The organism is Enterococcus sp. E4-223 (genome assembly GCF_035727065.1).
Lineage (GTDB): Bacteria > Bacillota > Bacilli > Lactobacillales > Enterococcaceae > Enterococcus_B > Enterococcus_B faecium.
The window spans coordinates 346,030-403,700 of the sequence record NZ_JAPMLH010000001.1 but is presented as its reverse complement, the minus strand read 5'-3'; the positions used below and the strand labels follow the sequence as shown (position 1 = coordinate 403,700).

The following is a 57,671-nucleotide window of genomic DNA, read 5'->3' as shown; positions in this document are numbered from 1 at the left end:
AATGCTTTGATGATTTTAGAAGAGGTCGTTGAAGTTTTGCGAAAAGAAATAAAGGAAATTGATCGTAATACAAAAGAATTTTTAGCCACTGAAGCAGTGATAGAAAATTATCAAGAACGGATACGTGATCTTTACTTGGAAGATTTAACCGATGATGAAAAGCAAGAAGTACAAGAAATACAAGCACTGATTTTGTCGATCGAACGGGATGGATTGGATGAAAGTTATCGTTCGGGCAAGCTTTCTTCTAATGGTTATCGTTTTTACTCCCGTTTTCTTTCTCGATTCGAACATTCTATCACAAGCCAGATTTTGTCTTTTATCGGCTTTTGGTTCATTGTTGTCCGTAGGTTAATGCGAATCGTTCTCCATCCGAAAATGTTTTGGCAAAGAAGATATGCTGATCGTCAGACATTTATTAGTGATGAAGATATCCAAGAAATCAGAGAGACATATCAAAAAAATACTCAGTTGATTATTGAAAGTTTAGATAACTTGACTGATATTTATGATGAAACGATGGTTCAATTTTTTATCCAGCAACGCAAACTTGAAGGAATAAAAATGAACTCGGGGAATTTGATTTCTTCGTGGATGATCCAGCAAGATAGTCTGTTTACGAAAAAAATGCTAAGAGGTTATTATCTTGAAAGAAAAATCATTGATGAATACGAAGTTGCTGAGAAAATCACGACGTTTTCTGCGAACAGCTATCGCAGGAATATCAATTTGTTAGAATCTTATACGATGAACAAACCATCTGATAACTTTTCTTTCCGATTTGCGTTTCGAGCAAAGTCAAAAAAACGAGTCCAATAAAATAAAAAGGTAAAAATTTTCAAGTTTTATAAAAAACAAAACATATCAGAACAGGATCGAATCGGTCCTGTTCTTTTTTTGAGAACACAAAAAGAACAAATACCAAAAAAATTTTTCTGAAGTTCACTATTTTTATGATACAATATCCAAGATAAGGAGGGAACATGTTGAAAGAATTAAAAGTAACTGACCTCAAAAAAACTTATGGTGAAAAAGATTTGTTTGACCAGATTTCTTTTTTGGTCCACGAAAAAGACCGTATCGGGTTGATTGGGACGAACGGGACGGGTAAAACAAGTCTCTTAAATATTATTGCCGGTATCGATAGCGGCGACGGTGATCGGCAAACAGTATTTTATCCAACTGATTACCGTATTGGTTATCTTTCTCAAGCAGCTGAATTTTCCGATGAATTAACTGTTCTCCAAGCAGTCTTTCAAGGAAACAGCCCCTTGATCCAAACTGTTCGAGCATATGAGGAAGCATTGATCGAACTAGGGGAAAACGGAGAAGACCCTGATGTGCAAAAACGTTATGCTAAAGCAGAAGAACAAATGAATAAAGAAGATGCTTGGACTACAGATACCAACGCAAAGATTATTTTGCAAAAATTAGGAATCAGTGAATTAGATAAAAAAATCAGTACTTTATCAGGTGGTCAGAAAAAACGAGTTAGTCTGGCGCAAGTGTTGATTGATGAACCCGATTTACTATTACTAGACGAACCAACAAACCATTTAGATTATGAAGCGATCGAGTGGTTGGAAAACTATTTGAAACAATACCGTGGCGCACTATTGATGGTTACCCACGATCGTTATTTTCTAGATAGAGTAGCAAACCGAATCTTCGAACTTTCATTTGGAAAATTATACGAGTATAAAGGAAATTATGAAGCTTACGTCTTAGAAAAAGCAGAACGTGATCGTGTAGAAGTAGAACAAGAAGAAAAGCGCAAGCGGCTTTATAAACAAGAATTAGCTTGGATGAGGGCTGGCGTACAGGCACGTGGCACCAAGCAGCAAGCACGGATCAACCGTTTCGAAGATCTAAAGGAGAACTTGTACCAAGTAAACCAAGAAGATGATTTAGAGCTGAACCTAGCGACACAACGTTTAGGGAAAAAAGTACTGGAAATCAAAGATGGCAGTTACCATATAAATGACCAAACACTGCTAGAACATTTAGATTTACTGATTCAATCTCGGGAAAGACTAGGTATTACTGGTAAAAATGGTGCGGGAAAATCGACATTGCTTAATATTCTAGCTGGCAGAATTCCCCTGGATAGCGGTACAATGTCTATCGGTGAAACGGTTCATCTTGCGTATTATACACAAGAAAATGAAGAAATGGCACCAGATAAACGGATGATTGCTTACTTACAAGAAGCTGCTGAAGAAGCAAAAACAGCAGATGGCAGTCAAATCGGAGTAGCAGAATTACTTGAACGATTTTTATTTCCAAGATTTATGCATGGGACACTGATAGGCAAACTTTCAGGCGGAGAAAAACGCCGGTTATTTTTGTTGAAACTGCTGATCCAGCAACCTAATGTTTTATTATTGGATGAACCGACCAATGATTTGGACATAGCAACATTGACGATTTTGGAAGATTATTTTAGAAGTTTTCCAGGAGCTGTGATCACTGTTTCCCATGACCGTTATTTCTTGGACAAGGTAGCAGATAAGTTATTAGTATTCCAAGGAAACGGAAAACAAGAACTTTATTACGGAAACATGTCCAGTTATTTACTGAAGCAAAAAGAGACCCAGCAGCCTGCTGAAAAAGCGAAACCAAAAATACAGAGCAAGGAACCTGCTGAAAAGAAGAAATTATCTTACATGGAACAAAAAGAATGGGAAACGATTGAAGATGAGATTGCAGAACTTGAAGAAAAAATCTCATTGCTCCAAGAAGAGATGAATCATCAAGGAGATAATTTCACTCGATTACAAGAATTGCAAAACGACGTATCTGAAACAGAAGCACAACTTGAAGAAAAAATGGCACGGTGGGAATACTTGAGTGAATGGGTAGAAGATTAGGAGGAAAAAGGATGGAACAAGCGTATCTTGACTTAGGAAGAAAATTGTTGGAAGAAGGGCATCGTAAAGAAGACAGAACAGGCACAGGCACATTAAGCTTATTCGGATACCAAATGCGGTTTGATCTGCAAAAAGGGTTTCCTTTGTTAACAACGAAACGAGTACCTTTTGGATTGATCAAAAGCGAATTGCTTTGGTTTTTAAAAGGAGATACGAATATCCGCTATCTATTACAAAATAAAAACCATATTTGGGATGAATGGGCATTTGAACGCTACATCAAAAGTCCAGACTATAATGGACCAGATATGACTGATTTTGGCCATAGATGTTTGACAGATCCTGAATTCAATGAAGAATATAAAAAGCAGAGCAAGCTTTTTTGCGAGAAGATCCTAACCGATGATTCCTTTGCTGAAACATACGGCGATCTTGGACACATCTACGGCTATCAATGGCGTCACTGGGAAACAAAAGACGGTGGCTTTATCGATCAAATCAAAGAAGTGATCGAAGCAATCAAAAAGACTCCTGATTCTAGAAGATTGATCGTTTCTGCATGGAATCCGGAAGATGTTCCTAGCATGGCTTTGCCTCCTTGTCATACGATGTTTCAATTTTATGTTCAAGAGGGACGGCTAAGCTGCCAATTGTATCAACGCAGTGGGGATGTGTTTCTAGGCGTTCCGTTCAACATTGCAAGTTATGCGTTGCTGACTCACCTAATTGCACATGAAACAGGTTTAGCGGTTGGCGAATTTGTTCACACATTAGGAGACGCTCATCTTTATATCAATCATATCGAACAAATGAAAGAACAATTGAGCCGAGAAATACGCGCATTTCCGACTTTAGTTTTGAATCAGGAAAAGCAGTCAGTATTTGATTTTGAGATGGAAGATATCCAATTAGAAGGATATGACCCACATCCGGCGATCAAAGCTCCTATCGCTGTTTAGAATCAGAAAGGATGAGAAAATGTTAGCTGCAATTTGGGCACAGGATGAAAACGGATTGATTGGAAAAGAAGACCGTCTTCCTTGGCGTTTGCCAAATGATCTGAAATTCTTCAAACAAATGACAGAAGCAAATACACTAGTGATGGGACGAAAAACTTTCGAAGGGATGGGTAGCCGTCCGTTGCCGAATCGTCAGACGATTGTTTTGACGAGAGATTCTTCCTTTAAAGCAGAAGGCGTGCATGTCATGCATAGTGTGGAAGACGTGCTTGCTCTGGAAAAAGAAACAGACGGTATCTTTTTCATCGCTGGAGGGTCAGCTGTTTATCAAGAATTTCTGCCATTTTGTACGATATTATACCGTACAGTCATCCATCATGTATTCGATGGAGATGCTTATTTTCCACCTGTTGACTGGTCTGATTGGTCACTGATCAATACTAGTCAAGGAGAAATAGATGAAAAAAATCGTTATCCGCATCAATTTGAAACGTATCAGCGTAATGAGAATCCTGTAAAAAGCGGGACAGGCGAATTGACGATATAAAAAAGCTATGGATAGACTAGCTGTTATTTAGAGCTGTCCCATCCATAGCTTTATTTTTTTTATTAAGTAAAGAATAAAACAGAGAAGTACATAAAACCTGCACCTAACATAACAAACAAATGCCAAACAACATGCATATAGCGGATAGAATTCAAGCTATAAAAGAATGCGCCTATCGTGTAAGAAAGCCCGCCTGCTACCATCAAAATAACACCAGTCATTCCAAGAGAGTGATAAAGAGGAACAGCAGCCACGACACAGAGCCACCCCATAAAAATATAGATGATCGTAGATACTTTTGATACTCTCTCCCGTTTATGCAACGTCAACGCTTTATATATAATGCCAAGAATCGCAAACAACCAGATTAATACAAATAAAGTCCAACCTAGCCATCCTCGGATACTCAGCAAACAAAAAGGAGTATAACTTCCTGCAATCAAAAGAAAAATCGAACTATGATCGAATACTTGGAACACCTTTTTTGCTTTTGTAAAAATCAATGAATGAAACAAAGTAGACGTTAAAAATAAAAGAATCATCATCGATCCATAGATAGCATAAGAGACAATATGGAGGGAGGAATGCAAGTGGGCACCTTTTACTAAAAGAACCACTAGTCCCGCGATACTCAATCCAGTCCCAATTCCATGGGTGACTGCATTAAACACTTCATTTAATATTTCATACGTTCGATTAAATTTCGTTTTTTCCATGAAAACGGCTCCTTTACTAGGTGTAATTAATGAAAAATCATTATTTGTCTGTTATACTAAAAATAGAAATTGTCTTACATGTAGTTTAACATGAATAAGGCATCTTGTTAAAGAAAGAGAGAGAAAATAATGACAAATGTAAAAATCGTAACAGATTCTTCATGTACGATGGAAAAAAATGTACGCGATGCTTTAGGCATTCGTGTCATGCCGCTATCCATCATGATCGACGGAACAGTATATCCCGATGATGACCAACTAGACGGCGAAAGATTTATGGAAATGATGGCGAAAGCAAAAAATCTGCCCAAAACAAGCCAACCACCGATTGGAGAATTTATCTCGATGTATGATGAGCTAGGAGAAGATGGCAGTGAAGTGATTTCGATCCATATGACAAAAGGCTTGAGTGGAACAGTAGAAGCAGCAAGACAAGCCAGTAATCTAACAAAAACGAAAGTAACGGTTATCGACAGTGATACCACTGACCAAGGATTATCTTTTCAGGTAATTCGAGCAGCTGAATTAGCAAAAGAAGGTAAAACAGTAGAGGAAATCCTTGAAGAAGTCAAAAAAGTACAAGACAATACAAAATTATACATCGGAATATCCACACTAGATAACTTGGTAAAAGGTGGAAGAATCAGCCGAACAACTGGTTTGCTGTCTAGTGTTTTGAACATACGCGTGGTGATGAATTTCGCCCATTCTGAATTAATCCCTGTAACTAAGGGGCGAGGAAAGAAAACGTTCGATAAATGGTTTAATAATTTGAAAAATGAACTGAAAGAATTGCCAAATGTGCGACAAATCGGTATTTCACATGCGGATGCAAAAGAATTGGCGCAAGAATTCAAAGAGGGTTTGCAAGAATTATTCCCGGACATGCATATCCCTGTACTGCATACGAATCCGGTTATCGCTACGCATACTGGTAAAGACGCGTTTGCAATCATGTATTATGTAGATTAGTCGAAAAGAGGATAAGCCCTCAGCCTGAAAGGCTTGCAGCTTATTCTCTTTTTCTTTATAAAATTAGGAAAATAATTGTTTTCTTTTTTCATAAAGACTACCTTTTTGATAAAATTTTTGATAACATTAGAACCAATCGAATACAAGAGGTGAAAAAATGAAATTAACGAAACGACATTTGATCCTCGTTTTGTTCCCATTATTAATTGCGATCATCATCTATGCAGGTTTAGCTGCTTCTATACCGAAAGCTGGCCCACTAATGAAACCAGTAACTACTGTGAGAGAAGATCCAAATAAAAAAGAAAAACTTCACTACATAGCTATCGGAGATTCGCTGACTGAAGGAGTAGGAGATCAAACCAAGCAAGGAGGATTCGTTCCCCTTGTCGCAAATGATCTAAAAGACCGTTATAATTTGACCGCGGTTGAAACAGAAAACTATGGTGTAAATGGTGAACGAAGTGACCAGATCTTAAAGCGAGTAAAAACAAAAGAAGAAATTCGAAACAATATCAAAACAGCTGATTTTATCACACTGACTGTTGGCGGTAATGATTTGATGAAAGTTATCCAAAATAATTTATTCGGGTTAACGGTCAATTCCTTTAAAAAGCCACTGAAAAACTATCAGGAAAATGTCACAGAACTATTGGAAGAATTTCGATCCCTCAATAAAACCGCACCTATTTACATTTTAGGCATCTACAATCCATTTTATTTGAACTTTCCTGAGATCACTGACATGCAGACAATTGTTAACAATTGGAATAAAGGAACAGAAACGGTGACAAAAAAAATGCCGAACTGCTACTTTATCCCAATCAATGATTTGCTTTATCAAGGATTTAATCAGGAAGTAGGTGTCACAGAAGAAGGAACAGATCAAACAACTAGCACGACAGAAAATCTAAATGGCATCAAAAATAATGTGCTCTATGAAGAAGATCATTTCCATCCAAATAATTTAGGTTATCAATTGATGGCAAATGCAGTGAGAGATCAGCTGATCGAGACACAAAACCAATGGCTAGAGAAGGAGGATGATCAATAAACATGAAAACAAGATCTGACGTATCTTCAAACAAAACAAAGAAAACAAATTACTGGAAATTCGCCTTCCTTATCCTTCTTGGGGTAGTACTTGGTTCGACCGTATTTTTAGGCAGCCGTATTTTTGCTAATCGGGAACCAGAACTCCCAGAAATACCAGCTCTTACGGAAAGACAAGGAGATCCTGTCTTAACGATCAATTCAAATAAAGAAAAAGTCAATCAAATCATCAGCTTTTTCCTTAGTGAGTATCAAAAAGATAGTGATATTGAATATAAATTTTATTTGGAAAATGAAGCACTACTCAATGGCACTTTCGAAGTACTAGGTTTTCCTATCGATTTCTATTTATATTTTGATCCGTATGTGATGGAAAACGGAAATGTCCAACTAAAAGCTAGAAGTCTTTCTATTGGAACATTAAGTTTGCCAATTAAAGATGTGATGAATATGATCAAGAGAAACTATAAATTGCCAGATTGGATCGAAGTTAATACAGATGATTTGACTATCATGCTTAGATTGGATCAATTCCGGATGCAAAACGGGATGTATATTAAAGCAGATAAAATCGACTTAGTAAATGATGACATTCGATTTAGTCTATATTTGCCAAAAGATACCTCTGATGCTTCAAACAACTCAAATACAAACAAAACTAGCAACAGCAGTACTGAAAGCAAAACAAAAGAGAACAAAAAAACATCAAATGAATAGTATTAGAGGAGGAATAATAATGGAACGAGCAATATTTGCAGGAGGCTGCTTCTGGTGCATGATCCAACCTTTCGATACGCTTCCTGGTATTCATACAGTGATGTCAGGATATACTGGAGGACACGTACCAGATCCAACTTATGAACAAGTAAAAAGCCAAACGACTGGACATACGGAAGCAGTGGAGATTATCTATGATCCAACATTGATTTCATATGAACTGTTAGTAGAACTTTACTGGCAGCAAACGGATCCGACTGATGCTTTTGGACAATTTGAGGATCGCGGCGACAATTACCGTCCGGTCATCTTTTATTTGACAGAAGAACAACGGATCATTGCTGAAAAAAGTAAGAAACAATTAGCTGAAAGTGGACGTTTCGAACAGCCAATCGTTACGAAAATCGAACCAGCCCAACCATTTTATCTAGCAGAAGAAGACCATCAAGAGTATTATAAAAAGCATCCTGAAAATTTTAAAAGAAACCATGCACGCCGGGCTGCCTTTATTGAAGAAAATTGGAGGAACGAAGGGTGAATCGAAGCTTTTTTCACTATTTAATGACACTGCGAGGCGGTGGTGTACACGATACTTTATCTATTTTTGCTACAGAAGCCGGTAAAGATATCCAATTCCCTAAGCACAGCTCTAGCTACGAAGAAATTTCTAGTTATCTAGAATTGAATGTCGACTATTTGCCATCCATGGATATTTTTGACGAAGCCTGGGAAAAATATTTAGAGAACAATCATGACTTATAAAAATTGGCTTTCCATTTATGATCCAAGCGCTTTTTGTCCAACAGTTTGATAGAAAGAATTATTTTTATTTCAGCTATCTAGTCGCATTTTTTTGATATTTTTCTTATAATAAAGAAAGAATGAAAAAACGAGGGATGGATTGATAGAGATTGACAAAAAAACAACGCTATATTAATCGCTTCTGGCTTATATTCAAATACTTACTTGTTTCTGTATTCCTTTCGTTCATGTTGCGGGGATTTTTGTTCATCCCTGTACCAGTAGAAGGCAATTCAATGGAAAATGTCTTGAAACAAGGCGACATGGTTGTGATGGAAAAATTTTCGGAGATCAGACGATTTGATATTGTTGTTTTTCAATTAGCAGATGGGACGATTTATATCAAACGAGTGATTGGGCTTCCAGGAGAAAATGTTAGCTACCAAAATGATCAATTGAAGATCAATGGAAAAGTAGTGAAGGAGCCTTATCTAACTAAAAACATAAAGTCAGATCATGCAAATGCATCCTATACGACGGACTTCACACTACAAGAACTGACGGGACAATCGAAGCTTCCCGAAGATAGTTATTTTGTACTTGGAGATAATCGAAGAGTTTCAAAAGATAGCCGCTCATTTGGTACGATCAATAAAACGGATATTTTAGGTAAAGCAAGATTCGTTTATTATCCGCTTGATGAAATAAAATGGATTCAGTGAGAAACAATAAAGAGGTTGTGACCATTCTTTTGTCACAACCTCTTTATCGTATGGTCCAAAATCAGCATATTACCTTAGTACATAAAATCAAACAGCTCGTTTAAACACTTTTCTAGCCTCTAAAGCTTTGATAAATGAATAAACAACCGTTATTTGAATAGGGATCTGAATCATATTCCTGATAACCCTACCTAGAAAAATCACTTTGAAATCTGCACCAAACAAAACAGACATCAGCCAAGAATTGATAAAAAGGCTAACTGGAATCATAATCAATAGTTGGGCAGCGATGACGGAAAGCAGGTTTATCTTTTTATGATATAAAAATAAGCCATTGATAAACCCACCAAGGAATGCTGTGATAAGAAAAGCAACTTGAAACGTACCTGAACCAAATATTGTGAAATTCAAAGTGTTCGACAACGTTTCAAGCAAACCAGCCCAGATCGGCCCATATAGATAACCCATAAGTGCCATACTTAAAAATCCGAATGTGACTTGAAAATAAGCAGGACCAATCGCTATCTTGTATAAGATGACATCAAGAGCTAATAAAAGGGCAGAAGTCGATAACAATCTTGCATTCATTTCGGGCAATCTAAAAACGTCTTTTGCAATCAAAGTGTTCAAAATATTCTCTCCTTTGTCAGTTAATAAGAAAAGGATACCATAAAATCGCCAAGGTGTCATGACACCTTGGCGATTTACAAAAATAACCATCCAACAACTAATAAAATGAGAAGAAGACTGCTTTTATAAACTGTAAAAAAGGCAATTGTACGATCGAAAAAAATAGAGGTGGAGAATACTTATCGCATCATCCATCTCTATTTTTTTGTTATAAAAACGTCAGTTTCGTTATCTGCTTACATCTTCATCCATACGGGTTCTAATGTGTTTCCATCCAAATCTTGGACTTCTAATGAAAACATTTCTTCTTCAGGTATTCCCATATCGACTTCGTGGAAAGCACCACCATTTTCTTTTGCAATTTGAGCGAATTTTTTTACTTTATCCGCGTTGTCCATACTAAACGAAATCAAAGCGCCACTTGTTTTTTTATTATCGGCTATTTCTTTATCTTTTATAAATTTTTTATAAAAATCATGAGAGAGGAGCATCACCCAAAAAGTGTCATCCCACACCATTGAACTAGCTTCTTCAGTAGAGAATTCTTCGTTTTTTTTAAACCCAAGCTTTTCATAAAAAGCAACGGAACGATTGACATCGGCAACAGGAAAATTAACAAAAACCATACTATTCATTTGTTTCGTCTCCTTTCTGCATTGTTCGTCTATCATCTCTTATTTAGGAAGCGCTATCAAAAAAACAGACTCGTATACAGAAATCAAAATAAAAAATTTACATCATCAAAAAAGAGAAGATGTGATAGAATGAGGACTGGTTCACTTTCACTTAACTAATAGATAGGATTTTTTATAATAGAAAAAAGTGAATATATATTGAAAAATAAAAAACAAGTAAAGTCGGAGAATATTCCGATATGAAAGGAATGGAGAGAACAATGACCATCCAATGGTTTCCAGGACACATGGCAAAAGCCCGACGAGAAGTTTCTGAAAAAATGAAATATGTGGACATCGTATTTGAATTGGTAGATGCACGTTTACCTTTATCTTCTCGTAATCCAATGTTAGATCAGATCATTCAGCAAAAGCCTCGGCTTGTTTTATTGAATAAAGCGGATCTGGCAGATCCACAACAGACAAAGCTGTGGCAAGAATATTTTCGTAAGCAAGGCCACCTTGCGTTAGCTATCACGGCACAAGAAAGTAAAGGAATCAAAGGGCTAGTACCTTCAGCTAAAGAAGCGTTGAAAGAAAAACGAGCAAGAGACGCTGCTCGTGGGATCAAGCCTCGCGCTATTCGGGCAATGGTATTGGGTATTCCGAATGTTGGAAAGTCTACGTTGATGAATCGACTAGTAGGCAAAAAAATTGCTCAGACAGGAAATAAACCAGGTGTAACAAAAGGTCAGCAGTGGCTTCGTTTGGGTAACGAGTTGGAATTGTTAGACACACCAGGGATTTTATGGCCCAAATTTGAAGATGAAGAAATCGGCAAAAAACTAGCGCTGACAGGCGCCATCAAAGACCAACTTGTCCATTTAGATGATTTGGCGATTTACGGATTGGACTTTTTTGCCCGATATTATTCAGGAAGAATCAGCGATCGTTATGGTTTGCCAATCGAGCAAGAAGAAAAATTGGCACCGGAATTGCTGATGGATATCACAGCAAAACGTGGGTATAAAGAAGACTATGATCGCGGCAGCGAATTAGTCGTGCATGATATCCGTCAAGGAAAACTTGGTCGCTACACATTGGATCGTTGCGAAGAAATGGAGCAAAAAAGCGATGACTGAATCCATCCAAAGTATCAAAGAACGATTGAAAAGCATACAGAGAATAGATGATCCTACACTAGAATCATTGAGGAACGATCCACGCAAAGGCGTACAGCAAGCGCTAGTTTCTTTTGAACGACGATTGAAAAAAGAGGCATTGATCAAGGAAAAATATGAAGAAATGTTTTGCTTTGAAAAACAAGGGTACGCACAAGGTCACCAATGGATTGCCGGCATTGATGAAGTAGGAAGAGGACCGTTAGCTGGACCTGTCGTGGCAGCTGCAGTTATCTTGCCGAAAAATGAGATCATATTAGGGCTGAATGACTCCAAACAATTATCAGAGAAAAAGCGAGAACTTCTTTATCAACAAGTTCAAGAAAAAGCCCTGGCAATCGGGATCGGGATCGTTGATCAGCAGACAATCGATGATGTGAATATTTATGAAGCAAGTAAATTAGCGATGTTCCAAGCAGTAGAAAAATTGTCCATTGTACCAAGCTATTTGTTGATCGATGCGATGACCTTGGATTTGCCTATCCAGCAGGAAAAAATAATCAAAGGGGATGCACGATCTGTGTCGATTGCTGCTGCAAGTATCATTGCTAAAGTATATCGAGACCAATTGATGAAAGAATATGACGTGCTTTATCCTGGATATGGTTTCTCGCATAATGCAGGTTATGGAACAAAGGAACACTTAGAAGGACTTGAACGACAAGGAATTACGCCAATCCATCGTAAAAGTTTTGCACCTGTAAAAAAATATTTATAATAAAAAACAGCCGCTTTTACGTATCTTATTAGAAAGAGAGACGAAAGGCGGTTTTATGATGTATCAAATAGAAGAGAATTTATTGAAACTTGCTTATACAAAAGGAATCAGTAGTCAAGGAAAATGGGCACTTGCTAACTGGATGATGCAGTATCCTTATAAAGAAATCGGATTTGAAGACATCATTAAGATAGGTAAAATAACCACACATCGGGAGCTGTTTCGCAAAAGTTGGCAGGAAATTCACGCTAACTGGGGCAAAATCCAATCGAAACAGTCGTTTATCACTTGCTTTGATCCCAAATATCCCCCTCAGCTGCTTCACTTGACCTATCCGCCAATTGTACTGTTTTATAATGGTGATCTATCTTTACTTTCTTGTAACATGTTAAGCGTTGTTGGTGGAAGACACACTTCTGCTTTAGCCAAAAAAACAGTTTATTATTTACTAAAACCAGTGGTAGAAGCTGGATATGTGATCGTCAGTGGCTGCGCGAAAGGGATAGATACATACGGTCACCAAGCAGCAATCTCTCATGGTGGACGGACAATCGCAGTCATTGGAACAGGGATAGAGCAAGTCTATCCTGCTGAAAATCGTGACTTGCAAGAGGTGATTGCAAATGATCATCTTCTTTTGAGTGAATATCCTCCTCAATCCGGCCCGAAAAAGCATCGTTTTCCAATGAGAAATCGGATTATCGCAGCTTTGTCTAAAGGAACATGTGTCTTTGAAGCCAAGAAAAAAAGCGGCTCTCTGATAACAGCACAGCAAGCATTGGATCTTGGAAGAACAGTTTTTTCTGTTCCAGGAAATATTTTAACAGAACATTCTACCGGATGTCATCATTTGATCCAAGACGGTGCAGTTTGCACGGTTTCGGGTGAAGATATCTTGGCAGAATTTAAAGAATAACACCATACTTTTCATTTGCTTTTCTTGACAAACGTTTTCTGAATGGATATGATTAGCTACGATTTGTATGAATCCTCTTTTATATAGTAGGAACACGACAATGGAAAGGAGTCCATTCAGTAATGGCGTATAAATATTTAGTGATTGTAGAATCACCTGCAAAAGCCAAGACAATTGAGAAATATCTTGGACGAAACTATAAAGTAATGGCCAGTGTTGGCCATATAAGAGATTTACCGAAAAGTAAAATGGGTATCGATTTTGAAAACAATTATGAACCCCATTATATTTCTATACGCGGAAAAGGCGATGTCATCAAAAGCCTTAAAGCCGCAGCAAAAAAAGCTCAAAAAGTTTACTTGGCAAGTGACCCGGATAGAGAAGGAGAAGCGATTGCTTGGCATTTAGCGTACCTACTTGGGTTGGATCTGAAAGAAAAAAATCGGGTGGTCTTCAATGAAATCACAAAAGACGCAGTCAAAGCAGCTTTTAAGGAACCAAGAACGATCGATGTAGATTTAGTAGATGCACAGCAAGCTCGTCGTACCTTAGACAGAATCGTTGGTTATTCGATCAGTCCTATTCTCTGGCGTAAGGTCAAGAAAGGGTTAAGTGCAGGACGTGTCCAATCTGTCGCTTTAAAAATTATTATTGACCGTGAAAAAGAGATCCGAGAATTTGTTCCAGAAGAATATTGGAGCATCGACGGTAATTTTAAAAAAGCTCGTAAGAAATTCAAAGCAAATTTCTGGGGAATCGACGGTAAGAAAAAGAAATTACCAGATGCACAAAGTGTAAAAGAAGTCACTGCTAGAATTGATGGAACAGACTTCGAAGTTAAAAAAGTAGAAAAGAAAGAGCGCAAAAGAAACCCTGCGAATCCTTTCACTACAAGTAGCCTGCAACAAGAAGCTGCCCGTAAGTTAAACTTTCGAACAAGAAAAACCATGATGGTAGCACAGCAATTATATGAAGGAATCACTTTGGGTAAACAAGGAACAGTCGGCTTGATTACATACATGCGTACTGATTCTACCCGGATTGCCGATACAGCAAAAGCAGAGGCCGCAGCATTTATTGAAGATACGTATGGAAAAGAATTTTCTAGACATGATCACCGAAAGATCAAAAATGCTCAAGGCGCACAAGATGCCCATGAAGCTGTGCGTCCAACGAGTGTGCTTCGTACACCAGATGAACTCAAACAATATTTAGATAAAGATCAATTGAAACTTTATACATTGATCTGGTCACGTTTTGTGGCTAGTCAGATGACACCAGCTATTTTAGATACAATGAAAGTGACATTAGAACAAAATGGTGTCATCTTCATTGCGAACGGTTCAAAAATCAAATTCAAAGGATTCATGCAAGTGTATGTGGAAGGTAGAGATGACGGCAAAGAAGAGAAAGAAAATATTCTTCCAGAACTTGAAGAAGGCGATGTAGTCCAATCTGTTGATATTGAACCAAAACAACATTTTACTCAACCACCAGCACGTTTTAGTGAGGCTACGTTGATTCGTGCACTAGAAGAAAACGGGGTAGGGCGACCTTCCACTTATGCACCAACACTTGATACGATCCAAAGACGCTACTATGTAAAATTGACACAAAAAAGATTTGAGCCGACTGAACTAGGAGAAATTGTCAATTCACTGATCTGTGAATTCTTCCCTCAAATCGTCGATATCCATTTCACAGCAGAAATGGAAGGAGATTTGGATAAAATTGAAGAAGGCACGGAAGCGTGGGTCAAAGTGGTTGATCGTTTCTATAAACCGTTTGAAAAAGAACTGACGAATGCGGAAGAAAAAATCGAAAAAATTCAAATCAAAGATGAACCAGCAGGATTCGATTGTGATGTCTGTGGACATCCGATGGTGATAAAATTAGGGAAATATGGGAAGTTTTATGCTTGCAGTAATTTTCCTGATTGTCGGAATACGAAACCAATCGTAAAAGAAATCGGTGTGACTTGCCCAGTATGTCATGAAGGACAAGTCATTGAACGAAAATCTAAGAAAAACAGACTATTCTATGGTTGTTCCCGTTTCCCAGAATGTGAATTCACTTCTTGGGATAAACCAGTGGGCAGAAATTGTCCAAAATGTGACGGATATCTGGTCGAGAAGAAAGTCAAAGGCGGTAAACAAGTAGTCTGTGTAAATGGAGATTACGAAGAAGACATCCAAAAATAATAGAAAAGAGGTTCTTTCATTGAAAATGGTAAATGTTGTTGGAGCAGGGCTTGCCGGAAGTGAAGCTGCTTGGCAGATCGCACAAGCAGGAGTCCCTGTCCGTTTATATGAAATGCGTCCAGTCAAATCGACTGAGGCGCATCACACAAGTAATTTTGCTGAACTAGTATGTTCCAATTCATTAAGAGGAAACAGTTTGGCTAATGCAGTAGGGTTATTGAAAGAAGAAATGCGCCGATTGAATTCGGTAGTAATCACTTCGGCAGATGAAACAGCAGTGCCAGCTGGTGGTGCTTTAGCTGTTGACCGCGATTCTTTTTCTGAAACAATTACCCGAAAAGTCAAAGAGCATCCATTAGTAACAGTGATAAACGAAGAAATTACTGAAATACCGGAAGGAATCACCGTAGTAGCAACAGGACCTTTGACTTCTCATCCATTAGCAGAAAGCATCAAAGCATTCAATGGTTCAGATGGTTTTTATTTCTATGATGCAGCTGCACCAATCGTAGACAAAGCTACGATCGATATGGATAAAGTATATTTGAAGTCCCGCTATGACAAAGGAGAAGCAGCTTACTTGAACTGTCCGATGACAGAAGAGGAATTCAAAGCTTTCCATGAGGCACTAATCAATGCCGAAGTGGCAGAACTTAAATCTTTTGAGAAAGAAAAATATTTTGAAGGATGTATGCCAATTGAAGTAATGGCACAGCGAGGATTCAAAACGATGCTTTTCGGACCTATGAAACCAGTTGGATTGGAAGATCCTAAAACTGGCAAACGTCCTTATGCTGTTATCCAGCTGCGTCAAGACAATGCTGCAGCTTCTTTATACAACATCGTGGGCTTTCAGACTCACTTGAAATGGGGCGAGCAAAAACGTGTTTTCCGGATGATTCCTGGGTTGGAAAATGCTGAATTCGTTCGCTATGGTGTGATGCACCGAAACAGCTTTATGAATTCGCCAGAATTGCTGAAACCGACTTACCAATCAACGAAACGCGAAGATCTGTTCTTTGCAGGTCAGATGACTGGTGTAGAAGGCTATGTTGAAAGTGCAGCGAGCGGACTACTTGCTGGAATCAACGCCGCACGCTTAGCAAAAGAAATGGAACCAGTCGAGTTTCCACAAGAAACAGCTATTGGAAGTATGGCTTACTACATTACTCACGCGGAAGGAAAACATTTCCAACCGATGAATGCCAACTATGGTCTGTTTCCTGAACTGCCAGAGCGCATTCGAGACAAAAAAGCAAGATATGAAGCAATTGCACAACGAGCTTTAAAAGCTAATGAGGCAATAAAAACAGAATTAGAAAAAACTGCAGTCCCAAATGAGTAAGGAAACTCCATGAAGAGGGTGAGACGGATAGTCTCGCTCTTTTTCTTGCGTTTTTCTTAAGAATTTCTCAAACAAAATGTGAGAAATTGCGCCAATTGTGAACAAACTTAGAAATATTGGTTAAATTCTGACAATTTATTTGTCTTTTTATAAACGCTGTGCTAAATTATTCTCTGGGACAAAAGGAAGGTGAGAAAATGACAGAAGCCACGTGGGAACAAAAATTTTTGCGTTATTTGATTGTCGAAAGAGGATATTCAGAAAAAACGAAAGAAGCATATGAAGAAGACATTCTCCATTTCAAACATTTTTTGGAGGAATCTGGAGACGCTGATCTGCTGAAGGCGGAATATTTTACGGTTCGTGTCTATTTGAGTGCATTAGCTGATCATCGTCCTAGCTATAGCAGAAATTCTATCAGTCGCAAGATAGCCAGCCTACGTTCGTTTTATCAGTATCTTCTCAAAGAAGAAGTGATAAAAGAAAATCCATTTTCTTACGTTCATCTCAAAAAGAAAAATTTGAGACTGCCACGTTTTTTTTATGAAAATGAAATGCAAGCACTTTTTGACAGCGTAGCAGGAGATAGTCCTTTGGATTTGAGGAACCGCGCTTTACTGGAAGTCCTTTATGGATCAGGCATCCGTTTAAGTGAGTGTAGCAGTTTGTCAGTATCAGACATTGATTTTGATTCAGAGGTCATGTTGATCCATGGTAAAGGGAACAAAGAGAGATATGCTCCTCTAGGTTCTTTTGCTCAAGATGCTCTGCAAGAATATTTCAGGAAAGGCCGCCAGGTATTGATGACAAAATATCACGAAGAGCATGATATCGTTTTTGTGAATCATCATGGAAAACCAATCACGCCTACTGGAATTGAATATGTCTTGAATCAAATGATCAAAAAAAGCAGTTTGGATAGTGATATCCATCCTCACATGCTGCGCCATACATTTGCTACTCATTTATTAAATAATGGGGCAGATTTGCGGACAGTCCAAGAATTGCTAGGACATGCCAATTTATCGACTACCCAAATCTATGCCCATGTAACAAAAGAAAGTTTACAAAAAAACTATCGTTCTTTCCATCCAAGAGCGTAAAAATAAGGAAAAGAACAAATTTAGGAGGAAACAAACATGGTCGAATCACCATTTCATTCAACCACTATCTGTGCCGTCGAAAAAGACGGGAAATTTGCTATGGCTGGAGATGGCCAAGTAACAATGGGTGAATCTGTTGTCATGAAAGGCACTGCAAAGAAAGTACGACGTATCTACAATGGAGAAGTTGTTGTAGGTTTCGCCGGAAGTGTTGCAGATGCGTTTACTTTAGAAGAAAAATTTGAAGGCAAACTAAACGAATATAACGGGAATCTACAACGCGCAGCTGTCGAATTAGCTCAAGAATGGCGGACACAGCAATCTATGCAAAAACTTGAAGCGATGCTGATCGTAATGAATGATAAAGAAATGCTTCTTGTTTCAGGTACAGGAGAAGTTATCACACCAGATGATGGTATCTTAGCTATCGGATCAGGAGGGAATTTTGCGTTGGCTGCAGCCCGAGCAATGAAAAACTATGCTCAAAACGACATGAGTGCGAAAGAAATTGCAGAAAATGCGTTAAATATTGCCGCAGATATCTGTATCTTTACTAATCATAATATTATCGTAGAAGAACTGTAAGAGGTGAGTAGATATGTATGAATTAAAACAAACACCAAGACAAATCGTAAGTGAATTAGATGAATATATTGTAGGACAGCACGCAGCAAAAAAATCTGTTGCCGTTGCTTTGCGTAACCGCTATCGCCGTTTGCAGTTAGATGAAAAAATGCAACAAGATATTACACCAAAAAATATGCTGATGATCGGACCTACAGGGGTCGGTAAAACAGAAATCGCACGACGTTTGGCAAAAATCGTCAATGCACCATTTGTCAAAGTCGAAGCAACAAAATTTACTGAAGTCGGTTATGTCGGAAGAGATGTAGAATCAATGGTTCGGGATTTAGTAGAAAATGCGATCCAAATCGTAGAAAAAGAGCAGTACAGCCGTGTATACACAAGTGCTAAAAAAAATGCAGAAAAACGTTTGGTAAAAATCTTGGTACCTGGTATAAAAAAAGAACAGAAACAATCCACTAATCAATTTGAACAAATGATGAATCTTTTTAATGCTAGTCAGCAAAATACAGCTGAACCGCAAGAAGAAGTGACAGAAGATATTCGAATCAATCGCCGTACAGTCTTGGAACAACTACAAAAGGGTTTACTGGATAGTCGTGAAGTAACCATTGAAGTTGAAGACCAAAAGAAACCTGCACCAATGATGAACAATGGATTGGAGCAAATGGGGATCGACCTAAATGAAACTCTAGGTGCTTTGACACCGAAGAAAAAAGTGGAACGGACGGTAACAGTCAAAGAAGCTTTAGAGTTATTGATCAAGGACGAATCAGCAAAATTAGTCAAGGATGCTGATATCCATAGTGAGGCAATCAAATTAGCGGAAGAAAGTGGAATTATTTTTATCGATGAAATCGATAAGATCACTTCTAAATCACAGCAATCTGGAGAAGTATCCAGAGAAGGCGTTCAAAGAGACATATTGCCAATTGTCGAAGGTTCACAAGTAAATACAAAATACGGGATCATCCAAACAGATCATGTCTTATTCATTGCTTCAGGAGCGTTCCATTTATCTAAACCGAGTGATTTGATTCCAGAACTCCAAGGGCGTTTCCCAATACGGGTAGAATTAGATGATTTGACAGCTGAAGATTTTGTGAAAATTCTGACTGAACCGAATAATGCTTTAATAAAACAATATGTAGCATTGATTGGTACAGAAAATGTGTCAGTTACGTTTACAAAAGAAGCAATTGAACGGATCGCTCAAATCGCTTTCGATGTCAACCGTGACACAGATAGTATCGGCGCACGCAGACTGCATACCATTTTGGAAAAACTACTAGAAGATCTATTATTTGAAGCACCAGATATGCAAATGGGAGAAATAACGATCACAGAAGCATATGTGGATGACAAACTTGGCTCAATTGCGGCAAATGAAGATTTAAGTCGCTATATTTTATAAAAAATCGGAGGACGACAATGACAGACTTGCTAACGAAAACCCGCAAGATAAACACACTTTTGCAGCAAAAGAATACTTTTGACATGCAAGCAGATTTGCCTTACGATAAAATGGCTGTCACACTAGGTGGTATTCTTGACAGCAACACCTATATCATAGGAAGTGACGGAGTATTACTAGGTTATAATGAACGTCACGATGTGAACAATGAACGAATCAAAACAATGTTTGTTGAGAAACAATTTCCTGAATCTTATACTGATACAGTGGCACAGTTGATGAAAACTGAAGCTAATATCCCAATTACTAGTGATATTACTGCATTTCCGGTAGAGACAAGAGAGAAATATCCATTTGGTCTGACGACTGTCGTTCCGATCTTTGGAGCTGGCGAACGTTTGGGTACGATTATCTTATCTCGTATGGAACAATCGTTTGCAGATGACGATCTAGTCTTAGCAGAATATGGAGCTACGGTTGTCGGTATGCAGATCCTTTATCAGAAGTCTCGAAGCATCGAAGCAGATGTACGGAGTGCAACGGCTGTCCAAATGGCAATCAACACATTATCTTATAGCGAATTGAAGGCTGTACAAGCTATCTTTGAAGCATTGGATGGAGATGAAGGTCGTCTGACTGCTTCTAATATTGCCGATAGTATCGGCATCACTCGTTCTGTGATCGTCAATGCTTTACGAAAATTGGAATCAGCTGGAATCATTGAATCTCGTTCGTTAGGCATGAAGGGAACTTATTTAAAAGTATTGAATTCCCGTTTTAAAGACGAGTTAGCAAAACACAGTTATTAGAAGTAAGGGGACTGGGGCAGATAGAAATGTTTGTTCCAGCCTTCCCATTTTAAAAAGTAAGTCGAAGTTGGAGGAATGGCAATGACTGTTATTATTCAAAATGACCAGCTGATCGCCGAAATCGCTGAACACGGTGCGGAATTGATCAGTCTGAAATCAAAAGAACATGGTTTAGAGTATATCTGGCAAGGTGATCCAGCGTATTGGGGCAGACATGCACCGGTTTTATTCCCTTTTGTTGGACGTTTAAAAGATGATCAGTATGTTTATCAAGGGAAAACATATCAAATGGGGCAACACGGATTTGCTCGGGATATGGATTTTGAAGTCATTGAACATGGACAAGAAATGGCTAGTTTCATCTTAAGGAGTACGCCGGAGACATTAGAAAAGTATCCATTTGATTTTGAATTAGTGATCAGCTATGAATTAGGAGGAGACGGCATCACGGTTCATTATCAAGTGGCAAATACCGGTGAAAAAGAAATGTTCTTTTCTATCGGTGGACATCCTGCTTTCAATGTACCTCTTGAAGAAGGATTGTCATTTGAAGATTTCTATCTGGCATTTTCTCCATTGAAATCAAGATTACGCCTACCATTGAAAGGCCCATTCATCGATATGGATCAAAAGACGTTAGGTCAGACAAATACGAATCTGGCTTTGAATCGTGAACTTTTTGAGCAAGATGCCTTGGTTTTTGAAACAAGGGGTCTAAATGCGTACGCCATTCGAAGTGAAAAATCTTCCCATAGCGTAACTTTAAGCTATAAAGATATGCCTTATGTAGGGATCTGGTCTCCTTATCCAAAAGAAGCGCCTTTCGTTTGTATCGAACCGTGGTGCGGAATCGCTGACACGGTGAACAGTAGTGGAAACTTGATGGAAAAAGTAGGGATCAATCAACTAGGTGCCCATGAAATCTTCAAGACAAAATATTCCATCACAGTGAAGTAAGAGGTTGTGACCGATAAGTTAGCAGGGAACACCGTTTACCAAGGTGTGTAAAAAAGCTATCCTGTAAGTAATAAGGGAGTGTGACATCGATTTGTCACACTCCCGTTTTATCTCTTTGGAATGAAAAAGTATCAGGATTTTTTCTTGCTGCTATTCAAACCAAACGGGATTCGACTTTCTGTATGGTTTCTGATACGCTTGATATTGTCTTTATGCCGATAAAAGATAAAGGAAGAAACTAAAAAGGCAATGATCGTCAGTAACCAATTGGGCTTAGCCAAAATCACAGGAGCTACATAAGGAAGGACGATCGTAGATAAAGTGATCAATACTGCACTGATCATACTGCTCAAACTCACCATACTTGTACAAAATAAACTAACGATAAAGATGATACAAGAATAAACAAAAAATACAGGATTAAATCCTAAAAGCATTCCTGCACTTGTCGCAACAGCTTTTCCTCCTTTGAACCCAGCAAAAATCGGAAATGTATGGCCAAGAATGGCGCATACCCCAAACCAAAGAGGGTTAATCCCAGAAAGGTGGAAGATCATCGGCAAACAAGTAGCCAATGTACCTTTTAAAATATCCATAAGCAGGACAACAATCCCGGCTGTTTTGCCTAATACACGAAATGTATTGGTCGTTCCAGTATTACCGCTCCCATGTTGTCGGATATCTTTTTTGAAAAACAATTTGCCAATCCAGACACCGGAAGGAATAGAACCTAAAAGATATGCTAAAATAAGTAATAAGATCAATTTCATTTTTTACCCTCTTTCAAGTTGAAAACTATCCTTTATTTTAGCATGAATAGGTAACAGGAACAATTGAAAAAATGAAAGATACAAGTATAATAGATGGAATAAAAAGAAAAGCAAGGGGTGGCAGAAATGTCTGTAAAAAATCCAACACAAGAAACGATTTTCAACTATTTGGAAGAAGCAAAAAATATTGCCGTCGTAGGCTTGAGCAATAAACCAGAACGAACAAGTTACATGGTTGCACAGGTATTGCAAGACAATGGATATAAAATCATACCAGTAAATCCATTATTGGCTGGTGAAGAAATTCTAGGCGAGAAAGTCTATGCGAATTTGACAGAAATCGATGATCCAATCGATATCGTAGATGTATTTAGACGGAGTGAATTTTTACCTGAAGTAGCAGATGATTTTTTGAAAACTGATGCTAAAGTGTTCTGGGCACAATTAGGGATTGAAAACAAAGAAGCAGCTGAGATGCTAAGAAAAGCAGGACGTACAGATATCGTGATGGATCGTTGTATTAAGATTGAACTTGGTAAGTTGAAAGAAAACCAAAAATAAAAATGACCACAAAGAAGAGATGATCGATAGAGGGGAATGTCGAAAAAGCGGTTAGGAGATAATTAAAATTGATTTCTCGTCTACCCTCTTTTTTTTCACGACCTTTTCTAGTATGATAATCGTGGTGCGGTTTTGCCGCAAAGTATTATTGAAGGAGCGTTTGCCTTGGCAAAAAAAGTAAACAACGAATACAATGACTCGTCCATCCAAGTATTGGAAGGATTAGAGGCAGTTAGAAAAAGACCAGGGATGTACATTGGATCCACTGACAGCCGAGGCTTGCATCATTTAGTCTATGAAATCGTCGATAATGCAGTTGACGAAGCATTATCAGGTTATGGCAGTGAGATTGATGTGACCATCCATGAAGACAATAGTATAACTGTTGCAGATAGCGGACGTGGGATGCCTGTAGGAATGCATGCTTCCGGAATACCAACAGTTGAAGTGATTTTTACTGTGCTGCATGCTGGCGGAAAGTTTGGTCAAGGAGGGTACAAAACTTCTGGTGGACTGCACGGTGTAGGAGCCAGTGTGGTAAATGCCTTATCGAAATGGCTAACTGTAACGATCGTTAGAGATGGCGTAGAGTATCAGCAGAAATTTAAAAACGGCGGTAAACCTGACGGTACGTTGAAAAAGATAGGAAAAACAAAAAAAGCAAACGGGACGACTGTCCATTTTTTACCAGACGATACAATATTCAGTACAACGAAATTTTCATATGAAATTTTAGCCGAACGGTTAAGAGAATCTGCCTTTCTTCTAAAAGGCGTTAAAATCTCTCTTTCTGATCTTCGTGGAGAAGAACCAGTCAAGGAAATTTTTCATTACGAAGAAGGAATCAAAGAATTTGTTGATTATCTGAATGAAGAAAAAGATACATTGACACCAGTTGTTTATTTTTCAGGAGAAAAAGAAGGTATCGAAGTAGAGGTCGCTTATCAATACAATGACGGGTATTCAGAAAATGTCTTATCTTTTGTCAATAACGTTCGGACAAAAGATGGGGGAACCCATGAAGCTGGTATGAAAGCGGCTATGACGAAATCTTATAACGAATATGCGAGAAAAGTTGGTTTGCTGAAAGAACGGGACAAGAATCTGGAAGGTAGTGATTTCAGAGAAGGGTTAGCTGCTGTACTTTCTATCCGTGTACCTGAAAATCTTCTGCAATTTGAAGGGCAAACAAAAGAAAAACTTGGTACGCCAGTTGCTCGTACCGTAGTAGATAACGTCATCAGTGAACAAATGGGCTTTTATTTGCAGGAAAATAGCGAAATGAGCCAGATGTTGGTCCGTAAAGCAATCAAAGCCAGAGAAGCGAGAGAAGCAGCACGTAAAGCCAGAGAAGAAAGCCGAAATGGGAAGAAGCGTAAAAAAGGCGAATCTCTTCTTTCAGGAAAATTGACACCCGCACAATCCCGAAACCCTAAGAAAAATGAATTGTATTTAGTCGAAGGGGATTCTGCTGGCGGATCTGCTAAACAAGGAAGAGACAGAAAGTTCCAAGCAATTCTACCTTTACGAGGAAAAGTCATCAATACCGAAAAAGCTAAAATGCAAGATATCTTGAAAAATGAAGAAATCAATACGATGATCTATACGATTGGTGCAGGAGTCGGTCCTGAGTTTTCTATCGAAGACTGTAATTACGACAAAGTAATCATCATGACCGATGCGGATACAGACGGCGCCCATATTCAAGTATTGCTGCTTACTTTCTTTTATCGCTATATGAAACCGCTGATTGAAGCTGGGAAAGTATATATCGCGTTACCGCCTTTATATAAAGTATCCAAAGGACAAGGGAAGAAACAAGTCATTGAATATGCGTGGACAGATGACGAATTGGCAGCAATGATTAAAAAAGTCGGCAAAGGATATATGCTGCAGCGGTATAAAGGACTTGGAGAAATGAATGCGGAACAATTGTGGGAAACAACGATGGATCCAACTTCCCGTACGTTGATCCGCGTCCGTATCGATGATGCTGCGCAAGCTGAACGTCGAGTAACCACACTGATGGGTGACAAAGTAGAACCTCGAAGAAAATGGATCGAAAATCACGTGCAATTTACGCTCGAAGAAGATGGCAGTATCTTAGATAAAAAAGAGGATACTGAAATCTCTCCTTCAGTTTCTAATGATTTATTAGATGAAGAACGAGCAGATAAAAATGAAAACAATCAGTTATTTGAAGTAGAATAGGAGGTCACCTGATGGAAAATCGACAAGAAGTACAAGAATTAACTTTAGAAGAAGTGATGGGTGACCGCTTCGGACGTTATTCCAAATATATTATCCAAGAACGTGCACTGCCTGATATCCGTGATGGATTGAAGCCAGTGCAACGCCGGATATTATTCGCTATGAACAAAGATGGCAATACGTATGACAAAGGATTCCGTAAATCAGCAAAATCTGTCGGAAATATCATGGGGAATTATCATCCTCATGGTGACAGCAGTATTTATGAAGCGATGGTCCGCATGAGCCAAGACTGGAAGTTGCGGGAAGTACTGATCGAAATGCACGGGAATAACGGGAGTATGGACGGTGATCCACCTGCTGCGATGCGTTATACTGAAGCCAGATTATCCAAGTTAAGTGGAGAGATGCTAGCAGATATCGAAAAAGAAACAGTCGATCTCGTGTGGAATTTTGATGATACAGAAAAAGAACCAACAGTCCTTCCAGCTCGATACCCAAACCTTCTCGTCAATGGATCGACAGGTATATCTGCTGGATATGCAACAGAAATCCCGACTCATAACTTAGCTGAAGTGATCGATGGCACAATCTATATGATCGATCATCCACAAGCGAGCCTTGAAAAATTGATGGAATATATTCCTGGACCTGACTTTCCAACAGGAGGGATCTTGCAAGGAAAAGATGAAATCAAAAAAGCTTATGAAACAGGGCGAGGAAAAGTTATTCTTCGTTCGAAAACAAAGATAGAAGCAATGAAGGGTAATAAACAGCAAATCGTGATCACAGAAATCCCATATGAAGTAAATAAAGCGACCTTGGTGAAAAAAATGGATGAGATCCGTTTGAATAAGAAAATCGATGGAATAGCTGAAGTACGAGATGAAAGTGATAGAACAGGTCTGCAAATTGTCGTCGAATTGAAAAAAGACGCCAATGCTCAAGGAATTTTGAATTATTTGTTCAAAAACACTGAGCTACAGATCAATTACAATTTCAATATGGTCGCTATCGACCATATGACTCCGCATCAAGTTGGACTGAAAGACATTTTAAGAAGTTATATCGAGCATCGAAAGCAAGTCATAACAAAACGTAGTCAATTCGATTTAGCCAAAGCTCAAAAAAGACAGCATATCGTAGAAGGATTGATGAAAGCTTTATCGATTCTGGATGAAGTAATCGCAACGATTCGTGAAAGTAAAGACAAAAAAGACGCCAAAAAGAATTTAGTCGACGTCTTTCAATTTACAGAAGAACAAGCAGAAGCAATTGTCACATTGCAATTATACCGTTTGACGAACACGGATATCACAGAGCTTCAAAAGGAATCCGAAAGCTTGATTGCGCAAATCACAGAGTTGAATAAAATCCTTTCAAATGACAAAGAGCTTTTCTCTGTTATGAAAAAAGAATTGCGAGAAGTGAAAAAAAATTATTCTTCCGCTCGTCTAACGACAATCGAAGACGAAATCGAAGAAATCAAAATCGATACGCAAGTTTTAGTGGCGCAAGAAGACGTAATCGTCAGTGTGACGCGAGAAGGCTATGTGAAGCGAACAAGCCTTCGTTCTTATAGTGCTTCGAAACCAGAAGAAATCGGGATGCGAGAAGGCGACTACTTGCTGTACTCAGGTGAATTGAGCACATTGGACCATGTTCTTCTGATTACGAATAAAGCAAATGTGATCTACCGTCCTGTTCATGAACTACCCGATTTGAAATGGAAAGATGCTGGCGAACACATTTCTCAAACAATCTCCAATCTGTCTGTAGATGAATCGATCTTAGCTGTTTTTCCATATCAAAAAATTCAAGCAGAGAAAACATTTGTATTCATCAGCAAGAATGGATTGATCAAGCAAACACGAATGACAGAGTTCGAACCATGGCGCACCTATAAGAGCCGTCCGCTCAGCTGTATGAAGCTAAAGGCGGAAGAAGATGAACTGATTGCTGTGTATCTGAAAGAAGATCGGCCAGGCTTAGATGTTTTCTTAGTAACGTATCAAGGAATGGGTTTGCGCTATCCTTTAACAGATGTTCCCGTTGTTGGAGCAAAGGCAGCTGGAGTGAAGTCTATGAATTTGAAAGATGGAGATAGGATTATCAACGGGCTGCTTGTGTTAGCAGAAGGTGATACGCCGATCGTAATCGTTACTCAGCGAGGAGCTGTTAAACGCATGCTTGCTCAAGAAATCAGCCAAACTTCACGTGCGAAGCGGGGAGTGACGGTCATGCGTGAGCTGAAAAAAAATCCTCATCGCATTATCTATATGTCGGAAGGAAGATCAAAAGAAATAACCTTGATGAATCAAAAAGGGCAGCAGTTAACGATTGACCCAACTGATTTCCCTATAGGTGATCGAACATCGAATGGATCATTTGCGATGGATGAGAAAAAAGGTGGAGAAGTCATCGAAGTTATCGATGCTCCTGAGATTTTCATCGAGTCGTAACTGTTGTAGTATTTTAATGAAGAGACGCCATCTGTATTAATACAGATGGCGTCTCTTTTTCATTCATTTTTAATAAATCCTTATACGTTTGCAAAAAAAGATGAAAGTGTTCACAATGCTTAAATGTTGGTATGTCAACGTTGATTTAAATATATGTAAATAAAACATAAAAATTGTTAAATAAAAAACAAGAAAACCCTTGCAAAGATAGGGTGCTGTGTTATACTAATCACGTAAAAACTGTTACATAAAACAGAAATTTAGGAGGTCCATACAATGGAGCAATGGAATGGATTTAAAGGTACCAAATGGAAAGAAGGCGTAGACACTAGAGACTTTATTCAAAATAACTACACTGAATATCGCGGTGATGACAGCTTTTTGGAAGGCCCAACAGAAGCAACAGAAAAATTATGGGATGAATTGCAAAAGTTAAATGATATCCAATTCGAGCGTAACGGTGTCTATGATATGGACACAGAAATCGTATCAACTATTACTTCACACGATGCAGGCTATTTGGATAAAGATTTGGAAAAAATCGTCGGTCTACAGACAGACAAACCTTTGAAACAAGCATTCATGCCGTTCGGCGGAATCAATATGGCTAACAATGCGCTAAAAAGCAATGGCTATACACCAAACGATGAATTGACACATATTTTCACTGACTGGCGCAAAACACATAATCAAGGTGTATTTGACGCTTATACTGCTGAAATGCGTGCTGCTCGTAAAAACAAAATCATTACAGGGCTTCCAGACGCTTACGGACGCGGACGTATCATCGGTGACTATCGTCGTGTGGCATTGTATGGAATCGACTATTTGATGGAACAAAAGAAAAAAGATCATGATATGACTGGTTATCATACAATGAGTGAAGAAGTGATTCGTTTACGTGAAGAAATCACTGAACAATATCGTGCATTAGCGCAAATGAAAGAAATGGCTGCGAAATATGGCTATGATATTTCTAAACCAGCTGCAAATGCAAAAGAAGCTGTCCAATGGCTATACTTCGGATATTTAGCAGCAATCAAATCACAAAATGGTGCTGCGATGTCAATCGGACGTATCTCAGCATTCCTTGATATCTATATCCAACGTGATTTGGATAATGGAGTAATCACAGAAAAAGAAGCACAAGAATTGATCGACCACTTAGTAATGAAATTACGTATGGTCAAATTCGCGCGTACACCTGAATATAACCAATTATTCTCAGGATTCCCTATCTGGGCTACTTTATCCATTGCAGGTATGGGATTAGATGGTCGTTCATTAGTTACAAAGAATGATTTCCGTCTGCTTCATACATTAACAAATATGGGACCTTCACCAGAACCAAACTTGACTGTTTTGTATTCTGAACACCTTCCAGAAGGATTCAGAACATATGCTAGCAGAATCGCTATCGAAAGTTCTTCGATTCAATTCGAAAATGATAATCAGCTTCGTGAACAATGGGGTTCTGATGATTGTGCGATTGCTTGCTGTGTATCAGGAACAGTTGTCGGAAAAGACATGCAATTCTTTGGTGCTCGTGCTAACTTGGCTAAAACACTATTATATGCCATCAATGGCGGAGTCGATGAAGTGACTGGCGCCCAAGTTGGACCAGAATATCGTCCAATCACATCAGAAATACTAGACTTTGAAGAAGTGAAACATAACTTCATGAATATGATGGATTGGTTAGCAGAACTATATGTCAATACGTTGAACATCATTCATTATATGCATGATAAATATTCTTATGAAGCAGCTCAGCTGGCTTTGATGGATTCTGACTTGCAACGCACATTTGCTACAGGTATTGCTGGGATCTCTCATGCGGCAGACAGCTTGTCAGCGATCAAATATGCAAAAGTAAAAGCAATCCGTAATGAAAAAGGAATAGCAGTTGATTTTGAAGTGGATGGCGACTTCCCTAAATACGGAAATGATGATGACCGTGCAGATGAATTAGTTTCATGGATCTTGGAATACTTCATGGGACAAATCAAACGTCATAAAACTTACCGCAACTCAAAACCAACAACTTCATTATTGACGATTACTTCAAATGTTGTTTACGGTAAAAATACAGGAAATACTCCTGATGGCCGTGAAGCTGGAAAACCACTTGCGCCAGGAGCAAATCCAAGTTACAATGCGGAACAAAGTGGGTTATTAGCTAGCCTGAACTCAACAGCTAAAATGAATTACGGCTGTGCATTGGATGGAATTTCAAATACCCAAACAATCAATCCTTCAGGTCTTGGAAAAGAACAAGATACAAGAATCGAAAACTTGCGTAATGTCTTAGATGGATACTTCTCAAAAGGAGCTTATCATTTGAATGTCAATGTATTCAGTAATGATTTATTGCGTGATGCAATGGAAAATCCAATGAAATATCCGAACTTGACGATCCGGGTATCTGGTTATGCAGTTAAATTCCGTGACTTGACAAGAGAACAACAATTAGATGTCTTGATGAGAACTTCACACGACAGAATGTAAAAAGTTCGTGAAAAAAGTTTTTCGACTTAGCGTCGAAAGGACGTTGAATAGCCATCGCATCAAAATCGAATAATCAGTATGCTTATTTGAAAGAAACGATTTACAGGGGCAGGACTTGTATGTTCCGTCCCTGTAAATTTTACACATAACGAAGCGGCAATTGCGAAAAATTTTGTTCAGAAAGCTTCGCTTCGACAGCTAACTTGTACTTAAAATGAAATCAAAGAAAAGATGTGAACTTAAATGGAAGAAAAAACAATCGGCTATGTTCATTCTATCGAAACTTTCGGTTCAGTAGACGGACCTGGACTGCGCTTTGTCGTGTTTATGCAAGGATGCCGCATGCGTTGCCAATTTTGTCACAATCCAGATACTTGGAATATTGGCGGAGGGAAAGAATACACAGCAGATGAACTTTTAGATAAAGCAGAACGCTTCAGACCTTACTGGGGAGATAAAGGTGGTATTACTGTTAGTGGTGGAGAACCTCTATTGCAGATCGATTTTTTGATCGAACTATTTAAAAAAGCAAAAGAGCGGAAGATGCATACTACATTGGATACATGCGGAAAACCTTTTACGTATGAAGAACCTTTCTTTTCACGTTTTCAAGAATTGATGAAGTATACAGATTTACTGTTATTTGACATCAAACACATCGATAATGAAGAGCATAAAAAACTAACGCATTGGGACAATGAAAATATTTTAGAAATGGCTCAATATTTGTCAAAAATCAACAAACCGGTTTGGATTCGCCATGTACTAGTTCCTGAGCGAAGTGATTATGATGAATATTTGATCCGACTAGACAACTTTATTCAAACCTTGTCAAATGTAGACAGAGTAGAGATTCTTCCTTATCATACGATGGGAAAATACAAGTGGGAAACACTTGGTTTGAAATATCCATTAGAAGGGATCGAACCACCTACAAAAGAACGTGTCGAAAATGCTAAACGATTGCTTCATACAGAAGAGTATACAAAATATTTAACGCGATAGGTCGCATCGGAAAGAAGATAAGTATTGCTTCTTTCCGTTTTTTTGCTATTATTAAATAGGAGAAATCACAAAGGAGCGAATGACATGTCAAAAATTTTAGTTTTTGGTCACCAAAATCCAGATACAGATGCAATCGGGGCAGCCATTGCGTTTTCACACTTGCAAAATGAATTAGGTAAAGAAACAGAAGCAGTTGCTCTAGGTACACCTAATGAAGAAACACAATACGCATTAGACCACTTTCAGCTATCTGCACCACGAGTAGTAGAGTCAGCTAAAGCAGAAAATGCAGATGTCATGCTTGTGGATCATAATGAATTCCAACAAAGTATTTCAGATATCAGCGAAGTAAATATTTTAGCTGTAGTAGACCACCATCGTATTGCAAACTTTGAAACAGCTAATCCATTGTACTATCGTGCAGAACCAGTTGGATGTACAAGTACGATTATTTTAAAACTATATAAAGAAAACCAAGTAACAATTCCTAAAGAAATCGCAGGAATCATGCTCTCAGCTATCATTTCAGATACATTGTTGTTCAAATCACCAACATGTACGCCTGAAGATGAAGCAGCTGCAAAAGAACTTGCAGCAATCGCTGAAGTCGATCTAAACACTTATGGACTTGAAATGTTGAAAGCAGGAACAAATCTAAGTGATAAATCAGCTGCGGTTCTTCTTGATTTGGATGCAAAAAGTTTCCCAATGGGCAGTTCCAACGTTCGTATCGCTCAAGTCAATACAGTGGACCTTAATGAAGTGATGGATCGACAAGCAGAGCTAGAAGCAGCAATGGAAGATGAAATGAAATCAAATGGCTACGATCTGTTCGTATTAGTTGTCACAAACATCTTAGACAGTGATTCAGAATTACTTGTTGCTGGTAAAGGAAAAGAAAAAGTAGAAGAAGCTTTCCAAACAACTTTGACCAACAACCGTGCTTTGCTTAAAGGTGTCGTTTCACGTAAAAAACAAGTCGTACCTCAATTGACGGCTGTATTTAGCTAATCAAATGGTAGTATGAAGCATTCAAAATGAATGGATAAGCGATTGATATAAAAAGAAACATAGAACATACTAAAGGCCGAAGAAATGGAGGAGAATAGCAGTCAATTATGACTCTTGTTCTTCCTCCTTTTTACGTAAAAGCCTTTTAAGTAAAATAAAACGGATAGAAAAGAGAACATATATGAACTATTATTATTCAAAAAATAAGGAAAACTTTTATCAAAAACTGACCGATGATCCGCTTTTTTCTTCATTGACCGATTATCTATATGAACATCGAGAACAAGAAACGATTCTAAGAGAATTGAAAAAAGAATTTTCGCAAAATAAATTTTCCCATTTTCTCGATCTATTGATCGATGCAGGATTAATCAAGAGGGAAGAACGAAGATATCATTTGAACTTTCCAATATTTGATCCTAAAGATTACTTGCAACAAGCCACTTCGGCTGCTGAAACCATAGCTGAACAATTGAGGAGACTCTCTGTTGATGAACAAAAATTAGCGATGGGAGAAGTTATTTGGGCGTATTGTTTCGAAGATGAACGGAAAGAAGCGTATTTTTATGGAGTAAGAAACAGCCAAGAGACAGAATTGTTGAGGACAACTGCAGGAAATGAGAAGTACCGTTTTATCACACTTTCCTCTATAGAACACTTCCCGCTTACTTTGGCTAATTACTTTTTTGTACAGAAGAATCAGCTTCCTGTAACGAAGGCATTCAAAGAATTAGCCGAACTTATTGGAGACGTAAATGAAGCGTACTTTTTTGATCAAATAGAAGTTATCGTTGACAGGATACGTAAGAATAAATATAAAAATCGCCGGCCTAGTATTTTCCATCAGTCTCTACTTGTGACGAATACTATAAAGGAAGAAGAATCATTCACATTAGAATTACCTATTGTCGAAAAAAACAATTTTGAGATTGAATTACCAACATTGGATCGTTCATTGACAATGGAGGAAACGGCCTTTCTTAAACGACAAATCTTTTCTGAGCTGAGCAAGAAATTTATACCGCATGCATTTTCTTATATCAAAGAATATAGAACAGTTTTAGTGAGTAAAACCTAAGAGAGCAGTAAGCAAAAATTATACTGACTCTTGCAGGAGGAGCCTTTCTCTTCCTTTATGGTTAAAAGAATTATTTGAGTATTTTGCCTATCTACCACCTATTGGATTCACTACATGGTCTGGAAACAAAGGAATGCAAAAAAATGGTGAGAAATGTGGAATGACAAAGGAAGTAGTGATAAGAAAAGTTAGATTTTTAAATAATCAATATTATGATTCAGTCAAGTATGGCATTTTATGGGAAGAACTAGCTGATTAGATTAGGAAGTCCATATGATGATCAAGAATCACTAAGAAACGAATGGCGAATCATTAATAATTTATCCAATCTTGGGTTATTCTTTTAGATTGAAGTGTTTAAAACTAAAAAAGCATTTATGAAGTCGTAATAGTCAGGCTTCAAAATGCTTTTTATTTTGTTTGTTTTTTCTTTGCCACATAAATACACCTAGACTGACGATGAAGAGCATATCCAACAGATTTCCTGCGACTTGGATCGTCGAAGGGTTGGTCAGTGGCATTAAAGCAAGGACAAAAAAGGAAAACAAGCTGTAAATAAAACAGGTGACAGGAACTAATCGAAAGAAGAGTGGACATTTCAATTGGCTAAAAATGAGTGAAAAAATAAAATAAGTAAAGATGGATAAAATCACGACTAAACCATTCATGATAAAGAAGAAAAGCGTATTGTGATTAAACGAATAAAAAAGAATTGCTAAAAAAGAAAACGTTTTAAATGCAATCAATACGCTTGAAGCTTCGTTTAACGTACCAGGATGTCGATGAAAAAAATAGGCACCGAAATAAACAGAAAACAGTAAGCCGCAAAGAGAAGACAAAATCAAAAAAAACGGATTTTCTTCGGCTTCTGTGATATCAGAATGATCCAAAAGCAACCAGCCTAATGCACTAGAAGGCGCATGTGAGGTCTTAAGGTATGCATAACATAGAAAAAATAAGATCGTCAAAGTTGCAAAAAAAGAGCCTAAATGTAAAAAATTAGTGGTTCTACGTTGAATTTCCATAATATCTCCAAATTAAATTGATAAGTATATAAAGTATAATAACAAATTGATGAGTATATGTCGATGTTTTTTAATCAAAATAATAAATAAAAACTGTCTAACATTTAAAATTTAATTTAGATATTAGACAGTTTTTAAGTTTGTGAGTTATTTTCCTTGTCGTTTTCTCACTTTTTTAGTCCAGAAACCACCTGAAATATATTTTGGCTCATAAGAAATGATAAAAGCACGCTCTTCGATTTCTTTGATCAGGCGATACAGTTCACGTTCGCTTTTTCTAGGAGAAAGTATTTCGAGAACTAGCCGCTCACCTTCCAGCCCCATTGCAGAAGTCTGTGTCACACCATAACCGTGTTCTCTCAGTATACCCGGCAAACTTTTATCTTCTGCGCTATTTGCTGGCAAAATCGTTGTGACCATGATGTATCCTAATGCTAATTTGTCTTCAATCAAAATTCCGACACTGATACCTACTGCGTAACCTAACGCATAGACAAATAAATTCAGTGGATTATCTAAACGATCTAAAACAAGGGATAAGCCGACGATATAAATCGTGATCTCGACCATACTGACAAGTGGAGCAATCAGTCGATAGCCTTTCATTGTCAACATGAAACGTAACGTGTTCAGAGTGATATAAGCAAAATTAATGAGGAAGATCATCCCCAACATTTTTGGATCAATCATTTGTAAAACTCCTTTCATTTATATAACAACAATATCAAAAAAAATCGTAAGTGAAGAAAAATTGAAACTTTATACATACAAAAAAATGATAAAATGATTATAATAGAATTATAAAGATAGGTTAGGTGATTAAAATGAAAACGGTCAATCGTGTGTTTTGTGCCAGCCATGTGCTAAGTCTCCTTCTCAGTATATACTTAGGTGTCTATTCGATTCAACAGCCAATTGAGGTAGAGAACATTGTTTTTCAGATGTCGCTGACAGATGGTTTAATTTTAAGCGTTTTTTTCTTTTTGATACTGTTTATTGGTAATATTTTCGGTAGCGTTGCCAGTTTTTTGAATTTTTCTATTTATCCACTCCTTTCGCTAGCATTAGGAGTGGTGGGACTTTGTTCTCTGTGCTTATTTCCCGAGCCATTCAGTCCTGCATTTATATTATTTGGTACACTGAACCTGTTCCAGACAACTGTTGGAGCATGGTTGCTATGGCGATCAGGAAATTTAATGAAAATAGGTGAGTAACAATTGAATCCAATTATATTGAAACGTTCTGTCCATCATATTCCAGTGTTAGAAGTTGTTCTGAAAGAATTAAGAGAGGAACGTATTCCCGTTGTCATCTATTATCACGGATGGCAGACAAGTAAGGAGTTAGTTTTGACGCAAGGAAGAAAAATTGCGCAGCAGGGCATTCGTGTGATCCTGCCAGATGCGATGAATCATGGGGAGCGCAAACAGCCGGTTTCTTCTATTCCATCCTATACATTTTGGGATAGTATCTACGGAAATCTGTTTGAATTTGACACACTTATCAAGCATTTAGAAAAAAGAGGTCTTCTACATGATCAGCTTGCAGTTGGCGGGGTTTCGATGGGGGGAATGACAACATGCGCCTTGTTGGCTAAACATCCTCATATAGTAGCGGGCGTGTGTTTGATGGGTTCCCCTGCACCTTTGGAATATGGAAAAGAAATCGTAAGGCGCGCATCGGAATATAATTATGTCGTACCAAAAGACTATTTTGATTTGATTTCATGGGTTAAGAGCTATGATTTGTCATTGCAGCCGGAAAAGTTAGCTGGACGTCCTCTGTTCTTTTGGCATGGACAAGCTGACGAAAAAATCCCTTATATACAAACGGAACGATTTGTAGAAAAAAATCGGCATAAGTCTTACGGAAAAGAAATTGTTTTTCGTTCCTCAAAAACACAGCGACATATGGTACAAATACCACTAATGGAAGAAGCTTCCACTTTTTTAGCAAAAAATTTGATAAAAAAGTATAAATAATTGAAACGGAAAATCACTCATGACGATAGAGGATTTTCCGTTTTTTATTTTGGTCTATAATAAACTCTGTTAGGAAAATTTGGTATAATTGATAGTAAGAATGACAACATGTTAGAAAGGAAGAGAGCATGCCCACTTTAGCAGATGTTGCAAAACGTGCCAATGTTTCAAAAATGACGGTCTCTCGAGTCATCAATCATCCGGAACAGGTGACTGACGAATTGAAAGAGTTAGTTTTCTCAGCAATGGCTGAACTGGATTACCGTCCAAATATTGCTGCAAAAGCACTTGTCACGAATCGGTCGCAGATCATCAAATTATTTATACTGGAAGAAATCGACACAACTGAGCCCTATTACATGAATTTGCTGATGGGAATCGCTAAACGGATCGGTAAAGCGCATTATTCTCTCCAATTAGTTACAAATGATGCCTTCGACGTCGGTTCTTGTGATGGGTACATCATCACAGGTGTCAGAAAAAAAGACTTCGATTGGATCGACCGTTTGGAAAAACCAGTTGTCTTGTTTGGGGAAAATTCTGAAGGATATGATTATGTAGACAGCGATAATGAATATGGTACAGCAAAAGCAACGCAATATGCCTTAGAAAGAGATTATCAAACGATTATTTATATCGGTATCGAAGTGGACGAGCCTTTTGAAATTTCAAGGGAAACTGGTTATTTATCTGTGATGAAGGAAGTTGATCTTCCTAGTAAAATCTTGCGGTTTCCAAATCATTCGACAGAAGTAGAAAGATATATGACAGAAAACTGGGCAGATTTTACAGATAAAACTTGTTTTGTATGTAGTTCAGATCGGCTAGCACTAGGAGCAGTAAGAGGGATTATAAATGCTGGAGGACACTTGCCCGAAGAATTTGGTGTGATTGGATTTGATGGGGTATTTTTAGACCAAATCAGTTCACCTAAATTGACAACGATCAAGCAAGATATTATACGTATGGGTGAAGTATGTGGAGAAATGTTGTTAAAAAAAATAGAAGAAAAAGGGGCGAGTCAAGGTTATCGTCGTTTTTTTCCTGAACTAGTTATCAGAGAGACAACGAATTAAGTCTTATTACTATATATATATTTATGAAATTCATCGCTATTTTCTTAAAATAATCAGCGCATTGCTACTGAAAACAATGAATCTGTGCTATTATTGAGAAAAGTTCCATTTTTGAGAAGGATGGTTTGAATGAAAGAAATCAGACGAAAACATTTCCGTTTTCCTGCGTACGATGATGAGTTAGGCGTAAAATTAACCAACGACAAGAAGCGAGTATTATTTGACGGACAAGAAGATCTTTTGACTGAACAGAATCAGTCCCCGTTTGAGCAGATGAAAGAATTTCATTTCACGAACACGAACACCGAGAAAATCCGTCGCAAGCGTCGTGCAACAAATGGATTGAAGTCAGCTCCGCGTAAGGAAAATTTGGAAAAGCATAAAGGAAAATTACCGGATTATACCGGCCATTACCAATCAGAAATCACATCGACAGGACGAAAAAAACTTTTTGGTGATTCCTCTCGTTCTGTCAGACAAAGTGAAACAAGGACAGAGTCCAAGCATACTACACGAAACGCATCTGTTGACACGAAGGTGCGGGAGCGTTCTTATTTTGTTCCTAAATATGTACCCGCATCGATTATCCCAGACCCTAGAGAAAGCAAAATTTCTGAGGATCATTTAATCGAATCGATGAAAAAAACGGATGACTCTTATCTGTTGTTCGATACAGAACCGACGCCGTATCAAGAAAAAAGAAATGGTGAGCCGTCTGTACGAACATTCAATCGAACAAAAACGTTAGAGGAAACAAAGCAGTCAGAAGAAAAAAAATCGAAAAAAAGCCATGGTATCTTAGAACGCTCATTACAAGGATTGATCGATGATCAAGGAAACTCTTTGGGAGAAAATAGCTATTTTAAATAAGTGATATACAAATTTATATTCGGCTACAGTTGGAAAGGAAACGCTGCGGCGTTTCCTTATTTTATACTCTATCCGAAAGTTTATATCGTATCCTCAGATTTTTTTGAGTTTAAGCGAATTTTTTCTCCCAATAAGTAAGAAAATAATGGCAAAATAAAAAAACAAACTATTTTCGCAGATCGTTTGCAAAAATAGTTTATTTTTTATTTTTTTATAAAGAAGATTTTACTGAATAATATCATTTTGGTTTACATAATGATATTTCTGTAAATTAAATAAAGTGGTGAAAAATAAGAATTAGTGCTCTAACTGTTCAAGAGGATCAAGTGGTTCAAATGTTTCTGTAGTCTGTTTTGCTTCCAATTGGGGCAAAACAGATCCAATTTCCAGATACTTCACTTTATTCAATGTATAAGATAGAATAGAACAGCTAAGTAATGTATACAGAAAATGTGTGAGATCCAAATAAAGCAAGGAGACAACTAAAATACCAAAAGTAATCAAGAAAAGACTTTTGCCAATCTTAATATGAAAATATTTTTCAATGGCTTGATAAATGATATCTGTTCCGCCTGTGCTTCCGCCGAATCGAAAGACGAGACCGCAACCAATGCCAGAAAGAATACCTGTCATCAAACTATTGATCAGTAGACTATCTACAGCAAAATGTATATGAAGGCTCTCCCATAAATGTAAAAAGAAAACTAGCGCAAATGTTCCAACGATCGTCCGGAGAAAAGCGTGTTTTCCAAAAAGAAACAATGAGATAAGCAATAAAGGTAAATTAAAAAGCAGTGAAGTGACAGAAGGAGCGAATCCAAAAAGATTATGCAAGAGCAAAGCAATACCAGTAACCCCACCATCTGCCAGCTTAGATGGAATATTGATTCCTGTCACAGCTAATCCGTAGATTCCTGCGCCTAAAATGATTCCGCACAATTCTGTAAATAAATTTAATTTTTTCATTTCTAGCCTCTTTTCTTTTGAAAATTTTCAGCAACTTCTTTATTATACTGACTTATACTCTTACTTCAAGAGGAAAATGAAAAAAAATTATTTTTGGCTGTTTCTTTTTATTTATCAAATAAGGAGTGGAAAAATGCGAGCAGCAGACTTATTGACAATTCTTACAAAATCACCCAAAAAAACAGAGTATCAAGGAGTTTTTTTGGCTCAAGAACAAAAACTGGTGCCTGTGACAATGGTCCAGATAAATAAAGCAAATCAATTTATCTTTTTATTTGAACACGGCAAAGCACCACTTGCTATGAAAGACATCTTTCTTTTTTTGATGAAGAACCGTGAGAAAGCTGTTTATTATCAGTCAAAAGAAGAACTCATTCCGCTTTATGGAGTGAAAGAGATAGAAAATAAAGTGGTGATATAAGTAAAAATAAGAAAACAAGACGTTTATGATGTCAAAACAACCGTTTTTTACATTTTTGGCAAAAAAGTGTCATGATACAGTATAATATTCGTTGAACAGGCCAATAAAGGTGTTCTCCCCCACGAGATTTCTACTTTATTGGCTGTTTCTTTTTATTAAAATAAAAGTTGTGTGTGTAAAAAAGATATAGCTGATTCCAAGTGACAATTTCGTATAGATTTTTATGGTATTCGTAGTGAAAAAACGAGAACCAAAAAGTTGATCCGACTTTGTTGTTTGGATTCTTTTTTTGTCCGCATATTTAGAGGTATTTTTTCCTTTTTTTTGTTCGTGCTGTAAGGTTAAGGCAAGACAAGTTAGTTGGGAAAAAGGAAAGAAATGTTTATACTTAAAGAATAACAGAAAGGAAGGTCGCATGAATAATTTTATACAAACATTAAGTGAAAGAAAAGGCGAGTTGCTGGAAGCTGCATTTCAACATCTGTCCATTTCTCTCATTTCTTTGCTGATTGCAGCACTGATTGCTATTCCTTTAGCGATTTGGGCAGCCAATCATAAAAAAATGGCAGAAGTCTTATTGCAGATCACGGGTGTGCTCCAAACGATTCCTTCACTTGCCTTATTAGGTTTACTTATCCCATTTGTAGGGATCGGAACTGTTCCAGCATTGATTGCACTTGTTATTTACGCTTTGCTTCCGATTTTCCAAAACACGTATATTGGTCTAGCTGAAATTGACCCGTCTATTGAAGAAGCAGCGGTAGCATTTGGTATGTCCAGAATGAGACGCTTGCTGAAAGTAGAGCTTCCCATCGCATTACCTGTCATTATCTCAGGTATCCGAACTGCCTTAGTTTTAATCATCGGTACGGCTACTTTGGCAGCATTGATCGGAGCAGGTGGATTAGGGACATTTATTTTGTTAGGTATTGACCGAAATACACCTGTTTTGACATTGATTGGTGCGATCAGTTCTGCTTTGCTTGCCATTATATTCAGCGGACTGATTCGCTGGTTGCAGCATAAGAAACCTCGATATTCCATCATTACTTTAGCAGCAGTGGTGTGTTTATTTGGCGGCGTTTCTTTATATCAGTCTGCCTTGTTTAAAAATGAAACCATCACGATTGCTGGAAAATTAGGAGCGGAACCTGAAATCCTGATCCAAATGTATAAAGAATTGATTGAAGACAACACAAAAACAGAAGTTGAATTAAAACCGAATTTTGGCAAGACGAGTTTTTTGTTCAATGCACTGGATCAAGGTCAAATCGATATCTATCCTGAATTCACAGGGACTGTCCTAGAAAGCTTGGTGAAGGTACCTGAAGCAATGAAAAGTGCTGATTTGACAAAAGAAAAAACATATGACGAAGCAGAAGAATTATTGAATAAGCAATTCGATATGACATTATTAAAACCAATGGCTTACCAAAATACGTATGCCTTGGCAGTCAAGAGATCTTTTGCGAACGAACATCAACTTAAAAAGATTTCCGATTTGGCAGCTATCTCTGATCAGATCAAAGCGGGATTCACACTGGAATTTATTGATCGTTCAGATGGATATAAAGGAATCCAAGAAGCATATGGCTTGAATTTTTCAAGTGTACAAAGCATGGAGCCAAGTTTGCGTTACCAAGCAATCAATACTGGAGATGTCAATATTGTGGATGCCTATTCCACAGATAGCCAGCTCAAGGAGTACGATCTAGTGACTCTAGAAGATGATCGAGGGTTATTCCCAGCTTATCAAGGCGCACCGCTGATGAAAAAAGATTTTGCTAAAGAACATCCTGAAATCGTTAAAGCACTGAATAAATTAAGCGGAAAAATAACAGAGGATCAAATGATTGATATGAATTACCAAGTCAATGTCGAAAAGAAAAAGCCGACAGAAGTAGCACGAATCTTCCTGAAAAATGAAGGATTAGTAAAGGAGGAAGATCAGTGACTAAATTAATCGAGTTCAAACATGTGCAAAAAAAGTATGATGGAAAGTATGTCATCGATGACCTAAATCTGGCAATCAAAAAAGGAGAAATCTTTGTTTTGGTTGGTCCTTCCGGTAGTGGAAAAACAACTACTTTGAAAATGATCAATGGATTATCTAAACCATCAGCAGGAGACATCTACTTCAAAGGAAAATCGTTAAATGAATATAATCTGCAGAAAATGCGGTGGAATATGGGATATGTGCTGCAGCAAATCGCTTTGTTCCCGACCATGACAGTCAAGCAAAATATTGAAGTCATCCCTGAAATGTTAGGTTGGGAAAAGCAGAAAAGAGCAGACCGTGTAGATGAACTTCTTCAAAAAGTTGGCTTATCTCCTGATATTTATCGAGATCGTATGCCTAGAGAGTTGTCTGGAGGAGAACAGCAACGGATCGGGATCATCCGAGCTATTGCTGCAAGCCCAGATGTGATTTTGATGGACGAGCCATTTAGCGCATTAGATCCGATTTCAAGAAACTCATTACAAGAATTGGTTTTGTCCTTACACGAAGAATTGGGCACGACCATTGTTTTCGTTACGCACAATATGGAAGAAGCAATCAAGCTAGGTGATCGTATTGCATTTATGAAGGATGGAGAAATTATCCAATGTGACACACCAGAGCAGTTATTGATGAATCCTAAAAACGACTACGTTCGGCATTTCTTTGATGAACCGAAACAGACGAAAGAGTGGCGAGTAGAAGATTTAGTCGTCAATGGATATTTCTTAAATGAAATACCAGAAAATGCTCGTCAACAAGTTTGCTTTGATACGCCTATGAAAGAAGTATATTCGCTTCTTTCGGTGTATCCAAGCATTGTGATAGTAGAAAAGCAAAGAAGTATTGGGTCGCTGACAAGTAAAGAAATCTTTGCTTTTTTAAGTCGAGAGGAGGAAGGAAATGAAAACATATGATGCAATCGTCATCGGTTCAGGTGTGAGTGGCTTAAGTGCTGCTTATGGATTGAAAGAAGCAGGTAAAACAGTACTAGTGGTCGAAGAAGATCTATGGGGCGGGACTTGTCCTAACCGTGGATGTGATCCTAAAAAAGTCTTGTTAAGTGCAGTAGAGGCACGTAATCGGGTAAAACAATTGAGTGGAAAAGGTTTTAACGAGATCCCAACTGCCAACTGGGAAGAACTTCAAAAATTCAAACGAACATTTACGGATCCAGTCCCAGAAAGCCGAAAAAAACAATTAGCAGAAGCTGAAATCGATCATCTTTCAGGAACCGCTCGTTTTTTGGATGATTCATCTATTGAAGTCAACGAAGAAGTCTTCCATGCGGATTACTTTGTTTTGGCAACCGGGCAAAGACCTACGATCTTACCAGTGGAGGGAAAGGAATACTTGAAAACTAGTGCAGACTTTTTATCATTGCCTGTACTGCCTAAAGAAATCATTTTTATCGGTGGTGGTTATATTGCTTTTGAGCTAGCTACGATTGCCAATGCTGCAGGGAGCAAAGTAACCATTGTCCATCATAATCAACGGCCATTAAAAGAATTTGAGGCGTCTTTGGTAGAGGAAGCCGTCCATCAAATGGAAGCATCTGGCATTCAGTTTGCTTTTGGTGTTGAAACCCAAAAGATCATTTCAGAAGGTACTCGCTATCGTTTAGTCGGAAAAGAGACGGAATTAGTAGCAGATATGATTTTTTGTGCGACTGGGAGACAGCCGAATACAGAATCTTTAGCACTTGAACAAGCGAATGTCGTCTTTGATAAACACGGAATTGCAGTCAATGATTATCTGCAAACGAGCAATCCAAAAATTTTTGCGTGTGGAGATATTGTTTCAAGGAAAACCCCCAAATTGACACCAGTCGCCACTTTTGAAGGAAATTATGTAGCTAAGCGGATAACGGATGCAACAAGCGAACCTATCAAATATCCGATTATACCTACGATCGTCTACGCCAGTCCTAAACTTGCTGAAGTAGGAGTTACAAAAAGTCACGCCTCTTCGTCAGATCAAGTGGTAGAGATGGATCTTACCAGTTGGTTCACCTATCATCGTGTCAATGAACCAGTTGCTAAGGCTGAATTGACCTTTGACCAGCAAAATTATTTGATTGGTGCTGCAGTGATTAGCGAGCAAGCAGACGAATTGATCGATGATTTGACACTAGTCATCAATCAAAAATTGACTAAAAAAGAGTTGGATAGCTATATCATGGGGTATCCGACATTGGCAAGTGATCTCTCCTATTTATTGAAATAATCAGCATGATAACTAAAGCGCTTGTTGCTTTTTCCTTCTTGTGCTACACTTTAAAAAATGAATACCTGTTTCTGGGGATGTCGTAGACGACATGAGAGTAAGTTGTGAACTTAGACCCATTGAACCTGTCAGTTAATACTGGTGAAGGGAGAAACATAGCAGACGCTTGAAGCGGGTTACTATGTCGTGCCCATTTCAAGCGTTTTTTGTTATTCATATTAGAAGAAAGGAGGTAACAAAATGAAGAAAAATCTTTATCCAGCAGTCAGTATGGCATTCATTTTAATTATTTGGCAGATTGTTGTCATAGTTTGGAAAATACCTGCCTTTATTTTACCCGAACCTGCTGCTGTATTTTCTGCATTAGCGTCAGATGCACAAGTATTACTTTCCCATTCTGTCACGACATTAAATGAAGCAGTGCTTGGTTTGGTAATAGCTAGCGTTCTTTCTTTTATTACTGCCTTGGCAATGGATTATTGGAAGTTTTTAGAAATGTCTTTTTATCCGTTACTAGTGATTTCACAAATGTTGCCAATCATGGTGTTAGGGCCATTACTTACCCTATGGTTTGGTTTCGGTATGCTTCCAAAAGTGATCCTTGTTGTCTTGATAAGCTATTTTCCGATCGTAGTTTCTTTTTCGGATACATTGAGGAAAGTATCAAAAGAGCAAATCATCTTTTTGAAAACGATGGGGGCAGATACAGGGAAGATTTATCGAATATATAAAATACCAGCGGGTTTATCCGGCTTCTTTTCCGGTTTAAAAGTAGCTGCTACTTATTGTGTCAGCGGAGCAGTCGTTGGAGAATGGCTAAGCGCTCAAGCAGGCTTAGGGTATTACATGATACGCGTAAAAAACAGCTACCAGATCGATAAAGTTTTTGCTGCGATCATTTGTGTCATTCTATTGAGTTTATTGCTGAATGGCGCTTGTTCATTATTGAAAAAAGGGTATTATCGTATGCTTTATATTTTTTAAGAGAAGGGGATCAAATGAAAAAATTATGGCTTTTATTACCGCTACTGTTGCTTTTATCCGCTTGTGGCACTGCAAAAGAAACAAGTAGCAAACAAGAAATAAAGGATTTGAAAAAAGTGACACTTGTTTTGGATTATGTACCGAATACTAATCATACTGGCATCTACCTAGCAAAAGAAAAAGGCTATTATAAAGAGGCTGGTTTAAATGTCCAAATCATCGAACCAGGAGATAATTCGACAAGTATTGGTCTAGTAGGTGCGGACAAAGCACAATTTGGTGTAAGTTATCAAGAAGATGTCACTTATGCTCACGCAGATGGACAGAATATACCAGTCAAAGCAATTGCTACAGTGATCAAACATAATACTTCTGGATTCGCCACCCTATCAGACAGTAACATCCATTCACCAAAAGATTTTGAAGGAAAAACATATGCAGGTTGGCAAAGTCCAAGTGAAGAAGCTGTCTTAAAAGCTGTGATGGAAAAAGACGGCGGGGACTTTTCAAAACTGACAATGGTAGGAAGCAATGGAGAAGGGCCAGAAAGCTTAGGAAAATCCTCAGATATCCAATGGTACTTTGAAGGTTGGGATATGATCAAAGCAAAAGAAGCGGGTATTGAACTAAACTATATCCCATTGAAAGAATTAGATGAACGGTTAGATTACTATACTCCGGTAATTATTACGAATGATCAACTGATCAAAAGTGATCCAGAATTGGTACAGTCTTTTATGGATGCCACGAAAAAAGGCTATCAGGAAGCTATTAAGGATCCAAATGACAGTGCTAAACTGTTGCAAAAATATGCAAAAGAAAATGATCGGACGTTTTTAGAAGAATCACAAGCATTCTTGTCAAAAAATTATACGGATGATCCTGAGAATTGGGGATTGATGGAAGAAAAAGTTTGGCGCAATTATACAGCTTTTATGCAGGAAAACGGATTGATCAAGCAAGATGTACCTTCGCAAGAACTATTCACTAATCAGTTTATAAAATAGGAGTGATAGATATGTCAATCCAAATCAGCCACTTGAATGTAGTCATTGAAAACCTGAAAATATTAGAAGACATCCATTTCACTATCCCTAAAGATACCTTTACATCGATTGTCGCGCCAAGCGGAGCCGGTAAGTCAACATTGCTGAAAACTTTAACAGGAGTCCAGCCTATGACTTCTGGAACGATCAAAGTAGACGATCAAAAAGTAACTGGTCTCCATACAGCATTTAGTTATATGCCGCAAGAAGATATGTTACTTCCTTGGCTAAGCGTCTATCAAAACGTTACGTTATATCAAAAAATCAATCATCTAACAATCAATGAAGAACAAGTAAGGGATTATCTGGATATCTTTGGGTTAAACGGCTATGAACATTTTTTGCCGGAACAATTATCTGGCGGGATGAAGCAGCGAACGGCCTTGTTACGAACAATCATGAATCCTTCTTCTTACTTGCTTCTTGATGAACCATTTGGAGCGTTAGATGCTATGACCAGAGGGCAGATGCAAGACTGGATGTTGAAGCTGCCTAAAAAAGCAAAGCGGACTACTTTACTTGTGACGCATGATATCGAAGAAGCAATTTATTTATCAGACAGGATTCTTGTGCTTTCCGCCCGTCCGGCACATGTGATTGCTGAGATTCAAGTGCCTGAAAAACGACGGTCACGTGAATGGCTACTGCAGCAATCAGAGTTAAAGCAAACGATTTATCAGTTATTGGCAGGTGAATTAGATGTTAAGTGATGCTCATTGTCATTTAGATGGGAGCCAGAGTTTAGCACTCCTTCAGCAGGAACACACGATTTTGACGATCATCAATTGTGATTCGCCAGAAGAATGGAAGGAAAACAGACAGCTTGCAGCAAGTAAGACTCAAGCCTTAAGTTACGGTATCCATCCTTGGAAAGCAGATAGCTATACGTTTGAACAAGTTGAGCCTTTTTTGAAAAAAGCAATGATCATCGGTGAAATAGGGTTAGATAATATTTGGACGAATGTACCGATGACTACACAAAAAAAAGTATTTGAGCGACAGCTTGCTTTTGCAGCCATAAATGAGAAACCTGTTGTACTGCACACAAAAGGATGCGAAAAAGAGATCTTAAATTATATCCAAGCTTACCCTAATCACTATTTGATCCATTGGTATTCTTCTTTGGACTATCAACAAGACTATATTGATTTAGGCTGTTATTTCAGCATTGGTCTTGATTTGAAAAAGAATCCAGCAGTCTGGCAACTAGCTAAAGCAGTCCCAATCGACCACTTACTTATTGAAACGGATGGACTACATGCAGCAGAGTGGGCTTTAGGGGGGATTTTTTCAGAAAAAGATTATGTCTCACTGCTTGAAGAACAATTAAAGACAATCGCTGAGATCAAAGAGCTATCAGTTGAAGAAGTTAAAAAAAATACTTATCAAAACTTGGAACGTTTCATTAGATTAGGTAAATAAAAAAGAGGTGTGACACAACTAGTGTCGCACCTCTTTTTGGCTTTCTTTATATAAAAGTAAACCGTTCGATTAATAAATGAATCTTAGTACCAACCGTTTGCTTCCCAGAATGCTTTCGCCGCTTCCCAAGAACCATAACGTGAAGTAACATATTGTTCTGCTACTCTTTCTTGGTTCGCAGCAGAGTAGTCACCATTTAAGTAAGAAGAATCTAGTTGGTAACGGCCGATGTAACGTCCGTTCGTTGCTGTGTAAGAACCGCTTGATTCTTTTTGTGCGATCCATTCTTTTGCAGAGCTTGTGCTTGCTGGAGTAGCAGTAGTTTCTGTTACAGCAGGAGCAGCTTGTGTTTCAGCAACAGGCGCTGCTTGTGTTTCCGTTTGAACCGTTTCTTGTACAACAGGTTGTTCAGCTTGAACAGGTTCAGCTTGGACTGGTGCTTCTTGAACGGTTGCTTGTGCAGAGCCTTCTGTTGGGATTGTTAATTGTTGTCCTGAGTAAATCAGGTTAATATCAGAAATTGAATTTGATTCTGCAATGGCATTGATCAAGGAGTTATCACCAACGTATTTTTGAGAAATCGTTGATAGAGTATCACCTGATTGAACGGTATAAGCTTCGTCCGCATGAGCAGTCGTTCCCATGAAGAATGCAGCGCCGGCAGCCAAAGTTGTTCCAAAAAGTAAAGTTTTAAGTGATGTCATGAAAAATCTCCTTTATTCGTTAAAAAGTTTTATTTGTTGTGTTCAACGAGGAATACTTTAACACGTGAAAATATTTCATAGGTAAAAGAAGCATGACAATTTATGACAAATCCACGTTTTTTGTAATAAATACAGTAATCTATGAAATGAAAAGGGTTACGTTTAATAAAACTTGCTTTTTTGTTTTTGTTCACCATAAATATTTATTTAAGAAAGTATTAACCTGCATTTTTCTCTATAAAAAAGATTTTTTAAATAGATAAAAAAGGAGGATTAAATGAGTATTTGATAGTATTTATATTAAAATTACATATGTAATTTAAAAACGCTTGACATTGTGTTTGAGATCACTTACTTTTAGTATGTAAAAGTATTGGATTAAGGAGCTATGCAAATGAAAAAGAAATTTATTACTGGTGGGATTGTCGTTGCATTTCTATGTCTAATTGGCTACACAGGCACGCGGTACGCAAATGAAATTATTTTGTGGGGTGGAGAGACAGATATTGATACAATCAATGAGAATCTGACACAGCTTGATCATACATTGACGGATAAAGAGCAAGCGATTACAGATCTTACCGCTCGACTAGCACAAAAAGAACAGACATTGCAAGATTCAAAGGCAGATGTCCAAGAATACCAAACAAAAGTAAATGAATTAGAAAACCAAAAAATCAATCGGCAGCAGAAAAACAAAACTTAGAAAGTCAATTAGTCAGCAAGGATGCACAACTACAAAGCAAACAAAATGAAATCAATGTCAAACTAGATGAGATCAACCAAAAAAATGATGAAATCAATCATCTGAATGCAGATTGGACAGCAAGACTACAAGAAGCACAAGCAAAACTTTCAGAATTACAAAATACTGTAAATGGTTTGAACCAACAAATCGCAACACTTACACAAGAAAAAACAAATGTAGAAACTCAGTTAACAGATACACAAAAGAAATTAGACGAAGCAACTGCTGAAAACTCAAGCTTGAAACAATATATTCAAAAGTTAGAAAAAGCAAAAGATGAAGTGGAAGATACAGCTGATAAATCTCAGCAAATTGTTGAAGAACATTTGCATAAATAATCTTTCTTAACAAGTAAACCTAAATTAGTAAAGAAGCAACAGTAATCTATACTGCTGCCTCTTTTTTTAGTACATGTCCTTCATCTTCGCAGGAAGTGCCAATATGATTTTAAGAAAGGTAATAGACAAAAAGTCAACAAGATAAAACAGAGTTTCTTCTTTACAAAGGGAATGTATGTTCGTATAATGGTATTGAGGTGAAGGTTATGGAGAAAAAATATGGAACAGTAGATAAGATCCGTACTTTGCAAGTCAGTGCCAGACCGTTGATCCGTTTCAGTTTAAATGGGGTCAATTGTTTGATTGCTTCCCATAGTTTGAACTTCCTAGCTGAAGTAGACGAAGGGATGAAGTTAGTCGTTACAGGTTATTATAATAATAGAAAGCAATTTGTTGTGAGATCCTATCATGTGTTAGGGAAACCCAAAATTGTGGTAGAATATGAGAAAAGTCTATACCCAAGAAAAAAGGTCCGACAAGATGAAAGAATAAACTAGAAAACAAGCGGCTGAGACAAAAATGTCCTAGCCGCTTGTTTTGGAAAGATGGATGCAGACGATGGGATTTGAACCCACACGAGCATACGCTCACAAGAACCTCAATCTATATATAACTACATGTATTTAAGTATTTGTGATGAATCACTAAACTTTCCAAACTCATTTGAGGGATATTGCTTAAAGATTGAACAGATCAATTCGAAGCCCTATTAGTATTCGCTCAATGGGGGGATCAGAGGCCATAAAAAGAGACTAGTCATTACTAGTCTCAGGTAGCGGAATTGTAGGATTTTAAACGTTCCTGGAGAGTACCGGTATGTAACTCGAAGAGGTGATTATCATAGTCGTAAAAGTAAATTGAAGAAGCCTCGCCTTTCACACGAGAACGTCCTGGTTCGACAGTTAAACCTAACATTTGGATTTTTGAGACAAACGAATCTATATCTTGTTCGTCAATTTTAAAAGCAATATGATTGTATGTCTTTGGCAGTTTATTCGACGAATTCTGCATTACTGCAATCCATAGGTCCTTAACTAAGAAAAATTTTTCTGGATATAATGAAAATTTTTTTTGTTGACTATCGTAGATTTCTTTTGCATCAAATAAGGTATTTAACAATACAGAAGTTTTATTTAAGTCTTTAACAATTAACGTAATATGAGAAATTTCCATACCAAACCTCCTCTTTTTATCGATTCTAACATAGGGTCAATTTGATAGAAAGCTTTTAATTTTATTGTTTTAAAAGTTATTTCAAAAGAAAAATATGGAAGCAGAATGAGTGTTCAAGACAGTATTTCATCTATATGATCTAAGAGATAAATCGCTTAAAAAGTGTATTTCAAGAAGTGAAAAGAAGCCATTCCTTAATTCATAAGTGAGAAAATATAGCATTATATCTATCCACAGAAGGCGTAAATCTTGAAATTAAACGATTAAAAAAGCAAAATAACCGACTGCAAAAAATAGAGCGTTGTGGCGAAAGGAGTGTACGTAAACTACCTGTATATAAGTTGCAGTTATATATTAGATCACTCGTTGAATGGTTTTTTATGTCGTATAAATGGCTTAATAACGTGTCTACTGACAGGGCATTATGGCTGTAATCTTACTTTGTAGTTCCTGTAGCAATCACTGCTCAAATGCAAGACTACTTTATTCACAGTTTAAAAAATACTATGATAATCCCGCATTGAAACCTGATAGCAGTACTGAAGATCAGAGCCTTGATGATAAAGTATCAGCAAGCACGCCAACGTATCAAGGGAACGTTTATGGCAAACTAGATATTTCAAAAAAGTAATAGACAAAACAGTTCGTGTGGCTGGCTGGTTCTCGACAAACCACAAGGTGTAGTTGGAACTTATGTTTACGTACTTGTGATAGAACACGGAACACCTAAAGAATTAACGTGTATTTAATCTCAAGCGACTGCTCGGCAAGACATCAAAAAGGCATACGGAATCAATGTGGCGATGCAATCAGTCAAACGATGAAGGTGTAGTGAAGGATGTGCAATTTCTGATATTCATTTTACGATATATTCAGCCCACACATGAGGGGATACATATAAGTATTTAAAAGATAACTTTTAAGTTATCTTTAAGTAATGCTTAAAGCTATGTTATACTCTATTAGGAAATATAAGAAGGAGTATAAAAATGAACAAACATAATAGAAAAATAACGAATAACAAAGAACTGATCTTGTTACTAATAGGGATTTGGGGTATCTTTTTGCTCTTTAATATGTATATGCCGACTATGAGAGCGGATGACGTAGTTTATGCAAGTAGATTAGATGAACTTGGCTATTTGGGTGCTTCGATAGAACATTATAAGACATGGAGTTCAAGAATTATTATAGAACTATTCTTAATGTTCTTTTCTAAACACTTTATGCTATGGAAATTATTAAATTCTACGATTATGTTAGGAATTGTAGTGTTACTTTGCAAGTATGTTTTTGAGAAAATAAATGTTAAAAATTTATTATTGGTTTGCTCTATATACTGTTTAATACCATTGACAGTAATGGGGGAAACCGGTTGGAGAGCAACCACCTTGAACTATCAGTGGCCAGTAGCATTTAGTTTACTAACTTTTTATCCGTTTTTTCAACTCTTAAGAGGAGAAGAAATAAATAGAAAAATATATTGGGTAAGTATTCCTTTATTGATATTTTTAACTAATCAAGAACAAGTCAACGCCTGTTTTTTTGTTCTAACAAGTATAGTTAGTTTATATTTGATTGTCAATGGACGATATAATTATAAGTTATCAGTATTTTCAATAATAAGCTTAGCAGAATTAATTTTCTCTTTGACAACTCCAGGGAATGCATTACGTGCTGCACATGAAATTAATAAATGGTTTCCTGAATATAAAAATTTCAACTTTCTTAATAAGTTAGATTTAGGTATTTCATCATTTGGAAAGCCGTTTTTTTTAGACATGAATATCTTATTTTTATTGCTATTTTTCTTAATTTTCCTTCTAACATATAGGAAATGTCAAAACTATTATGTGCGTATATTGACTGCATTACCGTTTTTCTTAAACCTGATTATTTATTTTGGTAATACAATGGGTCAAAGCTTTACTTACGTCAATGGTAATAAAAGGGCAATGATTTGGAGTAGTAGTAACCTGAATAATCTCTTTACAGAGTTAGGAACGAAACTGTCACTTTTTTATCCAGGTACTTGGATAGCTACTTTAGTAGTCTTGGCATTATTACTATGTTTAATTGTTGGAATTTATTTAAGTTTTGACAATAAGAAAACTTCTATTTTTTTAGTTATTTTGATGATAATGGGGTTTTGTTCAAGGTTAATTATGGGATTTTCTCCCACAGTATGGGCTTCCGGAATGCGGACGTACTATATACTTTATGTTGTTATCGCCATCTTAGTACTAATGGCAGTTAAAGAGCTAATGAAAAGCATGAGTGTACAAAAAAATGAATTTATGCAATTTGGATTAACCGTGCTTGGTATTTGTACCTTTATAATAACGGTGATAAACAGATAATATACAAAAAATCCCTCGCTTTAGTATTAGGTGAGGGATTTTACTCGTTTTTCGATTAATTGTTTTAACACTTGCAAGTTTCTACGAGTAGCTTGTTTACGACCTTCATATACTCACCTCAGGCTGTTTACATGATTGTACGTTCTTTTTGTAAAGGATACAGTGATATGTATATAATGGCATAAAGAAACGTTCAAACAAAAAAACTCGTGAAGCAAAATTAACTTCACGAGTTGTAGTGCAGATGATGGGACTCGAACCCACACGAGCTAACGCTCACATGACCCTCAATCATGCTTGTCTGCCAATTCCAACACATCTGCTCGATATAAAACCACAGATTTACTAATAGAAAGTGGCGTGTCTGCCATTCCATCACGTCTGCGTAATAATAACACAATAATGATAGCGAGGTTTTACATAGTTGTCAAGCTCAAAAATGGGAGGACTTATTAAGATGGAGAAATATGACGGAGAATTTTCAGGACTGGGAATGATCTTAGGTGTATTGATTGGACTTGCATTCGGACGTTTTTTGCTTGGTTTTATGCTAGGAATCATTTGTGGAATTGCAATGGATTGGGCAGCGAATCTATGGAATGACTATCATGAAAATTAAGTTCTCAACGCTTGTTTGTGTTTTTTTAATACTTACGTTTTTCCTAAATAAGTGGCAAAATTTTCTAGGATGGAGTATGATATTGAAATAGTAAATAACAAAAAATTTGGAAAGTTCTAACTTTTTGAAATGAGGGATTGGCTAAGTGATGAGAGAATTTGAAAAATCCAACAAATTAGAAGGTGTCAGTTACGATGTTCGCGGTCCCGTTCTAGAAGAAGCGGAGCGGATGCAAGAAGAGGGCATTAGTATTTTAAAATTGAACACGGGAAATCCCGCACCTTTTGGATTTGAAGCACCAAACGAAGTCATTCGTGATTTGATCATGAATGCCCGTGACTCAGAAGGCTACTCAGATTCCAAGGGGATCTTTTCTGCTAGAAAAGCAATTGAGCAATATTGCCAACTGAAACATTTTCCGAATGTGACGATCAATGATATCTACACCGGCAACGGAGTGAGCGAATTGATCACGATGTGTATGCAGGGGTTGCTGGACAATGGAGATGAAGTACTGGTTCCAATGCCGGACTATCCGTTGTGGACGGCTTCTATTGCATTAGCTGGAGGCACACCTGTTCATTATATTTGCGATGAAGAGGCAGAATGGTATCCTGATATTGATGATATCAAATCAAAAATAACGAGTCGGACAAAAGCTATTGTTATCATTAATCCTAATAATCCTACTGGGGCACTTTATCCAAAAGAATTATTAGAAGAAATCGTTGAAGTTGCTCGACAAAACAACCTGATTATTTATTCCGACGAAATCTATGATCGCTTAGTGATGGATGGTCTAGAACATATTCCGATTGCTACATTAGCGCCTGATTTGTTCGTTGTTACGCTGAATGGTCTATCCAAATCTCATCGTGTAGCAGGATTTCGAGTAGGTTGGATGGTCCTAAGTGGAGATAAGTCACACGTCAAAGGCTATATAGAAGGGCTGAATATGTTGTCCTCCATGCGTTTGTGTTCCAATGTATTGTCTCAGCAAATTATCCAAACCGCGCTAGGCGGTTATCAAAGTGTCGATGAGCTGCTCCTGCCAGGCGGAAGGATCTATGAACAAAGAGAATATATCTATAATGCAATCAATGATATTCCTGGTCTTTCAGCCGTAAAACCAAAAGCTGCTTTTTATATATTCCCAAAAATTGATACAAAGCGATTCAATATTTTGGATGATGAAAAATTCGTTTTGGACTTTTTACATGAACATCATATTCTACTTGTACATGGTGGTGGATTTAATTGGAACCAGCCAGATCATTTTCGAATCGTTTATCTTCCTAAAATGGATGATTTGAAACAAACAGCTAAGAAAATGAGAGAATTCCTAGCAACCTATCGCCAAAAATGATTTTAAAAACCAAATTTTTCAGTAGGAGGGCCACAGACAAACACACTGAGGCTCTCTTTCTAGTGGAGTTTTCTTAAATAACTAAAGTATATTATTTAGTTGCAAGTCTTTTCTTGAAGTTTGCGACTTCCTAAAGTAAAATACGAATAGAATGCGAATACGCATATTTTGGGGAGGATACTTATGGAAACGTTAATCGAGTCCTTTGGAACGATCATTAAAGAGATTCGAAAAGAACAAAAAATGACGCAAAAAATGCTTTCGCAAGATATTTGTTCACAAAGTGTATTAAGTCGGATCGAAAATAATGAGGAACTGCCGAATGTATTGGTGATGATGCAGATTTGTCAACGGCTAGGGGTAACGATTGATCATGTGATGAATCTCTCTCGAAAAACTACTCGGACAAACGATAAATTGTTTGAACTGTTGGATAGTTGTTTCCAAAAACGTGATTATCGGAAGTTAGAACAAGTACTAAAATCTTCTGATATTTCTGAAAATCTGTATCAAGCAACTGACTTTCAACGCTATTATTATTATCTCGGTGTTTGCGAATTCACGTTGCGCCAAAATATCTCTCAGTCCCTTTATTATTTGAAAGAAGCATTGAGTTACTCTAGCCAAAAAGAAAGAATCCATGTTTCTGACACAGAAATACAACTGATCAGTTGCATTGGAAAAATATATGGTGTTGCAGGAAAAACGGCTGAAGCACGCTATTATTTGAGTCGAAGCATTCAACTGTTGCACCAATCAGCTGACGAACGATCAAAAAGTGAATTTTCGCAAATTTTTTATAATTATGGAAATTTCTTATTCCATCAAAATGAAATCGACGAAGCGTTAGAACAGGTGAATCAAGGAATCTATTGGGCTCAAGAGAAGAATAGCTACTATTACCTCAATGATTTATTTGTGCTTAAAAGCTTAATATACAAGCGTAAAGAAGAACCAGAAAGAGCAGCATTCTATGAAGGCTTAGCACAAGCTGTGAAACAAATTTCAAAAAATTTGTAAATGGTGTAGACCATTCTTGACTTCTTCTCTAAATAAGAGTACTTTAGAGGTAGAAAAACAAAGGGAGAGAATAGAATGAGAACTTTTATCTATGCTGACAAATTCTTTTTAGCGTCAGGTGTCAAACATGCAGGCTATCTTGAAATTACCGATGGACTTTTTGGTGAATACACCAAAGAACTACCTGAGGGAGAAGTCAACATCATTGACCAAAGCGGCAAATGGATTGCTCCTGGTTTGGTAGATACACATATTCACGGCTATATGAATCATGATGTAATGGATAATGATGCAGAAGGCATCAAAGTGATGTCTGAAGGTCTGTTATCTTGTGGAGTGACTTCATTTTTACCAACAACATTGACGTCAAGCAAAGAACGTTTAAAAGATGTAGCTGAGACAATCGGCAAAATGTATCAGGAAGCACCAGGAGCTAAAATCAAAGGAATCTATTTTGAAGGTCCTTTCTTCACAGAAGAACACAAAGGGGCACAAAACCCAAGTTATTTCGGGGATCCTGATTTGGATACTTTCCATGAATGGCAAGAAGCTTCAGGCGGTTTAATCAAAAAAATTGCTTTAGCACCGGAACGTCAAGGTGTAGAAGAGTTTGTCAAACAAGTGACTGAAGAAGGAGTAGTTGTTTCTCTAGGTCACAGTAACGCTACGCTAGAAGAAGCGCAAAAAGCTGTTGAAGCAGGCGCCAGTGTATTTGTCCATGCTTTCAATGGTATGCGTGGATTGAATCATCGCGAACCAGGTATGGTGGGTGCGTTATTATCTTTAGAACATGTCTTTTCTGAATTGATTTGTGATGGCCATCATGTACATCCAAATGCTGCGGGAATCCTAATGGAAAAAGCAGGACATGATCATGTCGCATTAATTACAGACTGTATGATGGCCGGTGGGATGCCTGATGGAAATTACAATTTAGGCGAATTTCCAGTAGTAGTAAAAGAAGGAACAGCACGTCTAGAATCTGGCAACTTAGCTGGAAGTATATTGAAATTGAAAGAAGCAATTAAAAATGTTGTAGACTGGGGATTAGCAACACCAGAACAAGCAGTCATGATGGCTAGTCTGATTCCAGCAATCAGCTGTAAAATCGATGATACATGTGGAAAAATCGCTCAAGGACGCGATGCAGACTTTATCGTATTGAACCCTGATATGACATTGGAAGCAACTTATCTAGATGGCGTGGAACGTTTCCACGCATAATATAATTTAAGTTAACCTTAAAACTAAACTTCTTAAGTTTGGTTTTAAGGTTTTTTTTGTGTTCTAGTAAAAATCACTTTACATAAGTTTCAAAAGTTTCTTTAATTTCCTATTGTTCAATAAGTAACAATGTAAAGATAAAATTAAAAATGTTAATACGTATTAGCAAAATAAAAGCGTTTTTTTATTGTGAATAAATGAACATAATTAGGAGGAGAAAGATGAACTTATTTGACATTTTTCGATCGACTTTGACAGATATGTCGATTGTCAGTGCAATCACTTCAACAGTTTTTATTATATTATTAGGGTTTGTTTGTAGAAAAAAGGGGATTTTTTCTGAATCTGTTGGAAAAATTCTATCGAAAGTCGTCTTAACAGTGGCTTTGCCAGCACTGGCATTTCGAGCTTTCATGCAAGATATCAATACAGAATTACTGATGCAAGGAATCAATGTCTTGATTTGGGGATTAGTTATTTATATTATTCTTATTCTAGTTTCAAAACCTTTTTTCTTAAGCTATAAAGGGGATAAGCAAACAACGTTGCGTGTCCTGACGATCTTTGGTTCTACGACCTTTTTCGGAACGCCTATCGTCAGTGCGATTTATGGTCCTGTCGGCGTGATGTATTCCTCAATTTTCAATATTGGCTACCGAATCTTTTTGTATTCTTATGGATACATAAAAATGAGTGGCTTGAAGATGGAAGCTAAAAATATCAAAG

General features: G+C 37.5%; 56 protein-coding genes, 1 tRNA gene, 1 pseudogene and 1 riboswitch (2 of these 59 only partly in view). Of the genes and pseudogenes, 48 read left to right on the top strand and 10 right to left on the bottom strand.

Going from position 1 to position 57,671, the window contains the following annotated elements:
- From OS139_RS02020 to OS139_RS02005, 4 genes are all read left to right on the top strand, one after another.
- Nucleotides 1–819: the final stretch of a cation:proton antiporter gene (locus OS139_RS02020; protein ID WP_002331861.1), read on the top strand. Its footprint begins 1,254 nt before the window's first position; 819 of the gene's 2,073 nt are visible here — the last part of the coding sequence; its start codon lies off the left edge, out of view; its stop codon occupies nt 817–819.
- A gap of 167 nt (nt 820–986) precedes the next feature.
- Nucleotides 987–2,870, top strand: coding sequence for an ABC-F family ATP-binding cassette domain-containing protein (locus OS139_RS02015; protein ID WP_033655703.1), 1,884 nt, complete (start codon nt 987–989; stop codon nt 2,868–2,870).
- Nucleotides 2,871–2,881: 11 nt separating this feature from the next.
- Nucleotides 2,882–3,829: a thymidylate synthase gene (locus OS139_RS02010; RefSeq protein WP_002298126.1), complete on the top strand. Its 948-nt coding sequence runs from the start codon at nt 2,882–2,884 to the stop codon at nt 3,827–3,829.
- Between the two features lie 19 nt (nt 3,830–3,848).
- Entirely contained in the window at nt 3,849–4,376 is a 528-nt protein-coding gene (locus OS139_RS02005) for a dihydrofolate reductase (RefSeq protein ID WP_002306927.1), read from the top strand.
- Between the two features lie 62 nt (nt 4,377–4,438).
- Here the strand turns inward: OS139_RS02005 and trhA are convergent, their stop codons facing one another.
- Nucleotides 4,439–5,092 carry a PAQR family membrane homeostasis protein TrhA gene (trhA, locus tag OS139_RS02000; protein ID WP_002288393.1) on the bottom strand — a complete coding sequence of 218 codons (654 nt, stop codon included), beginning with the start codon at nt 5,090–5,092 and terminating at the stop codon, nt 4,439–4,441.
- A gap of 129 nt (nt 5,093–5,221) precedes the next feature.
- Here trhA and OS139_RS01995 point away from each other — a divergent pair, with 129 nt between their 5' ends.
- From OS139_RS01995 to lepB, 6 genes are all read left to right on the top strand, one after another.
- Nucleotides 5,222–6,064: a DegV family protein gene (locus OS139_RS01995; RefSeq protein ID WP_002298122.1), complete on the top strand. Its 843-nt coding sequence runs from the start codon at nt 5,222–5,224 to the stop codon at nt 6,062–6,064.
- A gap of 157 nt (nt 6,065–6,221) precedes the next feature.
- The gene (locus OS139_RS01990) at nt 6,222–7,118 is read left to right on the top strand and encodes an SGNH/GDSL hydrolase family protein (protein WP_002331859.1); all 897 of its coding nucleotides are present in this window, start codon (nt 6,222–6,224) and stop codon (nt 7,116–7,118) included.
- Nucleotides 7,119–7,120: 2 nt separating this feature from the next.
- Complete coding sequence (locus OS139_RS01985; protein ID WP_002306926.1) at nt 7,121–7,834, top strand: YpmS family protein; 714 nt, start codon at nt 7,121–7,123, stop codon at nt 7,832–7,834.
- Between the two features lie 19 nt (nt 7,835–7,853).
- On the top strand, nt 7,854–8,372 hold the full coding sequence (msrA, locus tag OS139_RS01980; protein WP_002331858.1) for a peptide-methionine (S)-S-oxide reductase MsrA: 519 nt from the start codon (nt 7,854–7,856) through the stop codon (nt 8,370–8,372).
- Nucleotides 8,369–8,596 (top strand): YozE family protein, encoded by a 228-nt coding sequence (locus tag OS139_RS01975; protein WP_002290200.1) that lies wholly within the window; start codon nt 8,369–8,371, stop codon nt 8,594–8,596. The genes msrA and OS139_RS01975 overlap by 4 nt, the downstream gene beginning before the upstream one ends.
- Before the next feature lie 149 nt (nt 8,597–8,745).
- Complete coding sequence (gene lepB / locus OS139_RS01970) at nt 8,746–9,297, top strand: signal peptidase I (protein WP_025479116.1); 552 nt, start codon at nt 8,746–8,748, stop codon at nt 9,295–9,297.
- 87 nt (nt 9,298–9,384) lie between these two features.
- Here lepB and OS139_RS01965 read toward each other — a convergent pair whose 3' ends face one another.
- Together OS139_RS01965 and OS139_RS01960 are read right to left on the bottom strand one after the other, a co-directional pair.
- Entirely contained in the window at nt 9,385–9,927 is a 543-nt protein-coding gene (locus OS139_RS01965) for a folate family ECF transporter S component (RefSeq protein WP_002313872.1), read from the bottom strand.
- 236 nt (nt 9,928–10,163) lie between these two features.
- A complete protein-coding gene (locus tag OS139_RS01960; protein ID WP_002309568.1) occupies nt 10,164–10,562 on the bottom strand; it encodes a VOC family protein in 399 nt (132 codons plus the stop codon).
- A gap of 260 nt (nt 10,563–10,822) precedes the next feature.
- Between OS139_RS01960 and ylqF the strand changes: the two genes are divergently transcribed.
- From ylqF to OS139_RS01910, 10 genes are all read left to right on the top strand, one after another.
- Nucleotides 10,823–11,683, top strand: a complete 861-nt coding sequence (gene ylqF / locus OS139_RS01955; protein WP_325066787.1) for a ribosome biogenesis GTPase YlqF — start codon at nt 10,823–10,825, stop codon at nt 11,681–11,683.
- Nucleotides 11,676–12,440 carry a ribonuclease HII gene (locus tag OS139_RS01950; protein ID WP_002331855.1) on the top strand — a complete coding sequence of 255 codons (765 nt, stop codon included), beginning with the start codon at nt 11,676–11,678 and terminating at the stop codon, nt 12,438–12,440. The genes ylqF and OS139_RS01950 overlap by 8 nt, the downstream gene beginning before the upstream one ends.
- A gap of 58 nt (nt 12,441–12,498) precedes the next feature.
- A complete protein-coding gene (gene dprA, locus OS139_RS01945; protein ID WP_002306921.1) occupies nt 12,499–13,356 on the top strand; it encodes a DNA-processing protein DprA in 858 nt (285 codons plus the stop codon).
- Between the two features lie 122 nt (nt 13,357–13,478).
- The gene (topA, locus tag OS139_RS01940) at nt 13,479–15,557 is read left to right on the top strand and encodes a type I DNA topoisomerase (RefSeq protein WP_002288411.1); all 2,079 of its coding nucleotides are present in this window, start codon (nt 13,479–13,481) and stop codon (nt 15,555–15,557) included.
- Nucleotides 15,526–16,902 (top strand): FADH(2)-oxidizing methylenetetrahydrofolate--tRNA-(uracil(54)-C(5))-methyltransferase TrmFO, encoded by a 1,377-nt coding sequence (trmFO, locus tag OS139_RS01935; protein WP_016627889.1) that lies wholly within the window; start codon nt 15,526–15,528, stop codon nt 16,900–16,902. The genes topA and trmFO overlap by 32 nt, the downstream gene beginning before the upstream one ends.
- Before the next feature lie 197 nt (nt 16,903–17,099).
- Nucleotides 17,100–18,005 carry a tyrosine recombinase XerC gene (gene xerC / locus OS139_RS01930; protein WP_002331853.1) on the top strand — a complete coding sequence of 302 codons (906 nt, stop codon included), beginning with the start codon at nt 17,100–17,102 and terminating at the stop codon, nt 18,003–18,005.
- A gap of 36 nt (nt 18,006–18,041) precedes the next feature.
- A complete protein-coding gene (gene hslV / locus OS139_RS01925) occupies nt 18,042–18,590 on the top strand; it encodes an HslVU peptidase proteolytic subunit (protein ID WP_002288419.1) in 549 nt (182 codons plus the stop codon).
- A 13-nt stretch (nt 18,591–18,603) separates the two neighbouring features.
- Nucleotides 18,604–20,004, top strand: a complete 1,401-nt coding sequence (gene hslU / locus OS139_RS01920) for an ATP-dependent protease ATPase subunit HslU (protein ID WP_325066778.1) — start codon at nt 18,604–18,606, stop codon at nt 20,002–20,004.
- A 17-nt stretch (nt 20,005–20,021) separates the two neighbouring features.
- Nucleotides 20,022–20,813 carry a GTP-sensing pleiotropic transcriptional regulator CodY gene (codY, locus tag OS139_RS01915; protein WP_002331851.1) on the top strand — a complete coding sequence of 264 codons (792 nt, stop codon included), beginning with the start codon at nt 20,022–20,024 and terminating at the stop codon, nt 20,811–20,813.
- A gap of 81 nt (nt 20,814–20,894) precedes the next feature.
- Nucleotides 20,895–21,770, top strand: a complete 876-nt coding sequence (locus tag OS139_RS01910; protein ID WP_002296994.1) for an aldose 1-epimerase family protein — start codon at nt 20,895–20,897, stop codon at nt 21,768–21,770.
- Nucleotides 21,771–21,901: 131 nt separating this feature from the next.
- On the opposite strand, the gene plsY is transcribed toward OS139_RS01910, so the two are convergent.
- Nucleotides 21,902–22,540: a glycerol-3-phosphate 1-O-acyltransferase PlsY gene (gene plsY, locus OS139_RS01905; RefSeq protein ID WP_002296995.1), complete on the bottom strand. Its 639-nt coding sequence runs from the start codon at nt 22,538–22,540 to the stop codon at nt 21,902–21,904.
- A gap of 126 nt (nt 22,541–22,666) precedes the next feature.
- Here plsY and OS139_RS01900 point away from each other — a divergent pair, with 126 nt between their 5' ends.
- The 8 genes from OS139_RS01900 (at nt 22,667) to OS139_RS01865 (ending at nt 33,635) form a co-directional block, all read left to right on the top strand.
- A complete protein-coding gene (locus OS139_RS01900; RefSeq protein WP_002298106.1) occupies nt 22,667–23,101 on the top strand; it encodes a CoA-binding protein in 435 nt (144 codons plus the stop codon).
- A gap of 165 nt (nt 23,102–23,266) precedes the next feature.
- Nucleotides 23,267–25,312, top strand: a complete 2,046-nt coding sequence (gene parE / locus OS139_RS01895; protein WP_002306915.1) for a DNA topoisomerase IV subunit B — start codon at nt 23,267–23,269, stop codon at nt 25,310–25,312.
- Between the two features lie 11 nt (nt 25,313–25,323).
- Nucleotides 25,324–27,774 (top strand): DNA topoisomerase IV subunit A, encoded by a 2,451-nt coding sequence (parC, locus tag OS139_RS01890; RefSeq protein ID WP_025476764.1) that lies wholly within the window; start codon nt 25,324–25,326, stop codon nt 27,772–27,774.
- Nucleotides 27,775–28,050: 276 nt separating this feature from the next.
- A complete protein-coding gene (pflB, locus tag OS139_RS01885; protein ID WP_002289265.1) occupies nt 28,051–30,282 on the top strand; it encodes a formate C-acetyltransferase in 2,232 nt (743 codons plus the stop codon).
- A gap of 243 nt (nt 30,283–30,525) precedes the next feature.
- Nucleotides 30,526–31,287, top strand: a complete 762-nt coding sequence (gene pflA / locus OS139_RS01880) for a pyruvate formate-lyase-activating protein (RefSeq protein WP_002289264.1) — start codon at nt 30,526–30,528, stop codon at nt 31,285–31,287.
- An 84-nt stretch (nt 31,288–31,371) separates the two neighbouring features.
- Nucleotides 31,372–32,298: a manganese-dependent inorganic pyrophosphatase gene (locus OS139_RS01875; protein ID WP_002306912.1), complete on the top strand. Its 927-nt coding sequence runs from the start codon at nt 31,372–31,374 to the stop codon at nt 32,296–32,298.
- A 181-nt stretch (nt 32,299–32,479) separates the two neighbouring features.
- Entirely contained in the window at nt 32,480–33,376 is an 897-nt protein-coding gene (locus OS139_RS01870; protein WP_002331848.1) for a DUF1803 domain-containing protein, read from the top strand.
- Nucleotides 33,377–33,509: 133 nt separating this feature from the next.
- Nucleotides 33,510–33,635 (top strand): GNAT family protein, encoded by a 126-nt coding sequence (locus tag OS139_RS01865; protein ID WP_002296999.1) that lies wholly within the window; start codon nt 33,510–33,512, stop codon nt 33,633–33,635.
- Between the two features lie 133 nt (nt 33,636–33,768).
- Here the strand turns inward: OS139_RS01865 and OS139_RS01860 are convergent, their stop codons facing one another.
- Complete coding sequence (locus tag OS139_RS01860; RefSeq protein WP_002306909.1) at nt 33,769–34,401, bottom strand: hypothetical protein; 633 nt, start codon at nt 34,399–34,401, stop codon at nt 33,769–33,771.
- 147 nt (nt 34,402–34,548) lie between these two features.
- Nucleotides 34,549–35,091 carry a DUF2179 domain-containing protein gene (locus OS139_RS01855; protein ID WP_002289260.1) on the bottom strand — a complete coding sequence of 181 codons (543 nt, stop codon included), beginning with the start codon at nt 35,089–35,091 and terminating at the stop codon, nt 34,549–34,551.
- Nucleotides 35,092–35,225: 134 nt separating this feature from the next.
- Here OS139_RS01855 and OS139_RS01850 point away from each other — a divergent pair, with 134 nt between their 5' ends.
- From OS139_RS01850 to OS139_RS01835, 4 genes are all read left to right on the top strand, one after another.
- Nucleotides 35,226–35,615: a hypothetical protein gene (locus OS139_RS01850; RefSeq protein WP_002297001.1), complete on the top strand. Its 390-nt coding sequence runs from the start codon at nt 35,226–35,228 to the stop codon at nt 35,613–35,615.
- 3 nt (nt 35,616–35,618) lie between these two features.
- The gene (locus OS139_RS01845; protein WP_002289259.1) at nt 35,619–36,383 is read left to right on the top strand and encodes an alpha/beta fold hydrolase; all 765 of its coding nucleotides are present in this window, start codon (nt 35,619–35,621) and stop codon (nt 36,381–36,383) included.
- A gap of 128 nt (nt 36,384–36,511) precedes the next feature.
- Nucleotides 36,512–37,459, top strand: a complete 948-nt coding sequence (locus OS139_RS01840) for a LacI family DNA-binding transcriptional regulator (RefSeq protein WP_002289258.1) — start codon at nt 36,512–36,514, stop codon at nt 37,457–37,459.
- A 129-nt stretch (nt 37,460–37,588) separates the two neighbouring features.
- The gene (locus OS139_RS01835; RefSeq protein WP_002289257.1) at nt 37,589–38,329 is read left to right on the top strand and encodes a hypothetical protein; all 741 of its coding nucleotides are present in this window, start codon (nt 37,589–37,591) and stop codon (nt 38,327–38,329) included.
- Nucleotides 38,330–38,626: 297 nt separating this feature from the next.
- Here the strand turns inward: OS139_RS01835 and OS139_RS01830 are convergent, their stop codons facing one another.
- Nucleotides 38,627–39,295, bottom strand: a complete 669-nt coding sequence (locus OS139_RS01830; protein WP_002297002.1) for a YitT family protein — start codon at nt 39,293–39,295, stop codon at nt 38,627–38,629.
- Between the two features lie 133 nt (nt 39,296–39,428).
- Here OS139_RS01830 and OS139_RS01825 point away from each other — a divergent pair, with 133 nt between their 5' ends.
- The 8 genes from OS139_RS01825 (at nt 39,429) to OS139_RS01790 (ending at nt 47,393) form a co-directional block, all read left to right on the top strand.
- Entirely contained in the window at nt 39,429–39,716 is a 288-nt protein-coding gene (locus tag OS139_RS01825) for a hypothetical protein (RefSeq protein ID WP_002289767.1), read from the top strand.
- Nucleotides 39,717–40,131: 415 nt separating this feature from the next.
- Nucleotides 40,132–41,670, top strand: coding sequence for an ABC transporter permease/substrate-binding protein (locus OS139_RS01820; RefSeq protein ID WP_002306907.1), 1,539 nt, complete (start codon nt 40,132–40,134; stop codon nt 41,668–41,670).
- The gene (locus tag OS139_RS01815; RefSeq protein WP_002289763.1) at nt 41,667–42,632 is read left to right on the top strand and encodes an ABC transporter ATP-binding protein; all 966 of its coding nucleotides are present in this window, start codon (nt 41,667–41,669) and stop codon (nt 42,630–42,632) included. The genes OS139_RS01820 and OS139_RS01815 overlap by 4 nt, the downstream gene beginning before the upstream one ends.
- Nucleotides 42,619–43,941, top strand: coding sequence for a dihydrolipoyl dehydrogenase family protein (locus OS139_RS01810; protein WP_002301479.1), 1,323 nt, complete (start codon nt 42,619–42,621; stop codon nt 43,939–43,941). The genes OS139_RS01815 and OS139_RS01810 overlap by 14 nt, the downstream gene beginning before the upstream one ends.
- A 62-nt stretch (nt 43,942–44,003) precedes the next feature.
- Nucleotides 44,004–44,108: riboswitch (TPP riboswitch) on the top strand.
- 73 nt (nt 44,109–44,181) lie between these two features.
- Complete coding sequence (locus OS139_RS01805) at nt 44,182–44,925, top strand: ABC transporter permease (protein WP_002306905.1); 744 nt, start codon at nt 44,182–44,184, stop codon at nt 44,923–44,925.
- Nucleotides 44,926–44,939: 14 nt separating this feature from the next.
- Nucleotides 44,940–45,932: an ABC transporter substrate-binding protein gene (locus OS139_RS01800; RefSeq protein ID WP_002297008.1), complete on the top strand. Its 993-nt coding sequence runs from the start codon at nt 44,940–44,942 to the stop codon at nt 45,930–45,932.
- An 11-nt stretch (nt 45,933–45,943) separates the two neighbouring features.
- Nucleotides 45,944–46,681, top strand: a complete 738-nt coding sequence (locus tag OS139_RS01795) for an ABC transporter ATP-binding protein (RefSeq protein WP_002297010.1) — start codon at nt 45,944–45,946, stop codon at nt 46,679–46,681.
- Complete coding sequence (locus OS139_RS01790; protein ID WP_002306902.1) at nt 46,671–47,393, top strand: TatD family hydrolase; 723 nt, start codon at nt 46,671–46,673, stop codon at nt 47,391–47,393. Before OS139_RS01795 ends, OS139_RS01790 begins: the two co-directional genes overlap by 11 nt.
- 83 nt (nt 47,394–47,476) lie before the next feature.
- Here the strand turns inward: OS139_RS01790 and OS139_RS01785 are convergent, their stop codons facing one another.
- Complete coding sequence (locus OS139_RS01785) at nt 47,477–48,097, bottom strand: LysM peptidoglycan-binding domain-containing protein (RefSeq protein WP_002331845.1); 621 nt, start codon at nt 48,095–48,097, stop codon at nt 47,477–47,479.
- Nucleotides 48,098–48,491: 394 nt separating this feature from the next.
- Between OS139_RS01785 and OS139_RS01780 the strand changes: the two are divergent.
- Together OS139_RS01780 and OS139_RS01775 are read left to right on the top strand one after the other, a co-directional pair.
- Nucleotides 48,492–49,183, top strand: a pseudogene (locus OS139_RS01780) (DNA-directed RNA polymerase subunit omega).
- A gap of 206 nt (nt 49,184–49,389) precedes the next feature.
- Nucleotides 49,390–49,680 carry a hypothetical protein gene (locus OS139_RS01775; protein WP_002295437.1) on the top strand — a complete coding sequence of 97 codons (291 nt, stop codon included), beginning with the start codon at nt 49,390–49,392 and terminating at the stop codon, nt 49,678–49,680.
- A gap of 271 nt (nt 49,681–49,951) precedes the next feature.
- Here the strand turns inward: OS139_RS01775 and fosX are convergent, their stop codons facing one another.
- On the bottom strand, nt 49,952–50,356 hold the full coding sequence (gene fosX / locus OS139_RS01770) for a FosX/FosE/FosI family fosfomycin resistance hydrolase (RefSeq protein WP_002306897.1): 405 nt from the start codon (nt 50,354–50,356) through the stop codon (nt 49,952–49,954).
- A gap of 989 nt (nt 50,357–51,345) precedes the next feature.
- Between fosX and OS139_RS01765 the strand changes: the two genes are divergently transcribed.
- The gene (locus OS139_RS01765) at nt 51,346–52,716 is read left to right on the top strand and encodes a DUF6056 family protein (RefSeq protein ID WP_002295438.1); all 1,371 of its coding nucleotides are present in this window, start codon (nt 51,346–51,348) and stop codon (nt 52,714–52,716) included.
- A gap of 239 nt (nt 52,717–52,955) precedes the next feature.
- Here OS139_RS01765 and OS139_RS01760 read toward each other — a convergent pair.
- Nucleotides 52,956–53,039: transfer RNA gene (locus OS139_RS01760), tRNA-Leu, on the bottom strand.
- Between the two features lie 116 nt (nt 53,040–53,155).
- Here OS139_RS01760 and OS139_RS01755 point away from each other — a divergent pair.
- The 5 genes from OS139_RS01755 to OS139_RS01735 all read left to right on the top strand — a co-directional run.
- Nucleotides 53,156–53,335, top strand: coding sequence for a hypothetical protein (locus OS139_RS01755; protein ID WP_002306896.1), 180 nt, complete (start codon nt 53,156–53,158; stop codon nt 53,333–53,335).
- 148 nt (nt 53,336–53,483) lie between these two features.
- The gene (locus tag OS139_RS01750) at nt 53,484–54,701 is read left to right on the top strand and encodes a pyridoxal phosphate-dependent aminotransferase (protein WP_002303757.1); all 1,218 of its coding nucleotides are present in this window, start codon (nt 53,484–53,486) and stop codon (nt 54,699–54,701) included.
- Between the two features lie 183 nt (nt 54,702–54,884).
- Entirely contained in the window at nt 54,885–55,721 is an 837-nt protein-coding gene (locus OS139_RS01745) for a helix-turn-helix domain-containing protein (RefSeq protein WP_002292704.1), read from the top strand.
- A gap of 75 nt (nt 55,722–55,796) precedes the next feature.
- Nucleotides 55,797–56,945, top strand: a complete 1,149-nt coding sequence (gene nagA / locus OS139_RS01740) for an N-acetylglucosamine-6-phosphate deacetylase (protein WP_002289803.1) — start codon at nt 55,797–55,799, stop codon at nt 56,943–56,945.
- A 278-nt stretch (nt 56,946–57,223) separates the two neighbouring features.
- On the top strand, nt 57,224–57,671 hold the start of the coding sequence (locus OS139_RS01735; protein ID WP_079291926.1) for an AEC family transporter. 554 nt of this gene lie beyond the right edge of the window; 448 of the gene's 1,002 nt are visible here — the first part of the coding sequence; its start codon is at nt 57,224–57,226; the stop codon falls past the right edge of the window.

Bases quoted from the DNA above. Each gene is read 5' to 3' on its own strand.
- OS139_RS01835 (WP_002289257.1), top strand. From the start codon at position 37,589: ATGAAAGAAATCAGACGAAAACATTTCCGTTTTCCTGCGTACGATGAT.
- OS139_RS01830 (WP_002297002.1), bottom strand. From the start codon at position 39,295: ATGAAAAAATTAAATTTATTTACAGAATTGTGCGGAATCATTTTAGGC.
- OS139_RS01860 (WP_002306909.1), bottom strand. From the start codon at position 34,401: ATGGAAATTCAACGTAGAACCACTAATTTTTTACATTTAGGCTCTTTT.
- OS139_RS01990 (WP_002331859.1), top strand. From the start codon at position 6,222: ATGAAATTAACGAAACGACATTTGATCCTCGTTTTGTTCCCATTATTA.
- codY (WP_002331851.1), top strand. From the start codon at position 20,022: ATGACAGACTTGCTAACGAAAACCCGCAAGATAAACACACTTTTGCAG.
- OS139_RS01765 (WP_002295438.1), top strand. From the start codon at position 51,346: ATGAACAAACATAATAGAAAAATAACGAATAACAAAGAACTGATCTTG.
- OS139_RS01785 (WP_002331845.1), bottom strand. From the start codon at position 48,097: ATGACATCACTTAAAACTTTACTTTTTGGAACAACTTTGGCTGCCGGC.
- OS139_RS01775 (WP_002295437.1), top strand. From the start codon at position 49,390: ATGGAGAAAAAATATGGAACAGTAGATAAGATCCGTACTTTGCAAGTC.
- OS139_RS01810 (WP_002301479.1), top strand. From the start codon at position 42,619: ATGAAAACATATGATGCAATCGTCATCGGTTCAGGTGTGAGTGGCTTA.
- hslU (WP_325066778.1), top strand. From the start codon at position 18,604: ATGTATGAATTAAAACAAACACCAAGACAAATCGTAAGTGAATTAGAT.
- OS139_RS01870 (WP_002331848.1), top strand. From the start codon at position 32,480: ATGAACTATTATTATTCAAAAAATAAGGAAAACTTTTATCAAAAACTG.
- OS139_RS01950 (WP_002331855.1), top strand. From the start codon at position 11,676: ATGACTGAATCCATCCAAAGTATCAAAGAACGATTGAAAAGCATACAG.
- OS139_RS01805 (WP_002306905.1), top strand. From the start codon at position 44,182: ATGAAGAAAAATCTTTATCCAGCAGTCAGTATGGCATTCATTTTAATT.
- OS139_RS01855 (WP_002289260.1), bottom strand. From the start codon at position 35,091: ATGATTGATCCAAAAATGTTGGGGATGATCTTCCTCATTAATTTTGCT.
- nagA (WP_002289803.1), top strand. From the start codon at position 55,797: ATGAGAACTTTTATCTATGCTGACAAATTCTTTTTAGCGTCAGGTGTC.
- OS139_RS02005 (WP_002306927.1), top strand. From the start codon at position 3,849: ATGTTAGCTGCAATTTGGGCACAGGATGAAAACGGATTGATTGGAAAA.
- pflB (WP_002289265.1), top strand. From the start codon at position 28,051: ATGGAGCAATGGAATGGATTTAAAGGTACCAAATGGAAAGAAGGCGTA.
- OS139_RS01790 (WP_002306902.1), top strand. From the start codon at position 46,671: ATGTTAAGTGATGCTCATTGTCATTTAGATGGGAGCCAGAGTTTAGCA.
- OS139_RS01865 (WP_002296999.1), top strand. From the start codon at position 33,510: ATGCAAAAAAATGGTGAGAAATGTGGAATGACAAAGGAAGTAGTGATA.
- OS139_RS01840 (WP_002289258.1), top strand. From the start codon at position 36,512: ATGCCCACTTTAGCAGATGTTGCAAAACGTGCCAATGTTTCAAAAATG.
- trmFO (WP_016627889.1), top strand. From the start codon at position 15,526: ATGGAGATTACGAAGAAGACATCCAAAAATAATAGAAAAGAGGTTCTT.
- OS139_RS01995 (WP_002298122.1), top strand. From the start codon at position 5,222: ATGACAAATGTAAAAATCGTAACAGATTCTTCATGTACGATGGAAAAA.
- OS139_RS01910 (WP_002296994.1), top strand. From the start codon at position 20,895: ATGACTGTTATTATTCAAAATGACCAGCTGATCGCCGAAATCGCTGAA.
- OS139_RS01960 (WP_002309568.1), bottom strand. From the start codon at position 10,562: ATGAATAGTATGGTTTTTGTTAATTTTCCTGTTGCCGATGTCAATCGT.
- OS139_RS02010 (WP_002298126.1), top strand. From the start codon at position 2,882: ATGGAACAAGCGTATCTTGACTTAGGAAGAAAATTGTTGGAAGAAGGG.
- OS139_RS01800 (WP_002297008.1), top strand. From the start codon at position 44,940: ATGAAAAAATTATGGCTTTTATTACCGCTACTGTTGCTTTTATCCGCT.
- trhA (WP_002288393.1), bottom strand. From the start codon at position 5,092: ATGGAAAAAACGAAATTTAATCGAACGTATGAAATATTAAATGAAGTG.
- OS139_RS01820 (WP_002306907.1), top strand. From the start codon at position 40,132: ATGAATAATTTTATACAAACATTAAGTGAAAGAAAAGGCGAGTTGCTG.
- OS139_RS01750 (WP_002303757.1), top strand. From the start codon at position 53,484: ATGAGAGAATTTGAAAAATCCAACAAATTAGAAGGTGTCAGTTACGAT.
- parC (WP_025476764.1), top strand. From the start codon at position 25,324: ATGGAAAATCGACAAGAAGTACAAGAATTAACTTTAGAAGAAGTGATG.
- OS139_RS01745 (WP_002292704.1), top strand. From the start codon at position 54,885: ATGGAAACGTTAATCGAGTCCTTTGGAACGATCATTAAAGAGATTCGA.
- OS139_RS01985 (WP_002306926.1), top strand. From the start codon at position 7,121: ATGAAAACAAGATCTGACGTATCTTCAAACAAAACAAAGAAAACAAAT.
- OS139_RS01825 (WP_002289767.1), top strand. From the start codon at position 39,429: ATGCGAGCAGCAGACTTATTGACAATTCTTACAAAATCACCCAAAAAA.
- xerC (WP_002331853.1), top strand. From the start codon at position 17,100: ATGACAGAAGCCACGTGGGAACAAAAATTTTTGCGTTATTTGATTGTC.
- OS139_RS01850 (WP_002297001.1), top strand. From the start codon at position 35,226: ATGAAAACGGTCAATCGTGTGTTTTGTGCCAGCCATGTGCTAAGTCTC.
- OS139_RS01795 (WP_002297010.1), top strand. From the start codon at position 45,944: ATGTCAATCCAAATCAGCCACTTGAATGTAGTCATTGAAAACCTGAAA.
- OS139_RS01755 (WP_002306896.1), top strand. From the start codon at position 53,156: ATGGGAGGACTTATTAAGATGGAGAAATATGACGGAGAATTTTCAGGA.
- pflA (WP_002289264.1), top strand. From the start codon at position 30,526: ATGGAAGAAAAAACAATCGGCTATGTTCATTCTATCGAAACTTTCGGT.
- msrA (WP_002331858.1), top strand. From the start codon at position 7,854: ATGGAACGAGCAATATTTGCAGGAGGCTGCTTCTGGTGCATGATCCAA.
- fosX (WP_002306897.1), bottom strand. From the start codon at position 50,356: ATGGAAATTTCTCATATTACGTTAATTGTTAAAGACTTAAATAAAACT.
- dprA (WP_002306921.1), top strand. From the start codon at position 12,499: ATGTATCAAATAGAAGAGAATTTATTGAAACTTGCTTATACAAAAGGA.
- plsY (WP_002296995.1), bottom strand. From the start codon at position 22,540: ATGAAATTGATCTTATTACTTATTTTAGCATATCTTTTAGGTTCTATT.
- OS139_RS01875 (WP_002306912.1), top strand. From the start codon at position 31,372: ATGTCAAAAATTTTAGTTTTTGGTCACCAAAATCCAGATACAGATGCA.
- OS139_RS01900 (WP_002298106.1), top strand. From the start codon at position 22,667: ATGTCTGTAAAAAATCCAACACAAGAAACGATTTTCAACTATTTGGAA.
- topA (WP_002288411.1), top strand. From the start codon at position 13,479: ATGGCGTATAAATATTTAGTGATTGTAGAATCACCTGCAAAAGCCAAG.
- hslV (WP_002288419.1), top strand. From the start codon at position 18,042: ATGGTCGAATCACCATTTCATTCAACCACTATCTGTGCCGTCGAAAAA.
- ylqF (WP_325066787.1), top strand. From the start codon at position 10,823: ATGACCATCCAATGGTTTCCAGGACACATGGCAAAAGCCCGACGAGAA.